Origin of the sequence: Citrobacter sp. S-77 (assembly GCF_963864895.1) — a bacterium.
GTDB classification, from domain to species: Bacteria; Pseudomonadota; Gammaproteobacteria; order Enterobacterales; family Enterobacteriaceae; genus Citrobacter; species Citrobacter murliniae.
Genome location: NZ_CAWLWU010000002.1, coordinates 806,865 through 864,535 on the forward strand (window position 1 = coordinate 806,865; position 57,671 = coordinate 864,535).

General features: G+C 51.4%; 49 protein-coding genes (2 of these 49 cut by a window edge). 24 read left to right on the forward strand and 25 right to left on the reverse strand.

Translation table 11 applies throughout. From position 1 onward, the window contains the following. Nucleotides 1–10, forward strand: the 3' end of a protein-coding gene (locus AACS05_RS04445) for a helix-turn-helix transcriptional regulator (protein ID WP_045440322.1). It extends 974 nt beyond the left edge of the window; the window shows 10 of its 984 coding nt (coding positions 975–984); its start codon lies beyond the left edge, outside the window; the stop codon is at nt 8–10. A 121-nt stretch (nt 11–131) separates the two neighbouring features. Beyond that, nucleotides 132–2,240 carry a ferrioxamine B receptor FoxA gene (gene foxA / locus AACS05_RS04450; RefSeq protein ID WP_144243046.1) on the forward strand — a complete coding sequence of 703 codons (2,109 nt, stop codon included), beginning with the start codon at nt 132–134 and terminating at the stop codon, nt 2,238–2,240. Nucleotides 2,241–2,293: 53 nt separating this feature from the next. Here foxA and AACS05_RS04455 read toward each other — a convergent pair whose 3' ends face one another. The 4 genes from AACS05_RS04455 to AACS05_RS04470 all read right to left on the reverse strand — a co-directional run bounded on the left by AACS05_RS04455 (nt 2,294) and on the right by AACS05_RS04470 (nt 6,432). Beyond that, nucleotides 2,294–2,803 (reverse strand): hypothetical protein, encoded by a 510-nt coding sequence (locus AACS05_RS04455; protein ID WP_045449462.1) that lies wholly within the window; start codon nt 2,801–2,803, stop codon nt 2,294–2,296. Between the two features lie 205 nt (nt 2,804–3,008). Continuing rightward, nucleotides 3,009–4,103 (reverse strand): 4Fe-4S binding protein, encoded by a 1,095-nt coding sequence (locus tag AACS05_RS04460; protein WP_045440324.1) that lies wholly within the window; start codon nt 4,101–4,103, stop codon nt 3,009–3,011. 229 nt (nt 4,104–4,332) lie between these two features. Beyond that, nucleotides 4,333–5,718 carry a diguanylate cyclase gene (locus AACS05_RS04465; RefSeq protein WP_045440326.1) on the reverse strand — a complete coding sequence of 462 codons (1,386 nt, stop codon included), beginning with the start codon at nt 5,716–5,718 and terminating at the stop codon, nt 4,333–4,335. Nucleotides 5,719–5,799: 81 nt separating this feature from the next. Next, nucleotides 5,800–6,432: a LysE family transporter gene (locus AACS05_RS04470; protein ID WP_045449464.1), complete on the reverse strand. Its 633-nt coding sequence runs from the start codon at nt 6,430–6,432 to the stop codon at nt 5,800–5,802. A gap of 358 nt (nt 6,433–6,790) precedes the next feature. Here AACS05_RS04470 and yahO point away from each other — a divergent pair, with 358 nt between their 5' ends. Beyond that, a complete protein-coding gene (gene yahO, locus AACS05_RS04475; RefSeq protein ID WP_045440330.1) occupies nt 6,791–7,066 on the forward strand; it encodes a DUF1471 family periplasmic protein YahO in 276 nt (91 codons plus the stop codon). A 48-nt stretch (nt 7,067–7,114) separates the two neighbouring features. Here the strand turns inward: yahO and prpR are convergent, their stop codons facing one another. After that, nucleotides 7,115–8,710: a propionate catabolism operon regulatory protein PrpR gene (gene prpR, locus AACS05_RS04480; protein ID WP_144243047.1), complete on the reverse strand. Its 1,596-nt coding sequence runs from the start codon at nt 8,708–8,710 to the stop codon at nt 7,115–7,117. Between the two features lie 250 nt (nt 8,711–8,960). Between prpR and prpB the strand changes: the two genes are divergently transcribed. The 4 genes from prpB (at nt 8,961) to prpE (ending at nt 14,535) form a co-directional block, all read left to right on the forward strand. Beyond that, a complete protein-coding gene (prpB, locus tag AACS05_RS04485; protein ID WP_045440332.1) occupies nt 8,961–9,839 on the forward strand; it encodes a methylisocitrate lyase in 879 nt (292 codons plus the stop codon). 109 nt (nt 9,840–9,948) lie between these two features. Next, nucleotides 9,949–11,118: a bifunctional 2-methylcitrate synthase/citrate synthase gene (prpC, locus tag AACS05_RS04490; RefSeq protein WP_045440334.1), complete on the forward strand. Its 1,170-nt coding sequence runs from the start codon at nt 9,949–9,951 to the stop codon at nt 11,116–11,118. A 38-nt stretch (nt 11,119–11,156) separates the two neighbouring features. Continuing rightward, complete coding sequence (locus AACS05_RS04495) at nt 11,157–12,608, forward strand: bifunctional 2-methylcitrate dehydratase/aconitate hydratase (protein WP_045440337.1); 1,452 nt, start codon at nt 11,157–11,159, stop codon at nt 12,606–12,608. Nucleotides 12,609–12,648: 40 nt separating this feature from the next. Further along, on the forward strand, nt 12,649–14,535 hold the full coding sequence (gene prpE / locus AACS05_RS04500) for a propionate--CoA ligase (RefSeq protein WP_045440339.1): 1,887 nt from the start codon (nt 12,649–12,651) through the stop codon (nt 14,533–14,535). Between the two features lie 59 nt (nt 14,536–14,594). On the opposite strand, the gene AACS05_RS04505 is transcribed toward prpE, so the two are convergent. The 5 genes from AACS05_RS04505 to AACS05_RS04525 form a co-directional block, all read right to left on the reverse strand. Next, nucleotides 14,595–14,867 carry a YceK/YidQ family lipoprotein gene (locus tag AACS05_RS04505; RefSeq protein WP_045440341.1) on the reverse strand — a complete coding sequence of 91 codons (273 nt, stop codon included), beginning with the start codon at nt 14,865–14,867 and terminating at the stop codon, nt 14,595–14,597. A gap of 227 nt (nt 14,868–15,094) precedes the next feature. After that, nucleotides 15,095–15,706, reverse strand: a complete 612-nt coding sequence (lacA, locus tag AACS05_RS04510) for a galactoside O-acetyltransferase (protein ID WP_045440344.1) — start codon at nt 15,704–15,706, stop codon at nt 15,095–15,097. Nucleotides 15,707–15,735: 29 nt separating this feature from the next. Continuing rightward, a complete protein-coding gene (locus AACS05_RS04515) occupies nt 15,736–16,989 on the reverse strand; it encodes an MFS transporter (protein ID WP_045440347.1) in 1,254 nt (417 codons plus the stop codon). A gap of 59 nt (nt 16,990–17,048) precedes the next feature. Beyond that, a complete protein-coding gene (locus tag AACS05_RS04520) occupies nt 17,049–20,126 on the reverse strand; it encodes a beta-galactosidase (RefSeq protein ID WP_045440350.1) in 3,078 nt (1,025 codons plus the stop codon). Between the two features lie 153 nt (nt 20,127–20,279). Further along, the gene (locus AACS05_RS04525) at nt 20,280–21,359 is read right to left on the reverse strand and encodes a LacI family DNA-binding transcriptional regulator (RefSeq protein WP_200012134.1); all 1,080 of its coding nucleotides are present in this window, start codon (nt 21,357–21,359) and stop codon (nt 20,280–20,282) included. A gap of 175 nt (nt 21,360–21,534) precedes the next feature. On the opposite strand from AACS05_RS04525, the gene AACS05_RS04530 reads away from it, so the two are divergent. Continuing rightward, on the forward strand, nt 21,535–22,143 hold the full coding sequence (locus AACS05_RS04530; protein WP_045440353.1) for a class I SAM-dependent DNA methyltransferase: 609 nt from the start codon (nt 21,535–21,537) through the stop codon (nt 22,141–22,143). Here AACS05_RS04530 and AACS05_RS04535 read toward each other — a convergent pair. Next, a complete protein-coding gene (locus tag AACS05_RS04535) occupies nt 22,140–23,090 on the reverse strand; it encodes a GlxA family transcriptional regulator (RefSeq protein WP_045440355.1) in 951 nt (316 codons plus the stop codon). The two genes, AACS05_RS04530 and AACS05_RS04535, sit on opposite strands and share 4 nt — an antisense overlap. An 18-nt stretch (nt 23,091–23,108) precedes the next feature. Continuing rightward, the gene (locus tag AACS05_RS04540) at nt 23,109–23,885 is read right to left on the reverse strand and encodes an MBL fold metallo-hydrolase (RefSeq protein ID WP_045440358.1); all 777 of its coding nucleotides are present in this window, start codon (nt 23,883–23,885) and stop codon (nt 23,109–23,111) included. A 396-nt stretch (nt 23,886–24,281) separates the two neighbouring features. On the opposite strand from AACS05_RS04540, the gene AACS05_RS04545 reads away from it, so the two are divergent. Both AACS05_RS04545 and AACS05_RS04550 read left to right on the forward strand, forming a co-directional pair. Continuing rightward, nucleotides 24,282–24,527, forward strand: coding sequence for a DUF2543 family protein (locus AACS05_RS04545; protein WP_045449467.1), 246 nt, complete (start codon nt 24,282–24,284; stop codon nt 24,525–24,527). Between the two features lie 87 nt (nt 24,528–24,614). Continuing rightward, on the forward strand, nt 24,615–25,091 hold the full coding sequence (locus AACS05_RS04550; RefSeq protein ID WP_045440360.1) for a cold-shock protein: 477 nt from the start codon (nt 24,615–24,617) through the stop codon (nt 25,089–25,091). A 282-nt stretch (nt 25,092–25,373) separates the two neighbouring features. Here the strand turns inward: AACS05_RS04550 and AACS05_RS04555 are convergent, their stop codons facing one another. Both AACS05_RS04555 and AACS05_RS04560 read right to left on the reverse strand, forming a co-directional pair. Further along, the gene (locus AACS05_RS04555; protein ID WP_045440365.1) at nt 25,374–29,747 is read right to left on the reverse strand and encodes an autotransporter outer membrane beta-barrel domain-containing protein; all 4,374 of its coding nucleotides are present in this window, start codon (nt 29,745–29,747) and stop codon (nt 25,374–25,376) included. A gap of 429 nt (nt 29,748–30,176) precedes the next feature. After that, on the reverse strand, nt 30,177–30,665 hold the full coding sequence (locus AACS05_RS04560; RefSeq protein WP_045440367.1) for a GNAT family N-acetyltransferase: 489 nt from the start codon (nt 30,663–30,665) through the stop codon (nt 30,177–30,179). A gap of 407 nt (nt 30,666–31,072) precedes the next feature. On the opposite strand from AACS05_RS04560, the gene mmuP reads away from it, so the two are divergent. Next, nucleotides 31,073–32,476 (forward strand): S-methylmethionine permease, encoded by a 1,404-nt coding sequence (gene mmuP / locus AACS05_RS04565; RefSeq protein WP_045449469.1) that lies wholly within the window; start codon nt 31,073–31,075, stop codon nt 32,474–32,476. Further along, nucleotides 32,463–33,395 carry a homocysteine S-methyltransferase gene (gene mmuM / locus AACS05_RS04570; protein WP_045440369.1) on the forward strand — a complete coding sequence of 311 codons (933 nt, stop codon included), beginning with the start codon at nt 32,463–32,465 and terminating at the stop codon, nt 33,393–33,395. The genes mmuP and mmuM overlap by 14 nt, the downstream gene beginning before the upstream one ends. Nucleotides 33,396–33,426: 31 nt before the next feature. Here mmuM and fbpC read toward each other — a convergent pair whose 3' ends face one another. The 6 genes from fbpC to AACS05_RS04600 form a co-directional block, all read right to left on the reverse strand. After that, complete coding sequence (gene fbpC, locus AACS05_RS04575) at nt 33,427–34,473, reverse strand: ferric ABC transporter ATP-binding protein (protein ID WP_045440372.1); 1,047 nt, start codon at nt 34,471–34,473, stop codon at nt 33,427–33,429. Nucleotides 34,474–34,484: 11 nt separating this feature from the next. Further along, a complete protein-coding gene (locus tag AACS05_RS04580; protein WP_045440374.1) occupies nt 34,485–36,563 on the reverse strand; it encodes an ABC transporter permease in 2,079 nt (692 codons plus the stop codon). Between the two features lie 70 nt (nt 36,564–36,633). After that, nucleotides 36,634–37,665, reverse strand: a complete 1,032-nt coding sequence (locus AACS05_RS04585; RefSeq protein ID WP_045440378.1) for an ABC transporter substrate-binding protein — start codon at nt 37,663–37,665, stop codon at nt 36,634–36,636. Further along, nucleotides 37,662–38,966, reverse strand: a complete 1,305-nt coding sequence (gene uhpC, locus AACS05_RS04590) for an MFS transporter family glucose-6-phosphate receptor UhpC (protein ID WP_045440384.1) — start codon at nt 38,964–38,966, stop codon at nt 37,662–37,664. The genes AACS05_RS04585 and uhpC overlap by 4 nt, the downstream gene beginning before the upstream one ends. A gap of 88 nt (nt 38,967–39,054) precedes the next feature. After that, a complete protein-coding gene (locus AACS05_RS04595; RefSeq protein ID WP_045440386.1) occupies nt 39,055–40,596 on the reverse strand; it encodes an MASE1 domain-containing sensor histidine kinase in 1,542 nt (513 codons plus the stop codon). Then, nucleotides 40,596–41,225 carry a response regulator transcription factor gene (locus tag AACS05_RS04600; protein ID WP_045440389.1) on the reverse strand — a complete coding sequence of 210 codons (630 nt, stop codon included), beginning with the start codon at nt 41,223–41,225 and terminating at the stop codon, nt 40,596–40,598. The genes AACS05_RS04595 and AACS05_RS04600 overlap by 1 nt, the downstream gene beginning before the upstream one ends. Before the next feature lie 255 nt (nt 41,226–41,480). Between AACS05_RS04600 and tauA the strand changes: the two genes are divergently transcribed. Genes tauA through tauD form a run of 4 tightly spaced genes read left to right on the forward strand, consistent with a single transcriptional unit; the run spans nt 41,481 to nt 44,894 of the window. Beyond that, a complete protein-coding gene (tauA, locus tag AACS05_RS04605) occupies nt 41,481–42,443 on the forward strand; it encodes a taurine ABC transporter substrate-binding protein (RefSeq protein WP_045440390.1) in 963 nt (320 codons plus the stop codon). 11 nt (nt 42,444–42,454) lie between these two features. Continuing rightward, the gene (gene tauB, locus AACS05_RS04610; protein WP_045440392.1) at nt 42,455–43,222 is read left to right on the forward strand and encodes a taurine ABC transporter ATP-binding subunit; all 768 of its coding nucleotides are present in this window, start codon (nt 42,455–42,457) and stop codon (nt 43,220–43,222) included. Next, nucleotides 43,219–44,046, forward strand: a complete 828-nt coding sequence (tauC, locus tag AACS05_RS04615; protein WP_045440395.1) for a taurine ABC transporter permease TauC — start codon at nt 43,219–43,221, stop codon at nt 44,044–44,046. The genes tauB and tauC overlap by 4 nt, the downstream gene beginning before the upstream one ends. Then, complete coding sequence (tauD, locus tag AACS05_RS04620) at nt 44,043–44,894, forward strand: taurine dioxygenase (protein WP_045440398.1); 852 nt, start codon at nt 44,043–44,045, stop codon at nt 44,892–44,894. Before tauC ends, tauD begins: the two co-directional genes overlap by 4 nt. A 77-nt stretch (nt 44,895–44,971) precedes the next feature. Here tauD and hemB read toward each other — a convergent pair whose 3' ends face one another. Further along, complete coding sequence (hemB, locus tag AACS05_RS04625; protein ID WP_045440399.1) at nt 44,972–45,946, reverse strand: porphobilinogen synthase; 975 nt, start codon at nt 45,944–45,946, stop codon at nt 44,972–44,974. A gap of 156 nt (nt 45,947–46,102) precedes the next feature. Beyond that, the gene (gene ampH, locus AACS05_RS04630) at nt 46,103–47,260 is read right to left on the reverse strand and encodes a D-alanyl-D-alanine-carboxypeptidase/endopeptidase AmpH (protein WP_045440403.1); all 1,158 of its coding nucleotides are present in this window, start codon (nt 47,258–47,260) and stop codon (nt 46,103–46,105) included. A 375-nt stretch (nt 47,261–47,635) separates the two neighbouring features. Between ampH and sbmA the strand changes: the two genes are divergently transcribed. Both sbmA and AACS05_RS04640 read left to right on the forward strand, forming a co-directional pair. Next, nucleotides 47,636–48,856, forward strand: coding sequence for a peptide antibiotic transporter SbmA (gene sbmA, locus AACS05_RS04635; RefSeq protein WP_045440405.1), 1,221 nt, complete (start codon nt 47,636–47,638; stop codon nt 48,854–48,856). 13 nt (nt 48,857–48,869) lie between these two features. Then, nucleotides 48,870–49,973 (forward strand): DUF1615 domain-containing protein, encoded by a 1,104-nt coding sequence (locus AACS05_RS04640; RefSeq protein WP_045440409.1) that lies wholly within the window; start codon nt 48,870–48,872, stop codon nt 49,971–49,973. On the opposite strand, the gene AACS05_RS04645 is transcribed toward AACS05_RS04640, so the two are convergent. After that, on the reverse strand, nt 49,958–50,281 hold the full coding sequence (locus AACS05_RS04645) for a DUF2755 family protein (protein ID WP_045440411.1): 324 nt from the start codon (nt 50,279–50,281) through the stop codon (nt 49,958–49,960). The genes AACS05_RS04640 and AACS05_RS04645 overlap by 16 nt on opposite strands. Before the next feature lie 261 nt (nt 50,282–50,542). On the opposite strand from AACS05_RS04645, the gene AACS05_RS04650 reads away from it, so the two are divergent. Beyond that, nucleotides 50,543–50,761: a DUF2754 family protein gene (locus tag AACS05_RS04650; RefSeq protein WP_045440413.1), complete on the forward strand. Its 219-nt coding sequence runs from the start codon at nt 50,543–50,545 to the stop codon at nt 50,759–50,761. Nucleotides 50,762–50,915: 154 nt separating this feature from the next. Here AACS05_RS04650 and ddlA read toward each other — a convergent pair whose 3' ends face one another. Beyond that, nucleotides 50,916–52,010, reverse strand: coding sequence for a D-alanine--D-alanine ligase (gene ddlA / locus AACS05_RS04655; protein WP_045449470.1), 1,095 nt, complete (start codon nt 52,008–52,010; stop codon nt 50,916–50,918). Between the two features lie 300 nt (nt 52,011–52,310). On the opposite strand from ddlA, the gene AACS05_RS04660 reads away from it, so the two are divergent. The 5 genes from AACS05_RS04660 to adrA all read left to right on the forward strand — a co-directional run bounded on the left by AACS05_RS04660 (nt 52,311) and on the right by adrA (nt 57,140). Continuing rightward, nucleotides 52,311–53,507: a multidrug efflux MFS transporter gene (locus AACS05_RS04660; protein WP_045449472.1), complete on the forward strand. Its 1,197-nt coding sequence runs from the start codon at nt 52,311–52,313 to the stop codon at nt 53,505–53,507. Nucleotides 53,508–53,717: 210 nt separating this feature from the next. After that, nucleotides 53,718–53,960: a sigma-S stabilization anti-adapter protein IraP gene (locus tag AACS05_RS04665; RefSeq protein WP_045440415.1), complete on the forward strand. Its 243-nt coding sequence runs from the start codon at nt 53,718–53,720 to the stop codon at nt 53,958–53,960. A 106-nt stretch (nt 53,961–54,066) separates the two neighbouring features. Further along, nucleotides 54,067–55,482 (forward strand): alkaline phosphatase, encoded by a 1,416-nt coding sequence (phoA, locus tag AACS05_RS04670; RefSeq protein ID WP_045440418.1) that lies wholly within the window; start codon nt 54,067–54,069, stop codon nt 55,480–55,482. Nucleotides 55,483–55,612: 130 nt separating this feature from the next. Next, the gene (psiF, locus tag AACS05_RS04675; protein WP_045440421.1) at nt 55,613–55,933 is read left to right on the forward strand and encodes a phosphate starvation-inducible protein PsiF; all 321 of its coding nucleotides are present in this window, start codon (nt 55,613–55,615) and stop codon (nt 55,931–55,933) included. A 91-nt stretch (nt 55,934–56,024) separates the two neighbouring features. Further along, nucleotides 56,025–57,140, forward strand: coding sequence for a diguanylate cyclase AdrA (gene adrA, locus AACS05_RS04680; protein WP_144243049.1), 1,116 nt, complete (start codon nt 56,025–56,027; stop codon nt 57,138–57,140). A gap of 15 nt (nt 57,141–57,155) precedes the next feature. Here adrA and proC read toward each other — a convergent pair whose 3' ends face one another. Next, nucleotides 57,156–57,671, reverse strand: partial view of a pyrroline-5-carboxylate reductase gene (proC, locus tag AACS05_RS04685; RefSeq protein WP_045440423.1) — the 3' portion only. It continues 294 nt past the right edge of the window; 516 of the gene's 810 nt are visible here — the last part of the coding sequence; the start codon falls outside the window, past its right edge — the gene reads right to left on this strand; it ends in the stop codon at nt 57,156–57,158.

Genomic DNA, 57,671 nt, shown 5'->3' on the forward strand with positions numbered 1-57,671 from the left:
ACTTTGCTAATCCATTTTTCTGCTTTGTGCGAAGTCGAGACTAACATTTTGGCACTGCGCATACGCAACCTGGCATCCGGCATAGCTATCTTCGCCACCAAAAAGGTAATAATTCTTATTTACAATTAGAAATGCCTTTGGAGATGTTCATGTTCGCTAAGACTCGATTGGCGCTGTTGGTGGGATGGGTAACCGGCAGCGTGGCTTTTCCTCTGCTGGCGCAGGAAACAACAAAAAACGATACGGTGGTTGTCACCTCGCAGATGCAAAGTGGTGCAACCAAGCTTGCCACGCCGGATATTGAAACCCCGCAGTCGGTGTCTATCATCACCCGCGAACAGTTTGAAGAGCAAGGGGCAACCAGTGTGCGTCAGGCTGTGAGCTATACACCAGGGGTGTACAGCAACCAGATTGGCGCTTCGAACCGTTTTGACTACATTGTGCTGCGCGGTTTCTCTGATGGTAGCCTCGACAACGTCTATCTCGATGGCCTGAAAATGATGGGCGATACCAACTCTCACAGCTCGTTGGTCGTCGATCCTTGGTTCCTTGAAAACATCGAAGTGGTTCGTGGTCCGGCATCCGTGCTGTATGGCCGCTCCTCTCCGGGCGGTATTGTTGCGCTGACATCACGTAAACCCTCGTTTGACCCTGGCGGGGAAGTGAAGTTATTTGCCGGGAACAACAATCAGCGCGGCGCAGCCTTTGATGTGACTGGCGCTCTGGATGATAACGATCGTGTGGCAGCGCGTCTGAGCGGGATGACGCGCTATGCGGACTCTCAGTTTGGTCCGTTGAAAGAAGAACGCTATGCGCTGATGCCAAGCCTGACATGGAGGATCACCGACCAGACACGCCTCGACCTGATGGCCTATCTGCATCGTGATCCGGAAGGTGGCAGCCACTCAGGTTTGCCTTATGATGGCACCGTGGTTCCCCACTATGGTCAGAAGATCTCTAACACTTTCTTCGAAGGTGAAGATGATTACGACAAATACGATCGCCGCGAAAACATGGTGGGTTACAACATTGAACACATGTTTGACAACGGTTGGTCGGTGCGGCAAAAGCTACGTTATTTACATACCGATGTCGAACTGAACCAGGTTTATGCGGCAGGCTGGCTGAATGAGACTGAACTCAATCGCGGCTATTCTGGATCCGATGAGAAAATGTCGGCAATTACGCTGGATAACCAGCTTGATGGTAGTTTTGATACCTGGCAGATGAACCACCGTCTGCTGGTGGGGATCGACTATCAGGATCGCAGCAATAATACCACTGGCTACTACGGCGCATTCCCGCCAATAGATGCCTTTAATCCGGTGTATGGGGCGAAGCCGGATTACATCAGTATGTATGCGCGTGAAAAACACAAACTGCGCCAGACGGGCTATTATCTGCAGGATCAGATGTCCTGGGATCGCTGGCGTATTACTCTGGGCGGTCGTTACGATCAGGTCAGTGTGTCAAATATTGATAAGATCAACGACTCGCGTAGCGATCTGGATAAAAACAACTTCAGCACCCGCGCCGCTCTGCTCTATCTGTTTGATAACGGTTTAGCCCCATACGTGAGCTACTCTACCGCCTTCACGCCGACCAGTTTTGCTGATGAAAACGGTAACCTGCTGGAGCCAATGAAGGGCAAACAGTGGGAAGCCGGGTTGAAATATGAACCAGAAGGGCTGAACAGCCAGTTTAGTGCGTCGGTTTTCCGCATCAATCAGACCAATATCGCCACCAAAGAAGAGCCGACCGATCCGTACCGTTCAATTGGGGAAATTGAATCCGAGGGTGTGGAGCTGGAGGCGATTAGTCAGCTAACAGATAACTTCCGTTTGCAGGCGGCGTATACCTACACCGATATTCGCTATAAGAAAAGCAGTCCGGAAGAGCAAGGTAAGCGCGCTGTTTATGCGCCGCGTAATCAGGCCAGTAGCTGGCTGAGTTACGATGTGAAAAGCGGCCCGCTGGATGGTCTGACGCTGGGTTCTGGCGTGCGTTATGTCAATGGCATTACCAGCGATCGTCTGAATACCCACACTCTACCTTCATACACACTGGTGGATATGGCGATTGGCTACGACTTAACGCATATCGGCCTGAAAGGGGTGAGCGCGCAGCTCAACGTCAATAACCTGACCGATAAACGTTACGTTGCGGCCTGTAACTCACTGTCTTACTGCTACTTTGGTGCTGAACGTAGTATTGTCGGCAGCGTGTCCTGGAAGTTCTGATAGCATAAATGGCCCGGCGTGAGTCTCGCCGGGCAAGCCAGGGATCAGCGAGATTACTGAGTAAAGCCGTTATCGATACAAATCTGGGCGTTGGTTCTCAGGGTAAAGGAGAGCTTATTGGGATACTGGCTGTAATAGTTATGTTCTTCTTCCAGCCCCTTCGCCTGGGCCAGACGTACCGTTTCCAGTGAGCAGGTACGATAAATCAGATCTTTTTTCATGATTGCTTGTTGTTCCAGCTGCTTATTTGCGGGCAGCGCCAGCCAGATTTCTGACAGAGAGTAATCAAACACCACCCGATTGCCTTTAGCCTGAATATTTTCAACCGTAATAGAGTCGTCAACTTTCAGCCTCGGCTGTCCACGCATCTTTTTCTTCTCTTCAGCTGCGGCATATTGGGTTAACGCATCGATATCCATCCCGGCTATTTTTTGCTTATAGATTTCAACATAAGTGGCAGGTTGCTGATAATGGTTAGCGTAGGCGTTTCTTAATTCCCCGTCACTCATCGTACAGCCAGCAAGAAAAACAGGTAATACCAGCGTCAGTTTTATTTTAGTCACGATTTTATTCCCGAACATTATTGTGGTCCCTTATTGCCTGTAATGAAATAAAAATTGGGTTATTACAGTTGATATTTAAGGTTGTATAAACAGGGCGACGGGGGCACAAGTTCATTAGTCTTAAAGTGGCATGATAAACAGAAAACCCTGCCAGAATTAGCAGGGTTTTTGTATGGTATGGGAGCGGGTGTGGTGGTGCAGATTATTAGTGCCCAATCATCCTGGCTTTGGGTATCAGTTGGAAATACATATGATCAGGAATTGGTGTGTCCCAGACCTTCGCATAGACCGCAAAACCGATAGCTGAGAAGAGGATACTCAGTACCAGCATTGCCATGACTACACCGGAGAGCGCAGTTTGACGCCACAAGGGTTTACTGTTTTCTTGCGAGCCTGGCGGCGTTTTTAGTGAAAATGTAAGCGTTGAAGCCACCGGACAGGATTCTACGCAGGTCATACAACCGGTACATTCAACGGTTCTGACCTGAATCAAACGATCGACAGGAATCGCTGACGGGCAGTTTTTCGCACATTTTCCGCAGTCTATACAACTGTCTGCATTACGTCGTATTTTAAACGGAGAAAGCAAGGAGAAGAGGCCGAGCAGTGCGCCATAGGGGCACAGATAACGGCACCAGGCATTGCGGATAAATAAACTCATGACGCTGATAACGATCACGAAGATGAGCGTAGCTCTGCCGATATTGCGGAAGAAATCGAGCATCTTAACGTCGATGATCATTCCATAAGCTGACATCAGGAAGTACTGAATACCTTGTGCGGGCATTGACAGGGCGATATACAGGAAAAAACTCAACAGCAGATATTTCAGACCGAGCAGCGGGATATCCAGCCAGCGTGGTAACCTGAAATGGCGTCCAAATAGCTTTTTCCCTACATTGCCAATCAGTTCTGAAAGCGTACCCACCGGGCATAGCCACGAGCAGAATGATTTTTTTAACAACAGGCTTATCAGGATAAATGCCACTAACAGCAACATTGAGGCTGCATGAACAGGCGGAAGATAACCGGTCTCCAGGGTGTATCTGATATTCATCAACCCTGCGATGGGGAGCCATCCCTCAATGCCGCCAGGTCTTGGAATATAAACGCTGGTGCCGGCGGTTTCGAAATAGCGGACCCAATAATAGAACGTTATGCCAATGTAGATATTGATGGACAGCAGGAGAAACTGGGTGGCTCTTCTCCAGGTGGTGGCATTGCGCCAGTCATTCCACGGTAGTTTTCCTCCGGTCGTGCCGGGGCGGCGCTGCCAGCGAGTTCTCTTTTTCCCGTTCATGGTGTTGTATTATCCCTCTTTATTTCCTCCACACAGGAGGATGCATCACCGGGATATGCTAACGCCAGATAGATATAGTGTATTTGATTTGCATCTTATTAAGTGACTGTTATTTTTATAGCGTTAAAATGCCTTCATAAAAATAACAGCCGATAGTTATCGCAGGTCAAATAAATACCTCGAACGAGGTATTTATTATTTGGCACTTACTTTAGCTGGATGCCTGGGGTCATTCCTGATAAGTCTCTACGCGATTACGGCCATTACTTTTCGCCAGGTAGAGTGCACGATCGGCTTTATCAACCAGTTGCTTGTAGTCCGGATGATAGTCATATTCGGCGATACCAATACTGACGGTAATAGAGAACGACTCAGCGGCAGAGGCCACCATCCGTAGCTCAGCGATTTTCTTACGCAGGGTTTCCAGAATAATATTCGCCTGTGAAATATCCGACTCAACCAGCAGGATCATAAATTCTTCGCCACCGTAGCGAAAAACATAATCGCTGCTGCGGATATGTTCATAAATGATGGCCGCTACGTTCTTCAGCGTGATATCACCGGTGTTATGCCCATAGCGATCGTTGATTTGCTTGAAGTAGTCGATATCCAGCATTGCCAGAGTAAAAGGCTTACGCGAATGTAATGCCAGCGAGATTTCACGGCGCATGATGGTCGGAATAAAGCGACGGTTAAGCAACTGAGTCAGCGAGTCTTTACCATTTTCCTGTTTGACCAGCGCTTCAAACATCGAGGCGAGAAGGAAATGCATTTTTGCAGAAAGCTGTCGAACATCCTGTAAAAGACTCATCCGTTGGGCTTCTGTCGGCTGCTGATTCGACAATGTCTGCGTCAGGCGATCGTCGATTTCTACGATCAGCGACTCCATCTCAGCCAGCAGATTGCTGTTGCCAAGAATGTGTTTTCCCTTATGCGAAAACCACATGCCAAAATCAGAGTTCGACAGAAAAACTATCTCCGCGGAGGGCAACCCCGTGGCTATATTGTAGATAAACTGGTTTTCCCAGTCGGTAAATGAACGGATTTGCCGCTCGCGCTCTACGTTGACATCATCGTAAATTGTCTGCAGGCGATACTGCTCCTGCGTATGCATCGAGTTTTGATAACTTGGGGAGTAGGAGACCGTCATGGCCTCCAGAGCGGTGTCCATTGCCAGGCTGCTGAAACAGATGGCATCGCTTAACAGGCCGGGTGGGTAGTTTGCTTTCTTTTTAAGTACCCGATACAGCTCATCTTTCAGCTTACGTGCGCCGCGATTAACCAGATCGATTGGCAGGCCAATTCGCGCATGGACCACGCCAATATTGCGTTGTTTCGCCAGCAACTGTGAAATATCTTCCTGCGCACTGCCGAGTACGCTACGAAGCCAGTCAAACATACTGCCGCTGAGGCGAGTGCTGACCTGTTCGGTATTAAGGAATAACGCGCTCTCAGCATGGGAGAGCATGTAGTCATAAAAAACAGTTACTAAATGGCGGATCTCCTGATCGGTTAATGATGTCAGGAGCGTGTGAACTTCAGGAGGTGTCTGGCGCAACAGCGCCTGCCATTCCGAAAGGAGTAATGTGTCGTTTACCGGATCAACCTGTTCCATCTCACAGCCACTCAAAAATACGATTGAAAAATTCAGGCGGTATTACGGACAATTACGTCACGATGGTCAAGTTAAACTCTCTTAACGATGGCTAATACCTTCATAAATCAGCCTTAAAGCGAAGACGCCGATAATGGCGCCAATCACCCGACTGGCAACCCGTTGAATACGTCCGTATGCACGACGCACTGCGGGTAGAGAAAACGCCTGGCTGAGAAAAATACGCCAGATAACGGAAGAAAAGACTATTCCTGCCCACGCCATTAACCTGGCCCAGGTCGGGGTTTCTGCACTTAACGTTACTGAGAAGATACTAATAAAAAACAGCACGGTCTGTGGATTGGACAAATCCGTTAATAATCCACGACGGAAGAAAACATACCAGGGAGCGGAGAGAGGCTGCTGTAATGTGGGCATTTGTGGTGTGGCCTGATGCCGTATGCTATTCCACGCAAACCACAGCAAATAGGCGCCACCGATAATTTTTATCAGCGAAAATATCTCTTCACACTGGGTGATAAGCGTCGCCATCCCAAAGAGTCCCAGACCGGAATAGAAGGCATCGCCTAATGCAACGCCCAGTCCTGTCATTACGCCTGCTCGCCGCCCTGATGCCAGGCTGGTTTGCACCACCACGAACAGATTCGCGCCGGGGTTAAAAAAGGTTAAAACAAATAAACTGACGGTAAGTACGACGGCGTGTAGAGGTTCCATAAACAGCGCTTCCATCTGTGAAAAAATTGGCGTTTTACCTTCAATCGTAATTGAGGTCGTTCTGAATTAACCCATACTATAGTTTTAGTGTAAGCATGATTCTGAGTATGTACTCACACTGTTTTATGAAACGCCGCCGATGTTGCAAACGGGCGTCTGGGGTGTTTTCAATAGACCGGGCGGGGTGGCGCACGCAGCGCTACAGGAATCTCTGCCGCCATTGTTTTGCAAAATATCTTTATATTTCTGTTAGCTCTGGATTTTTTATTCGGGCTGAACTACTTATTAATCATCCTTGACTCGCACGATGGATGCTCAGGGGTCGATAATGGCGTAAAACAAAACCTGGAGTTTTTATATGAAAACTGGATATAAGTTATTAATTGGTGCGTTAGCTTTTGTCGTGACCAACGTGTATGCAGCAGAATTTATGACAAAGGTTGAGTTTGAAAAGGTTGAGTCGCAATATACAAAAATTGGTGATATCTCAACAAGTAATGAAGTTTCCGTTGCAGATGCCAAAGAAGAACTTCTGAAGAAAGCAGAAGAGAAAGGTGCTGACGTTGTGGTATTAACATCCGGTCAAACGGATAATAAAATCCATGGCACTGCCAATATTTACAAGAAAAAATAATGCGCTGTATTGAAAGATAAAATACCCGCCAGTCCTTGTACTGGTGGGTTATCCTTTTAGCCTGCGCCAGAATGTGGTTCTGCTGATACCGAGATATCGTGCTGCCGCTGTTTTATCGCCATTGAATTGTGCCAGTACCTGCTGTGGCGTCAGCGATGGTGACATCTGGGGTATTTCGGCGACATTGGTCAGTTCCGGCATTAACTGCTGTAAGAAATGGACGTTCAGCTCCGGCTGTGGATCCTCACTTAAAAATAGCGCCAGACGCTCCATCATATTGCGCAGTTCACGAATATTCCCCGGCCAGCCATAATTCAGCAGAGTATGCTGACTCAGACTCAATCCCTTGCGCACTGTCTCTGAAAACGGCACATCTAATTCCGCCAATGACTGTTTTAAAAATCCTTCTGCTAGCGGCAAAATATCGGGCAGACGCTCGCGCAGCGGCGGCAACTGCAGACGCAGAATGCTCAGGCGATAAAACAGATCGGTACGAAACTTTCCCTGTTTCATCTCCTGCTCAAGATGACAATGCGTGGCGCTAATCACCCGCACATCCACCGGGATTGGCTGATGTCCGCCCACCCGCGTAACCTCTTTTTCTTCCAGCACGCGCAGTAGTCGGGTTTGTAGCGGCAGCGGCATCTCGCCAATCTCATCGAGAAACAGCGTTCCACCGTGGGCGATTTCAAACAGACCCGCGCGTCCTCCCCGGCGCGAGCCGGTAAATGCGCCATCCTCATAGCCGAACAGCTCAGCTTCCAGTAATGATTCGGTGATGGCCCCGCAGTTGACGGCGACAAACGGCGGTGAGGGCTTCCCGCGTCGATTCTCCTGGCGGGTGAAATATTCACGATGAATGGCCTGCGCCGCCAGCTCTTTACCGGTTCCGGTTTCGCCCTGAATCAATACCGGCGCGCGGGAGCGGGCGTACAGCATAATCGTATGCCGCATCTGTTCCATCTGCGCAGAGTGACCGCGCATGTCCACCAAGGCATAGCGGGTACGCAGCGTCTCACCAGAAGCATACTGGCCGTTTCGCCGTAGCGTCATACGGGTCATATCCAGCGCATCGCTGAAGGCCTGGCGCACGGTGGATGCCGAATAGATAAAGATGCCGGTCATACCGGCTTCTTCCGCCAGATCGGTAATCAGTCCCGCGCCGACCACCGCTTGTGTACCGCAGGCTTTCAGCTCATTGATTTGTCCACGGGCATCCTCTTCAGTGATATAGCTGCGCTGCTCAAGCTGTAAATTGAATGTTTTTTGAAAGGCCATCAGCGCGGGGATGGTTTCCTGATAGGTGATGACGCCAATCGACGACGTGAGTTTTCCCGCTTTCGCCAGCGCCTGTAACACATCAAATCCGCTGGGTTTAATCAGGATCACCGGAATGGACAAGCGGCTCTTCAAATAGGCACCGTTGGAGCCTGCGGCGATGATGGCATCGCAACGCTCAGTGGCCAGCTTTTTACGGATCCAGGTCACTGCCTTTTCAAAACCAAGCTGAATAGGGGTGATAGTCGCCAGGTGATCAAACTCCAGGCTAATGTCGCGGAACAGTTCGAACAGACGCGTGACGGAGACCGTCCAGATAACCGGTTTGTCGTCGTTCACCCGTGGAGGAAGATGTGTATCAGCCATAGCTAACCCAAAAAGTCAGGAACCGAATATTGGGTTTAGTTGTGTTTCATAAATGTTGCAATGAAACACTTAAACCAGTTTCATGAAACGATAGCTGACACGCTTTTGTGCAACAAAGATATAAAGATTGAATTTAATTTATTGTTTTTAAAAACAAAAACAGAAAATGAATAAAAATTAAGGTCTTTGGCATACCCCTTGCTTTAGTTAATCAACGAACGATAACAAGTTGATAACAAGAGGATGGGATATGTCTCTACACTCCCCAGGGCTGGCGTTTCGCGCCGCGCTCACCAAAGAAAATCCATTACAAATCGTTGGCACCATTAACGCCAATCACGCGCTGTTGGCTCAGCGTGCCGGGTATCAGGCGATTTATCTGTCGGGTGGTGGTGTCGCTGCCGGATCGCTGGGCTTGCCGGATCTCGGCATCTCCACTCTGGATGATGTTCTGACCGATATTCGCCGTATTACCGATGTCTGCCCGCTGCCGCTGCTGGTGGATGCAGATATTGGTTTCGGATCCTCGGCATTTAACGTGGCGCGTACTGTGAAATCAATGATCAAAGCCGGCGCCGCTGCGCTGCATATTGAAGATCAGATCGGCGCTAAGCGCTGCGGTCATCGTCCGAATAAAGCGATCGTCTCCAAAGAAGAGATGGTTGATCGTATTCGCGCCGCAGTGGATGCGCGCACCGATCCGAACTTTGTGATCATGGCGCGTACCGATGCGCTGGCGGTGGAAGGGTTGGAAGCGGCAATCGATCGTGCGCGGGCGTATGTCGAAGCGGGTGCTGACATGCTGTTCCCGGAGGCCATCACCGAGCTTTCTATGTACCGCCAGTTTGCTGATGCGGTGCAGGTACCGATCCTCGCCAACATTACCGAATTTGGCGCCACGCCGCTGTTCACCACCGATGAATTGCGTAGCGCTAACGTCGCAATGGCGCTCTATCCGCTGTCTGCTTTCCGTGCCATGAACCGCGCCGCAGAAAGGGTTTACAACGTGCTGCGCCAGGAAGGCACGCAAAAGAGCGTGATCGACATTATGCAGACGCGTAACGAGCTGTACGAAAGCATCAATTATTACCAGTACGAGGAGAAGCTCGACGCCCTGAATCTCAAGTAGGCCTGATAAGGCGCAGCCGCCATCCGGCACTGCCGGATGGCACTACGTTTATCCGGTCTACGGCGTACACCCTCAATACCCTACACATTAAAATAATGACGAGGACAACATGAGCGACACAACGATCCTGCAAAATAATACCAATGTCATTAAGCCTAAAAAATCAGTCGCGCTGTCAGGCGTGCCAGCCGGAAATACCGCCCTGTGTACCGTCGGTAAAAGCGGTAACGATTTACACTATCGTGGCTACGATATTCTCGACCTGGCGCAACAGTGCGAATTTGAAGAAGTTGCACATCTGCTGATCCACGGAAAATTACCCAACCGTGATGAACTCAATGCCTATAAAAGCAAATTAAAAGCGCTGCGCGGTTTACCGGCTAACGTACGTACCGTGCTGGAAGCGCTGCCCGCAGCATCGCACCCTATGGATGTGATGCGCACCGGTGTCTCCGCGTTAGGCTGCACGCTACCGGAAAAAGAAGGGCATACCGTTTCTGGCGCACGTGATATTGCCGACAAGCTGCTGGCCTCGCTCAGTTCGATCCTGCTTTACTGGTATCACTACAGCCACAACGGTGAGCGGATCCAGCCCGAAACCGACGATGATTCTATTGGCGGTCACTTCCTGCATTTGCTGCATGGCGAAAAGCCGTCGCAAAGCTGGGAAAAAGCGATGCACATCTCGCTGGTGCTTTACGCCGAACACGAATTTAACGCCTCCACATTCACCAGCCGGGTGATTGCGGGTACTGGCTCCGATATGTATTCAGCGATTATCGGTGCTATTGGTGCTCTGCGTGGCCCAAAACACGGCGGCGCGAACGAAGTGTCGCTGGAGATCCAGCAGCGCTACGAAACGCCGGATGAAGCCGAAACCGATATCCGCAAGCGTATTGAAAATAAAGAAGTGGTGATTGGTTTTGGCCACCCGGTTTATACCATTGCCGATCCACGTCATCAGGTAATCAAACGCGTGGCGAAGCAGCTTTCTCAGGAAGGTGGTTCGCTGAAGATGTACAACATTGCCGATCGCCTGGAAACCGTGATGTGGGAGTCGAAAAAGATGTTCCCCAACCTCGACTGGTTCTCGGCGGTCTCCTACAACATGATGGGCGTTCCGACCGAAATGTTCACCCCATTATTTGTTATCGCCCGCGTTACCGGCTGGGCGGCACACATTATCGAACAGCGTCAGGATAATAAAATTATCCGTCCTTCTGCCAATTATACCGGCCCGGAAGATCGCGTTTTTGTCCCGATTGATCAGCGTTGCTAATTCAATTCCTCAAATTATAAAACTCAGGAACTCTTGTTATGTCTGCACAAATTTCGAATGTTCGCCCAGAATTTGACCGTGAAATCGTTGATATCGTGGATTACGTCATGAACTACGAAATCACCTCGAAAGTGGCGTATGACACTGCGCATTATTGTCTGCTTGATACCCTCGGCTGTGGCCTGGAAGCGCTGGAATATCCGGCCTGTAAAAAGTTGTTAGGGCCGGTCGTTCCGGGGACGGTAGTGCCGAACGGTGTTCGCGTACCGGGTACTCAGTTTCAGCTTGATCCGGTGCAGGCGGCATTTAACATTGGCGCGATGATCCGCTGGCTGGACTTCAACGATACCTGGCTGGCCGCTGAATGGGGTCATCCTTCCGATAACCTCGGCGGTATCCTGGCGACGGCAGACTGGCTGTCTCGCAATGCGGTGGCTGTTGGAAAAGCGCCGTTAACCATGAAAAAAGTGCTGACCGGGATGATCAAAGCCCATGAAATTCAGGGCTGCATCGCGCTGGAAAACTCCTTTAACCGCGTCGGGCTGGATCACGTTCTGTTGGTTAAAGTCGCGTCGACCGCTGTGGTGGCCGAGATGCTGGGGCTGACTCGTGACGAGATCCTCAATGCGGTATCACTGGCGTGGGTCGACGGGCAGTCGCTGCGTACCTACCGCCACGCTCCGAATACCGGCACGCGTAAATCCTGGGCGGCAGGCGATGCGACTTCCCGCGCGGTACGTCTGGCGCTGATGGCGAAGACCGGTGAGATGGGCTATCCGTCGGCGCTGACGGCAAAAACCTGGGGCTTTTATGACGTTTCTTTCAAAGGGGAGGCGTTCCGCTTCCAGCGTCCATACGGCTCGTACGTGATGGAAAACGTGTTGTTTAAAATTTCCTTCCCGGCAGAGTTCCACTCACAGACTGCGGTAGAAGCGGCGATGACCCTTTATGAGAAGTTGCAGGCGGCAGGGAAAACCGCTGCGGATATCGAAAAAGTGACGATTCGTACTCACGAAGCCTGTATTCGTATCATCGATAAAAAAGGCCCACTAAATAACCCGGCGGATCGCGACCATTGCATTCAGTACATGGTGGCGATCCCTCTGCTGTTTGGACGTTTGACGGCAGCAGATTATGAAGACGGTGTGGCGCAGGATAAACGCATTGATGCCCTGCGCGAGAAGATCAACTGCTTCGAAGATCCTGCCTTTACCGCTGATTATCACGACCCGGAAAAACGCGCTATCGCTAACGCCATCACTCTCGAGTTTACCGACGGTTCACGTTTCGAAGAGGTGGTGGTGGAGTACCCAATTGGCCACGCGCGTCGTCGTCATGACGGTATGCCAAAGCTGGTCGAAAAATTCAAAATCAACCTGGCGCGTCAGTTCCCAACTCGCCAGCAGCAGCGCATCCTGGATGTCTCCCTGGACAGAACACGCCTGGAGCAGATGCCGGTCAATGAGTATATGGATCTTTTCATTATTTAAACCTGCGTGCGGCAAGGCGTAAGTTCAACAGGAGAGCGTTATGTCTTATAGCGATTTTTATCAGCGTTCGATTACCCAACCAGAGTCGTTCTGGGCCGAGCAGGCCCAGCGTATTGACTGGCAGCAGCCGTTTACCCAGGTGCTGGATCACAACCATCCGCCGTTTGCCCGCTGGTTTTGCGGCGGGACGACGAATTTGTGCCATAACGCCATCGACCGTTGGCTGGATAAGCAACCTGATGCGCTGGCGCTGATTGCCGTTTCATCGGAAACCGAAGAAGAACGCACGTTTACCTTTAGCCAGTTGTATGACGAAGTTAACGTAACAGCAGCGATGCTATTGTCGCTGGGCGTTCAACGTGGCGATCGGGTGCTGGTCTATATGCCAATGATTGCCGAGGCGCACATTACGCTACTGGCCTGTGCACGTATTGGGGCGATCCATTCGGTTGTGTTCGGTGGATTCGCTTCACATAGCGTGGCGGCGCGGATCGACGATGCCCGACCAACGGTTATCGTATCAGCAGATGCCGGAGCGCGTGGTGGCAAAATACTGCCGTATAAAACGTTGCTCGACGATGCGATCAATCAGGCGCAGCACCAGCCACGCCATGTGATTTTGGTCGATCGCGGTCTGGCGAAAATGGCGCAGGTGGCGGGGCGTGACCTCGATTTTGCCACGCTGCGCCAGCAGCATCTCGGGGCGCGTGTGCCGGTAACCTGGCTGGAGTCGAACGAAACATCCTGCATTCTCTACACCTCCGGCACGACCGGCAAACCGAAAGGCGTACAGCGTGATGTCGGCGGCTACGCGGTGGCGCTGGCGACCTCAATGGACACAATTTTCGGCGGCAAAGCTGGTGGCGTCTTTTTCTGTGCCTCGGATATCGGCTGGGTGGTTGGACACTCCTACATCGTGTATGCCCCGCTGCTGGCGGGGATGGCGACTATTGTCTACGAAGGGTTACCAACGTATCCGGACTGCGGGGTATGGTGGAAAATCGTCGAGAAATATCAGGTCAGCCGGATGTTCTCGGCGCCGACCGCTATCCGCGTGCTGAAGAAATTCCCGACTGCGCAGATCCGCAACCACGATCTCTCCTCGCTTGAGGTGCTGTATCTGGCGGGTGAGCCGCTGGATGAACCGACGGCGAGCTGGGTAACGGAAACGCTGGGCGTACCGGTTATCGATAACTACTGGCAGACCGAATCCGGCTGGCCGATCATGGCGATTGCTCGTGGACTGGATGACCGGCCTTCGCGTCTGGGTAGTCCTGGCGTGCCGATGTATGGCTACAACGTACAGTTGCTGAATGAAGTGACCGGTGAACCCTGTGAGGCAAATGAGAAGGGAATGCTGGTGATTGAAGGGCCTCTGCCGCCGGGGTGTATTCAAACTATCTGGGGCGATGACACGCGCTTTGTGAATACCTACTGGTCGCTGTTTTCTCGTCAGGTGTACGCCACGTTTGACTGGGGGATCCGCGATGCCGATGGTTATTACTTTATTCTTGGCCGGACGGATGATGTGATTAACGTTGCCGGACATCGACTTGGCACGCGCGAGATCGAAGAGAGTATTTCCAGCTATCCGAACGTTGCGGAAGTGGCGGTAGTGGGCGTAAAAGATGCGTTGAAAGGGCAGGTGGCTGTGGCATTTGTTATTCCGAAGCAGAGCGACAGTCTGGAAGATCGCGATATCGCGCATTCAGAAGAGAAGGCGATTATGGCGCTGGTGGACAGTCAGATTGGTAACTTTGGTCGCCCGGCACATGTCTGGTTTGTTTCTCAACTCCCCAAAACTCGCTCCGGAAAAATGCTGCGGCGAACGATCCAGGCGATCTGTGAAGGTCGCGATCCCGGCGATCTGACCACCATTGACGATCCCGCGTCGTTACAGCAAATCCGTCAGGTAATTGAAGAATAACCTGGCATCTTAACCGTAGGCCGGATAAGTCGCATCAGCGATGCATCCGGCACTACATCTTAATTCGCCTTCTTATACGGTCCGTGATCGCTATCAAATGGCGCATATACAGTGTCCGCCACAAAAGATAACGGCACATCAACAAATAACAACGCTAAATCGAAATAGTTATAATCGTAAGCACCCGGGTTTTTTATTTTATCAATGTCGTGATGCATACCCACGTAATATGTATTTGACTCTTTACCTTCCGTGCGTGCATTAATGCTGCCACATCCCGAAAGTAATGTGCTGATAAATAGCGCTATTACCGCAACTGTCTTTCTGCTCATGCTCTGACCTGGCTTACCGCCTTGTTTTACCATAACAGTAGAAAAGCGGCTTTTTGTCGGCAAAACTTAAGCTGTCAGGTAAGTGATAAGGGGGAGTGACAATCTGTCAGGAACAGAGTTGAACGCTGCGAAGCTGTGGCCCGTAAAGGCGCAGCCAATACCCTGGCGACTTGAAGTATGACGGGGGTATAAGTCTACCCCTTTACGTTTATTGGATAGTAATCTGTTTAAATGGACAGCTCCGTTTTGTAGTCTTTGTAATAATATTGCTTGTCTCTGTCGCTGATTTCTCGGATGACCCGACAGGGAACGCCAGCCGCAACGACATTGGGTGGGATGTCTTTAGTCACGACACTACCCGCGCCGATGACCGTGTTCTCGCCAATCGTAATTCCGGGATTGATAACAACATTACTGCCAATCCAGACATGATTGCCGATCGTTACCGGAAAAGAATACATCTCGCCAAACTTTCTCAGCTCATGATGAACAGGATGCCCGGTTACAGAGATCGTGACGTTGGGTGCAATTAAAACGTTATCGCCTATGGTAACCGTGTAATCATCTACAATGGTGAAGTTAAAATTGGCATAGAAGTTTTTACCAATGTGAATATTGCTACCGTAAGAAAAATAAATGGGGGGCTCTATCCACGCATGTTCTCCCACGGTGCCAAACATTTCATGAATCAGTTTCTCTCTCTTTTCAACTTCTGATGGACGCGTGTGATTAAATTCATACATTAACTCTTTTCCGCGCAATCTCTCTTGCGGTAACCCTTCACACATATCGGTAAACAGCTTTCCTGCTTTTATTCTGTCTCTCATGGCGGTGCTCATTAATGCGACTCCATCCTTGTATGTTAAATTCAGACCTGTCTGTCCATTTGCGTGACATAACGAGAGAATGGTTTTGCGCCGCTAAGCGTAAAGACTGAAATCAGCGTGAAGCTCAGGGCGATGATTCCCAGTACCAGATAAGCTCCCTTAAAACCGATACTTTCGTACATATTACCGGCCAGTATGGACATGAAAATCATTGCCAGCTGTTTGAAGAAACAGAAGCACACCAGATAAATAGTGGCGGAGAAACGAACTTCAAACTGGCTGGTGATGTATTTGAAGCAGCCGACGATCAAGAAGGGGATTTCAAACATATGAAGCGTTTTGAGGATAACAACTTCCAGCGCGGAGGTGGCAAACGCGGAACCGATAATCCTCACTGACATAATAGTGCCTGCCAGCAACAGGGCGTTTTTCCCACCGATGCGATTCACAATTAGCGGGGCAAAAAACATGATGGAAGCGTTGAGTAGCTCTCCCATGGTGGTGACGTAGCCAAATACGCGAGTACCTTGTTCACCAGTGGCAAAGAATGAGGTGAAAAAATCGGCGAACTGCTGGTCGAACACATCGTAAGTGCAGGAAACACCGACGACATACAGTGAAAGGAACCATAGTTTAGGTTGTTTAAATAACTCCAGTGCCAGTTTCAGGCTGAAAGCTGAATGATTGGCGCCGACTGCGTCCGCAACCTTTGCAGAAGAAGGCACTTCCGCTTTCGAAAAGAACAGAAGTATTGCCAGAATTATCGCGCAACCCGATCCCAACCAGAAGACAAACTGGTTGTTAATAGTAAACATAATCCCGGCAATTGAGGCGCACAATGCCCAGCCCACGCAACCAAACATACGTGCGCGGCCAAATTCAAAATGACTTCGGCGACTCGCTTTTTCAATATAGGCTTCGATTGCCGGAGCCCCGGCGTTGTAAATAAAACCCAGGTAAATTCCCCCGACAATAGAGCCGAGTAAAATATTAAACTGCAGTAGTGGACCAAAAACGTAAATAAAGAACGGGGCAAACATTACCAGCATCCCGGTAATGATCCATAGCAGGTGTTTTCGCAGCCCGAGTTTATCGGAGAGCAGACCAAAAATGGGCTGAAAAAGCAGTGAGAATAAAGAGATGCAGGCGAAGATGACGCCGGTATCCCCTTTACTGATATGGTTTATATCGTGTAACCAGATAGGGAAAAATGGGAAATAAGCTCCCATAATAAAAAAGTAAAAGAAGAAGAAAAAACCGAACATCCAAAAGTTAGTGTTTTTTAAATAATACATAATGGATTTCCTTACGCAAAATAATGGCAGGTCGCAACCTGCCCAATTATTTATTATTTTTAGCGCCAGTTGACCTGGTAGTGATAGTGTCCGGCACTCAGTTGATATTCCGGCGAAACGGAAGGACTCCATGAGTCATCCCCGCCGACGCCCATATGGAAACCATCAATATTGAGCCAGGTCCCCGCCTCTGGTTGCAGCAGATGGCGATGGCTGGTTTCCATCAGTTGTTTCTGACTGTAGCGACTGATGTTGAACTGGAAATCACCGCGCCACTGATGAGCACCGTAGCGCAATTCGCGCGTTCCACAGCGCAGGCCGTTTTCACTCGGAAAAACGTAAGGGGTATACATCTCATCCAGCGAAAGATCCCACTTGCCAAAACAGGCCGCGCTCAGGCGGTCCGGGTAGTTCTCGTGGGGACCGAGACCTGTCCAGTTTACCCGCTCAGCGACCAACGCAAGCTGACAGCTAAGACCAATCCTCGCCGGATGCGGTGTTCCGCTGGCGACATCGACATCTATTGTCATTTGCATCTCGCCGTGTCCGTCAATACGGTAGGATTTACGGCTGATAAACAGTGTGTTACCAAGGTACTGCCAGGCATGTACGGTGGTAATCAGTACGCTGCTGGACAGTGTTTCGGCTTCACAAACCAGTAGCTTTGGCTCTGTGTGATAGTGACCTGCCGCCTTCCAGCGTTCGACCCAGGCGTTGGGATCGATACGGGTGACTTCACTGACACCAATGTCGTTATCCAGCGGTGCGCGGATGAACTGATCGATTAACGGGGTTAATAACTGCGGCGTATCATCCATCCAGTATTGTGTTAGCAGACCTGACTGACGGGAGAATTCCCAGCGTTTGTTATTGACTGCCGCTGTAAATGCGCCCTCGCTGACGGTCAGCTCTGGCGTTGCACTGGCATGCGATGGAAGCGTCAGACTGAATTTTTCTTCCAGTTTCCACTGATACCAGGCACTGATATGTCCAGCTTCTGACCACCCGGTCGCCTGGGGCTGAGCAACGTGCACCGTCAGCCACAGCTGGCCCGCAGTTTCAGGCATCGGGATTTCCGGCAGGGTGATTATCTGGTTGCCCTGCGGAGCGATATCCAGTGCCTGCTCTCCGCTGGCCAGTGGATTACCGTCCTGAGCGATAGACCAGTGCAAAACTTCGTTATCGCTGCGACGGAACAAATATTCACTGGTGACCTCAATCTTCCATTGCGCGCCAGGGAGCAACGTGAACTGGAAAAATTGCTGCGCGTGTTTAGCCTCGTACAGTGATGGATGCGGTGTGCGATCGGCAAACACCAAACCGTTCATACAGAACTGACGATCGTTCGGCGTGTCGCCAAAGTCACCGCCGTAGGCAGACCAGGGCTTACCTTCGTCATCGTATCTGATGAGCGACTGATCCACCCAGTCCCAGACGAAACCGCCCTGTAAGCGAGGGTACTGGCGAAACGCCTGCCAGTATTTAGCGTAACCGCCGAGGCTATTGCCCATCGCATGGGCGTATTCGCAAAGGATTAACGGGCGCTGCTCACCGGGCATCGACAGCCATTTTTTGATTGACCATTTTGGCACAGCCGGGAAAGGCTGATCCTGGTCGACGCGGGCATACATTGGGCAGATGATGTCTGTTGCTGCGGTATCCGCGCCCCCGCCTTCGTACTGCACCGGGCGGGACGGGTCTTCTGATTTCAGCCAGCGGTAGAGGGCATCGTGGTTCACGCCGTGACCGGATTCATTTCCCAGCGACCAGATAATAATACTGGGGTGGTTGCGATCGCGCTGCACCATACGCGTGACGCGCTGACTCATGGCTGGCAGCCAGTCTGGATTGTCGGTCAGGCGATTCATCGGCACCATGCCGTGGGTTTCGATATTGGCTTCATCCACTACGTACAGCCCGTAGCGATCGCACAGGGTGTACCACAGCGGATGATTCGGATAATGGGAGCAGCGTACGGCATTGAAGTTGTTCTGCTTCATCAGGATGATGTCCTGCAGCATCGTCGCTTCGTCCATCACCTGACCGTTTTTCGGGTGATGTTCATGCCGGTTGGTTCCGCGAATCAATAGTGGCTTGCCGTTTAACAGGAGCAGACCATTTTCAATGCTCACCTGACGAAAGCCGACATCACAGGCTTCTGCTTCAATCAGTGTGCCGTTGGCTGTATGTAACTGCACAACAGCGCGGTACAGATTGGGTGTTTCTGCGCTCCACAGCGCCGGGTTTTCAACATTCAGACGCAGCGAAGTGCGATCGTTGTAAGCCCCGCGCTCATCAATGATCTCGCTGCCTAACAGGGCGGTGGTATCGCTGATCAGTGTTTCACCATCCCACAATTGTAGGGTGACGCGTAAATCTTCGCTCTCGTTGCCCGCCACCCTGACTTCCGCTTCCAGCACTGCGCGATTGAAGTCATCGTTAAAGCGGGTGTTGACACGCAGATCGCGGATTTGCGTCGTGGGTTTGTGCAGCAGAGAAACGTCGCGGAAAATACCGCTCATACGCCACATGTCCTGGTCTTCCAGATAGCTACCATCGCTCCAGCGTAGCACCATCACCGCCAGACGGTTTTCACCGCGAGTCAGGAAATTGCTGAGATCAAATTCGGAAGGCAGACGACTGTCCTGACCGTAGCCGACCCAGCGACCATTGCACCACAGATGAAATGCAGAATTGACACCATCAAAAATAACGCGAGTCTGGCCCTCAAGTAGCCAGCCTTCATCTACACTAAATGTGAGCGAGTAACATCCAGTTGGGGTCTCAGCCGGAACGTACGGGGGATTGACCGGAAACGGATAGGTAATGTTGGAGTAGATTGGTGCGTCATAGCCGCTCATCTGCCAGTTAGAAGGCACCACGATGGTATCCGCCTGCGGCAGATCGTTTTCAAGCCAGCTTTCAGGTACCGCTTCTGGCGAAGCAAACCAGGCAAATTTCCACTCACCATTCAGTGAACGCAATTGCGCAGAGCGACTGTTCCTGCGGGCATCATCCGCTGAGCGCCAGCTACAAAAAGGCGGGTGAGCCTCCAGGCGATTGAGTTGTGTCACGCCAGGGTTTTCCCAGTCGCGGCGTTTCAGTACGGCGGCGAGTGAATCCGTGTTCAGGGTCATGGCAGTATCCTGGTTAAATTTGTTATCCGCTCACAATTTTATTGAACATACGTGGGAGTCGATTATTTTGTAAAGGGGAGGGCGGATAATAATTGAACTGAATCACATAAATTCAGGTATGCGAGATAAAGATGATAACTTCCCCATGGAGTGTTAAAGACGAGAAATTTGGCGGGCCAGCTGCATTAAAGACTCCGCGAGTCCCTGAGCGGTAGCGGTCTGAGTATTCGGCGGCAGAACGGTTTTTCGCTCAACCAGCGTAACGGGCAGAAGCTGGTTACCCGGGGCGGATCCACCCTGTGAAAGCTGTAATAGTTTGTCGACGCTGGTTTGTCCAAGCATCGGGAAATCCTGCTTTATTGTGGTCAGCGGCGGGATATAACAGGAGCTGTCTTCGGTGTCATCATAGCCAATTACCGAGATGTCAGTAGCGACCCGCAGGCCAAATTCGCTTATTGCCCGCATCGCGCCCAGTGCCATTTGATCATTGGCGACCAGCATAGCGGTAGGGATGTTACCGTCGTTAAGCATCTGCATGGTTTGATGAAAACCGGACATAGCGCTCCAGTCGCCTTCCATTTCCACCGTCGGTTGTAGCTGGTAGTGCGCCAGATACTTATGCCAGCCCGCGTGTCTGAGCCGTGCCGAGACTGAGGTATTCGGTCCGGCTAACAGAGCGATACGTTGATGGCCATGCTGTACCAGATGTTCTACGCCCAGTCGCGCGCCATCGTCATGGGAGAAAATCACGCTGTTAATTGGGGATTGATCCGAGACATCAAGAAACAGCACCGGCACCGGGGCGCAGGAGGCGGCAACGGCAATGGCGTCCTCTTCATCAAGCGGATAGTTGATGATAAGCCCGGTCACACGCTGTGACAGCAGGTTATGTACCGCCGATTTACACGCTTGCATACCGCTACGCTCAACCATCGCAATCACCACACTGGCCCCGGACTGGTCGGCGCGAGATTTAATGGCGGCAACAATTTGCGAGGGTGCATGCAGAGCAAGGTTTGCGGTCACCACGCCGATAAGTGGCGTTTGCTTGCCCGCAAGCTGCTGTGCGACGCGGTTGGGGATATAGTTAAGTTCCGCCATTGCGGCCTCAACTTTCTGACGGGTTTTCGCGGAAACGTGGCTGGCCTGATTCACGACGCGGGAGACGGTCTGGTAAGAGACTCCTGCATGGTCTGCAACATCGTATAGCGTTACCGGTTTCACATTTACCACCCTGATTTCCATGTTATCCACGCGCTATCATGCCACACCATGAAAGGTTTTTCGTCATTTGTGGCATTGTTCTGCGAGGCTCATTTCGGAGAAAGAAGCTTTCAGCAAATCGCTCCCTGTGGTCTATGGTTGCCATATTTAACATAATGATATATCAAAAAATAGTGAGGAAATTGTGAGTGATCTGGAGGCAAAGAACATTCTGTCCATTTACCGACGCCACGCAGCTGCGTTTGCCTGCCAGCGCTCGCGCACGCTTTTTGAAAAACACTGGCTGGATAAATTCATTGCGGCAATGGGCGGGCTGGGCAGCATTGTAGATATTGGCTGTGGGAACGGTCAGCCGATTGCCGACTATTTTATCCAGCAAGGTTTTCAGCTTACCGGTGTGGATGGTTCAGCGGCGATGCTGGCGCGCGCCCGGCAAGCTTTTCCCGACCAGCGCTGGCTGGAGCAGGATATGCGCGAATTAACGCTGAATGAAACTTTCGAGGGTTTGCTTGCCTGGGACAGTTTTTTCCATTTAACCCAGCAGGACCAACAAAACATGTTCCCGATTTTTGACCGGCTCAGCCATCCCGGTAGCGCACTCATGTTTACCAGCGGCACCAGTAACGGCATCGCCATGGGACAGTTTGAAGGCGAACCGTTGTTTCACGCCAGTCTGGCGCCCGACGAGTACCGCGCACTGCTGTCAGCGCACGGCTTTGAGGTGATTGATATGGTGATGGAAGATCCGCAATGCGCCGGGCATACGGTCTGGCTGGCGAAGAAAAGGGGTTAAACGCCGCGAAAAGTTTTGCGCCACTCAGCGGGACTGACACCGAAGTGTGATTTAAAATGCTGGCGCCAGGTTACCGGCGACAGAAAGCCAACCTGTTCGGCAATTCTTTCAACGGGTAACGGGCTGGACTCAAGCAGTTCCTGACTGCGACGCAGGCGTTCGGCAATCAGCCACTCTGCCACGCTCGACCCGGTAGCTTTCATAAAATGGCGGGTTAAAGTTCGCCGACTCATCATTACCCGCTGCGCCAGCCCGTCGAGGTTATGTTGTTCGTGGATATGCTGGCGCAAATAGTCGAGCAGAGCGTTGATGCGCTGATCCTGGGTACTTTTCGCCACTGGCTGTTCGATAAACTGCGCCTGTCCTCCTTCGCGATGTGGCGGCACAATCATCCGTCGGGCAATCTGATTCGCGACCGTACTGCCAAAGCGTTGGCGGATCACATACAAGCAGCAATCAAGTGCGGCTGCGGTGCCTGCCGAGGTGATAATGCCGTCGTCATCCACATATAAGGCGTTGATATCCAGACGAGCGGCGGGAAAACGTGCCTGAAAGTCTTGTTCAAACTCCCAGTGCGTGGCCGCTCGTTTGCCGTCCAGCAATCCGGCATAGCCGAGAACAAATGCACCCAGGCACAATCCGACAATTTGGGCGCCGTTTTGCCGCGCGCGATTGAGTGCATCAAGCAGACTTTGTGCCGGGCGATGGGCCGTGGTGCCCCAGTATGGGATCACCACAATGTCGGCCGCCTCCACGGCTTCATAACCGTGAGAGGCGGTGACGGAAAAGCCGTCCTGAGAAGCGATGATGCCAGGTTTCTCGGCGCACAGTTGCACCTCAAAGCGTTTTTTTGCCGCCACTTTGTCACTGAAAATGATGCACGGCACCGAGAAGTGAAACGGGCTGAAATCTTCAACGGCGACGATAGCGACGGTGAGCGGGAGCATACGATTCCTCTGTTGGCATTAAAACGTCAGGGTTTCACCATCTTCAGGCACGTTGACGAATTCCGCAATCTGGTTGTCGTGGGCATAATCTTTCAGAGCTGAACGGGTGAGCAGGCAGTGGTTAATCGCTTCCATATGGGTCGCGACAATCTGTGCCTGCGGCAGCGTGAAGTGGGTTTTTAGCACATCCTCAGCACCCATAATAATTGGCCCAAAACCGATAACGTGGGCAAAGCCTGCGTTCAAAATAACCACATCTGGCTGGAAAGTCTGCATATTGGTTTCCACCTCGTTGCGCCAGATGGTGTCCCCGACCAGATACAGCGTTTTTTCCGCCGGATGCTGGAAGATAACCCCGCAGGCATCACCCAGACGCTCCGCCATTTGCGGGATGGCGTAAGCGCGATCCGAGCCGTGCTGGCCGCCGGTTTTACGCAGGGTGATGTCGCCCAGCGTAGTGCTGTGCGTCAGTACGGTCAGTTGTGTGAAACCCTGCTCCCGCAGCACGTGCTCATCCTGCTCATTTTGCACATAGATCGGTTTATCTTTCGGCACGACGCGAGTGGCAACCTCGTCCCAGTGATCCTCATGCAGATGGGTCACGATCAGCGCATCGACGTTAAGCAGGGTATCGATGTCGATGGGCAGATCGACGGTTGGGTTACGGATCTCTGCGCGCGCTGTTCCGGCAAAACCCGGATAAGCACTTTTTGGCGCCAGCATAGGATCGACCAGAAAGGTTTTGCCGCCAAAGGTGATGCGTTGCGTGGCATTGCGTATTTGCGTGATGTTCATGGTGTTTGCTCCACGTTTTGGGTCAGTGGTGTCATCGTAGAGTGTTGTCCAGAAGATAAATGTGGGCAAATGGGCGATTAGCGATGGGATTGGGCCAACCGAATGCTATGATTACCGATGCCGTGACGTAAAGTGTATGCCGCGATAGTAAATTAAATGATAGCCAACCTGCTTAATATTTATTTAGTACCAGACAATGATACCGTGCTGAATAAATCAGAGTGAATTAAATGTAAGTGATTTTATTAAATGAAAAACGGCTGCAGAGAATATTTTGATATATTCAATGTATTATCGCCAATAAAACAGATCGCTAACGGTGAAATAAGAATGCTATCATTCGCACCAGACGATGCAGGCAACCGCTGGCACACGGCATTCACCCCGGAGCAACTGATGAACAACGAAATTTCGCTGAAGTATTATGATATTGCCGACGAGTACGCGACGGAGACGACAAAGCCGGTGAACGAACCGGAACGCGACTCCCTGGCGCATTATTTCCAGCTACTGATCACCCGTTTAATGAACAACGAGGAGATCAGCGAAGAAGCGCAGCAGGAGATGGCTGGTGTTGCTGGCATCGACGAACAGCGTATCGATGAGATAGCGGAGTTTCTCAATCGCTGGGGTAACGAGTAACCAAAGGCGTAGCCTGCACTGGCATTGTGTTTTACACTGCGCACAGCAATAATTTAGTAGATTAACGATTAACCAGGCGGTAAAGCAATGAACGGAACAATCACAACGTGGTTTAAAGATAAAGGCTTTGGATTTATCAAAGATGAAAACGGAGATAACCGTTATTTTCATGTGATTAAGGTTGCTAACCCTGAGCTGATCAAGAAAGATGCGGCGGTGACTTTCGAACCCACGACCAATAACAAGGGTTTGTCAGCTTATGCGGTGAAAGTCGTACCAGAGAGCAAGTACATTTATATCGCGGGCGAGCGACTAAAGCTCACGGCGATCAAGTCTTACCTGGTATACAGTGAAGAAGTGCCTGTTGAGACTCGCATTGATAAAGAAAATGCGGTGTTGTCTGTGGGCGTACTGATGAACAGCATCAAACCGAAATCAGATGTGAAGCCCGGAGAAATGCGTACGCTGAAAAAGTTGGCAATCACCACCTTCCAGGGAACAACGCTGATCTTCTCGGAAGATGAGATAGACATCGACGCCACGGTGAAACTCCTCAAGGTCTGAAATCTTTCGGACTGACTGTGAGCCGAAATTCTGCTGTTACGTAGCGCAGAATTTCGGCATTGTTTGGTGAATTTGCGCTTCGCTTGCACAAACAAAGTTTGTTATCCGCCGCCAGATCTGGCTTTTCTTCATTGTTCCGAAGTGTTGAAACTTCCCAGCGAGTTAGCGCCTAATAATGGTTGAGAGGCGATTACCGAAATACCAGTCGGTAGGCTAAGTAAAAAGTGATAATAAAAAATAGCCAAAGTGCACGTGAACACTTTGGCTATTTATTGAGATTAATTAGAAACTGTATTTCAGCCCTAATGTAGCTGTGCTGTCAGCATATCCCTTGCCGCCAATCTGGACTCCTATATTTCCCCATACATTTAAATGTGGGGAAATATGGCCTTCCAGACCTAGCTTGAACTCACCGAGATTGCGGGCCCCTTCCTGGTTGACGTTTACGCCATCCATTTTAGTGGTGAAGCTACGTGTATTGTGGATCCAGTTTGCTTCAATAAACGGCTGAAATTCGCGACCTTTGCCTTCATCCATTTTATTAAAGCTCTTCAGATATGTCCTTGCCCCCAGGCGGGTCTGAATATTACCGTTACCGTTCATATCCACATATGTTCCGTTAGCTTCCTGATGCTTATCTGATTTAACACCCATCCAGGTAATCTGCGCTTGTGGCTGAATATACCACTCATTAGCGGTCCCCTTGCTGCCAGGGAACTCACTAATTTTATAGGTATAACCCGTTTCAACAGACGCGGTCAGGCCTTTGGAACTATATGACTCAGAGGCCAGTCCTTCGCCTTTAACATGGTTATCAAACCAACCATATTGCGCCCACCCGTCGACATATAGACCTCTATGGCTGGACTTATCGGCATACCATGTGGCGTAAATACCTGTACTATAGCCATTGACGCTTCCTCGTGAGGTATAACCGGTTGCCGATGAGCGGGTTTGATTATTGTCATGACCATAACTGGCCATGATCCCAAGACGCCAGCTATCAAGTCCATTTGTTGAACCCTGCGCGATATCACCGCCGAGTTGCACCACATAGCGGTTGCTTTGGGTATGTAACTGGCCGCTCCCGTCATACCAACTCTGGTGACCACCCACCTGGCGCGTCCACATGCTGGTAACTTTAGTCTCTCCGGTTAACACATCTTGGTACTGCGTTTCTCCTGGGCGATCGTGTAGCTGAGTGTTGAACATGGTATTTACAGCAACATGATTCGCCGCATAGGTTCCACCTTCCGGGCGCAGCGTATGCTCGGTTGGAGAAACGGGGTTTTCGGGCTTTTCTGGTTGACCGGGGTTTTCCGACGAAATCAGCTGGCTGGTCAAATACCAGTGACTATTATTAGTTCCCTGGCCCCGAACCAAAGAATAATCATAAGCGCCAGCAGTAATTCGCCCACGTTGAGAAAATTCCCCATCAGAACGACCATCCACATGAATTAATTCAATACCCTCCAGAGTTTGCGCCCCTCGGCCTCCAGCATTGGTGATACTCACTTTGGTGCTGCCAGTAGTATCGCCTTTTACAATGAGTTTATCGGTGGCTGAATTGTCGTCTCCCAGTACGGTATCAAAACTAATCAGGCCATCATTGCCATGGTAATTCCCCTCAACAACAAGTTGGTTGCCAGCAGATTGTCCTACATGACCTAAAGAGACGGCTCCTCGGTTGGTCAGATCGCCACCAACAGTAAAGCTACCCGTTGTCCCACTTCCGGCCACGAATAGACCTGCGTTATTAATACTACCTTGTACAGCCCCAGCGCCGGAGAGCATACCGGTAGACGAAATTTTGACCTCCTGACTCGCCAAAGTAACAGACGCGTCATCCTGACCCAGTATCAGCCCACCTTGCTGAATATCGGTAGTACCTGTATAGGCGGAATTGGTCGTCAGAGTGATATTGCCCAAGCCCTGCTTGATGATATCGCCGCTGCCATCCAATTGGTTATGCATGGTCCAGTCATCAGCACCGTTAAGTACCATTTCGCCTTGATTATGAACAGTCGCATCCCCCAGATGGTTGGACGCTGACACAACTAATTGTGTATTGTTGTCCAGATTAAATTGACCACTGAATCCACTGTTATCCCCCTCCAGTGCAACGTTAGCTTCGCTGAATGAGACTTCGCCTTTACCGCTAAGGTTGTTGGACAGTTGTCCCTCAACAGTATTCAGGTTTAGACGGCCATCGGAGATAATATTTCCGCTCCCCAATCCCTGAATATTATCCAGCGCGACTTCAGCTCCGGATGCGATAGTCGTTGTCGCGCTTAAGTCAGCATTACTGCCACTCACGTTAAGGATGCCGGTATCTATACTGAGATTACCGTTGCCAGTTAGTGTCCCTGCGGATGTCCCGCCGTTAGAAATCGTCAGGCTACCGCCATTAATATTCAGGACTGAACCTGCTGCCCCGGTGAGTTGCCCGATCGTCTGGCTGTGCCCATTCATATCTACAATCGTTTCATCTGCTAACTGCAGACCGGATGTATGACCCAGCACATTGTCGTTCAGCATCAGAAGATTACCGCTGCGCAAATCGGTCAGGCCGGTGTAGTCATTATTCATACCGGATAGCGATACTGTCTGACCTTTCTGACTATCCAGCGCCAGATCCCCGGAGCCTGTCAGACGGGAACTTAACTCTGCTGCTGCACCAGTCTTGCCATTGGCATTCAGGACCAGGGCATTCTGACCCTGCCCTTGTAGCTCAACTTGTGTCAGGCCATAACCTACATACAAGCCGTCATTATTTTGTCCGCTGGTCAGACGGTAGTCGTACGTTCCTTTTGCAACAACCTGCCCATCCTGGCTAATGTCATGCTGAACAGCGTCGGTGATCGCCTTGCCATTCAGATCCTGAAGTTGCAGGTTTCCGGCATCTCCTGTTACAACCGTTCCGGACTCTGTGGAAACCAGTTTAATTTCCGCGTTTGTGTCTTCTTGCTCCATTAAGGAAAGTCCAGTGTTAACACCTTGCGATATGGAGTCCACTACGCCAGTGGGATTCACCTGCACAACACCAGAGCCAGTCAGGTCTAACTGATCTTTGACGTTCACCATCTTATCGGTTTGATGTATCCCCGGAGTGATGCTACCGAATGCAATAGAGCCGCCGGAAAATGCCAGGCTTCCAATGGATTGTGTTCCGATGCCCAGTGAAATTTCACTCCCTTTACCTGCAATCAGCCCTGCTTTTGAAAGGGCGTCAGTATTTGTTCCCTGTAAGTTGAAGGTCGTATTTTGTAACTCCAGCGCACCTGTGAACCCAGACGTATTGCTGCTGTTATTAAAGGAGAACGCGTGATTATTCGTATCTACTCCCAGGATGCCTGAGCCTGAAAGATAACTGTTAAATAGCCAGTCGCTGGTACTATTGAGCTGAAGCTTCCCTGCGACTGACAATCCAGCGGAACCCAGGTTTTTCTTATCAGAAACGGTAGCGGTAGCGCCTGATTCAACATTAATCTTCCCTTTAAAGGTGGAGTTGTCACCAGATAATGTCACACTTCCGGCTCCGACAGAGATAATGCCGCTTCCTGAAACCTTATTACCAAACACCATATCGTCTTGTGCGTTTAGTAATAATTTCCCGCTATTGCTAATATTTGCAGTCCCCAGGTTCTGAGTAACACCAAGTGTTGCGCTCTTAGCAATTTTTACCTCTCCGCTAAAGCCTGAATTATCCCCAGACAGGAAAGTTGTACCATTGAGTGCATTGATTTTACCAAGGCCTTCACTACCGCTTGAAATATCAGCAGAAATATTTGCGTTATCACTTGTATGGTTCAGAGTGAGTTTTTTATTGTCTGTGTCGGCCCAGACAAACTCAATTTTCTCTGCATCAATAATACCGGCAGCTCTGGCACTGTCGCCTTCTTTGGCACCTAAGGCTAATTCTGAGTTTGTACTCAGACTAATTTCTGGGGCAGAGATTTTGCCCATGTCCGAAACGACCAGCGTTGTATCAGATCTTTGATTGTAATAGCCCAGACTTAAACTCTTACTGGCGTTAACTTCTCCTTTGTTATTAACAGACAGGAATTGGTCACCTCCGTAACTACTAAATGTACCCATAAAGAACGTTTCGGTATTAACCTGGCTGCCTTCGCCGCTGACATTCCCTTTTTCATAGGTTAAGCGGGTTGTTCCTTTAACATGAATTTTACCGCCATCAGAAACGTTAAAATACCCGCCATCACGACGATTATTGGATAAGCTGTCGTACAAATCTTCAGCATATAACTCGCTACCAGAGTTAGCTACATTAAGAAACCCGGTGCCACGCAGCAGAACATTTAGAGGGCCATTAATTCGTACTGTACCCTGAGTAATGTTCAACCCTCCGCCTGATGTGAACGTCAGGCGAGGGCGAGAGTCAGGTGAATTGATCACCAGGTTTGCATTATCTTTTACATTGATATGATAATTGATGGATTGATTATTTGCGCTAAATTCAACTGTGGCATCTTTACTAACATCAATATCACTGGCGAAAGCAAGAGATGAAAATAAACCAATAGCACTAGCTAATAAGAGCCGTGACTTCTTTTTTGTATTCTTTCGCCCTAATTCAGAACACACGTACCAGCAATTACGAACTTTACTCCATTTTATCTGATATATTTTGTTCATCAATCACCTCACCGTATCAACAAAGACGCATATAACAATCAGCACCGCCACATCCATAATAATGAATGTGTTATCAGATGCTCATGGCTAGAATTTATAATTTAATCGAAACGTTGCCTGAGTAATTATTAACCCATTATTCCTGTTTAGATGTTGTCAGCTATAGGTTGCTAATTAATTGTTAATGCAGAATGCGTTCATGCTTCTCATCTGGTAGAAGATGAAAAGCCTAAATATAATTGTTTGACAGTATGTGAGAGTATTTTGAAGCTATATTTTCCGGGTTGACATAAAAACCATCCTATATCAATACAAAAAATATAAGAACCGCAGGTCTATATTTTCCAATAAGCTTTTATATAATTTCACGCTTTTTTTTGTAAAAAAAGGTAAATTCTGATTGGTATACATCAGTCAATTATCAACTGATTATTCCTTGGCGTGCACCGCTTCCTGATTAAGTTCTTTTCGCATCACTGCATTCTGCAGCGTCACGCCACGTCGAACAGGATGTTTTCGCTTCACCAAATAAAAACCATGACGTAAAAAGAAAGACTCCGCGGTTTTGCTCACGTGCGATGTGAGCTCGTTCAAACCGAGTAATCTGGCCTCTTGATGAATGCGATTCATAAGCAAAGTACCAACGCCTTGCCCTGGACAGGTTCCCGATACGAAAAAATGGTCAATATATCCATTGGGCTGAACATCAGCATACCCGGCTATTTCACCATCAATCTCAACGACAAAGGGTCGTAACGTCCTCATATGACTGGCCCAAAGTTCCTGATCAATATCCGCTGGAGCCCACGCATCGATTTGTTCTGGCGTGTAGTCGCGTGACGCGATGTTATGTACGGACGATAAAAAGACGCGAAATAATGCGGCCTCATCCCCATTTTTGAAACGTCGAATCTCCATCAATTCCTCTTGAACCGCGGTGCCAGATGCAATACTCCACTGCCATGATACACCTGTAGAATCTGTCAAATTGAGTTAATTTGACTCAGCTCTGTGCATGCAGAGAATAAATGTGGTCGATTTTACCACCCGGAACCTCATCCAGACGTATGAGTGTGGCCAGAAGGTTCCCACTTCAGTGTGAACGCCACTGAGTGTTTCCATTGCCAGAGTTTACATAAAGCCTGGCAATGGAGGCGTTATGAGCTGGCGGCCTTTTTTATATCTTATTATTAATCCTCATCCGGTATTGAGCACCCGGCGCGGGCATCTGCGTCTGGTACAGGGATGACTTTGCATTCTGTTAACAAACACGATATAACAAACCTTCTTTGGATGTTTAGATGTCCATACGTTTGGAAGGTTATATGCAAACAACACAACAAAATGCGCCGCTGAAGCGCACGATGAAAACGCGTCACCTGATTATGCTCTCCTTAGGTGGCGTTATTGGCACAGGGTTATTCTTCAATACCGGGTACATCATTTCCACCACTGGCGCGGCGGGGACGTTGCTGGCCTACCTGATTGGCGCGCTGGTGGTCTGGCTGGTCATGCAGTGTCTGGGAGAATTGTCGGTGGCGATGCCGGAAACCGGAGCGTTTCACGTCTATGCTGCGCGCTATCTTGGTCCGGCGACAGGTTACACCGTCGCCTGGCTCTACTGGCTGACCTGGACCGTGGCACTTGGTTCGAGCTTTACCGCCGCCGGATTCTGCATGCAGTATTGGTTTCCGCAGGTACCGGTATGGATCTGGTGCGTGGTTTTCTGCGTCATTATTTTTGGCCTGAACGTTATCTCTACGCGCTTTTTTGCCGAAGGGGAGTTCTGGTTCTCGCTGGTGAAAGTGGTCACCATCATCGCGTTTATTATTCTCGGTGGAGCGGCTATTTTTGGCTTTATCCCGATGCATGACGGTTCGCCCGCGCCGGGGCTGAGTAATATCACGGCAGAAGGCTGGTTCCCGCACGGTGGTTTACCTATCCTGATGACCATGGTGGCAGTGAATTTTGCTTTCTCTGGTACTGAGCTTATCGGTATTGCTGCAGGTGAAACGGAAAACCCACGCAAGGTCATTCCGGTGGCAATTCGTACCACTATCGCGCGACTGATCATTTTCTTTATCGGCACCGTATTTGTGCTGGCAGCGTTGATCCCGATGCAGCAGGCTGGCGTGGAGAAAAGCCCATTTGTGCTGGTGTTTGAGAAGGTAGGGATTCCGTATGCCGCCGATATTTTTAATTTCGTGATCCTGACGGCCATTCTTTCTGCGGCGAACTCCGGACTGTACGCCTCCGGGCGTATGTTGTGGTCGCTGTCGAATGAGCGCACGTTACCTGCCTGTTTTGCGCGGGTGACGAAAAACGGTGTGCCGCTGACGGCGTTGTCGGTCAGTATGCTTGGCGGCGTGCTGGCGCTGTTTTCCAGTGTGGTTGCCCCGGATACAGTATTTGTCGCACTCTCGGCGATCTCCGGGTTTGCGGTTGTCGCGGTGTGGCTTAGCATCTGCGCCTCGCACTTTGTTTTTCGCCGCCGGCATCTGCAGCAAGGTAAGGCATTGAGTGAATTACATTATCGCGCACCGTGGTATCCGCTGGTGCCTGTACTGGGGTTTGTGCTGTGTCTGGTGGCTTGTGTGGGACTGGCATTCGATCCGGCGCAGAGAATTGCGTTGTGGTGCGGGTTACCGTTTGTTGCGCTGTGTTATGGTGCTTATTTCCTTACTCAACCCCGTAAAGCAAAACAGGAGCCAGAACATGTCGCAGAATAATCCGTTAAGCGCTCTCCTTGATAAACAGGACTTCCTGTTGCTGGATGGCGCAATGGCGACGGAACTGGAAGCGCGTGGCTGTAATTTAGCCAATAGCCTGTGGTCAGCCAAAGTGCTGGTAGAAGATCCGCAGCTTATCCGCGAAGTTCACCTTGATTACTATCGGGCGGGGGCGCAGTGCGCGATCACCGCCAGCTATCAGGCAACGCCTGCAGGCTTTGCCACGCTCGGACTGGATGAAGCGCAGTCAAAAGCGCTGATTGGCAAAAGCGTGGAGCTGGCACGTAAGGCGCGCGAGGCGTATCTGGCGGAGAATCCGCTGGCAGGGGGACTGCTGGTGGCTGGCTCCGTGGGGCCATATGGTGCGTATCTGGCGGATGGTTCAGAGTACCGCGGCGATTACGAGCGAAGTCAGGAACAGTTTCAGGCGTTCCATCGTCCGCGCGTAGAAGCCTTGCTTGATGCCGGGGCCGATCTGCTGGCCTGTGAAACGATGCCGAATTTTGCTGAGATTAAAGCGCTAGCGGAGTTGCTGAGCGCGTACCCGCGAGCGCGGGCATGGTTCTCTTTTACTCTGCGTGACAGCGAACATCTGAGCGATGGTACGCCGCTGAGCGAAGTTGTCGCGTTTTTGGCTCACTATCCGCAGGTAGTGGCGATTGGTATCAACTGTATTGCGCTGGAAAACACGACCGCTGCGCTACAGCATCTGCATGGATTAACGACGCTGCCGCTGGTGGTCTATCCCAATTCGGGGGAGCGTTACGATGCGCAGAGCAAAACCTGGCATCATCATGGTGAAGGTTGTGCGCGGCTGGCGGATTATCTGCCTCAGTGGCGGGCTGCCGGTGCGCGGTTGATTGGCGGGTGTTGTCGCACCACGCCAGAGGATATTGCCGGGTTAAAAGCCTGTTTTTGAGCGTTACCGGGCCGGAAGGCCCGGTAAATCATCACGCCGCATCCGCTAATACAAACATCCCGTACGGGTGGATTTCGAGATAGTAGTGCTCACCGACGTCCGGCTGCAGGCGGGTTGCGTTAACCTGCAGTAAGATTTCCTGCCCGTGCCACACGACGGTCACCTCATACTGCGGCCCCATATAGGCGACGTGCTGGATCACACAGCGCTGGCTCTCTTCGCCGCGATCGCTCAACGTAATTGCTTCTGGTCGTACGCCGACCGTGCCTTCGCCCTGAGTAGCAAAATGCAGTGGTCGCGGCAGTCGGTAACCGTAGATATCAACATATTCTTGACTGAACGCCGCCGGAAACAGGTTGGCGTCACCCATAAAGCTTGCCATAAAGCGTGACGCAGGTTGACGGTAGAGATCCTGCGGCGAGCCGATCTGCATGATATGTCCCTTGTTCATTACCAGTACGGTGTCGGAAACGGCAAAGGCTTCACTCTGATCGTGGGTCACGTACAGCGAGGTGATATCAAACTGCTTTTGCAACTCACGGATCTTATCGCGCATGCTACGACGCAGGTTGGCATCAAGGTTGCTGAGTGGTTCATCGAACAGCAGGACTTTCGGTTTGAGGATCAGCGCGCGCGCCAACGCCACACGCTGCTGCTGTCCACCGGAGATCTGATCGACATAACGGTCTTCGAATCCTTCCAGATCGACCATCGCCAGCGCTTCTTTTACGCGGGCCTTCACTTCCGCGCGTGAGATACCGAGCATTTTCAGACCATAGCCGACGTTCTCTCCCAGCGACATATGCGGGAACAGAGCGTAGGACTGAAACACCATACAGATATCGCGCTGCTGAATAGAGCGATGGGTGACGTCTTCGCCATCAATGTAAATCTGCCCCTCGCTCGGTTTTTCCAACCCGGCGACCAGACGCAGAATGGTAGTTTTTCCGCAGCCTGACGGCCCCAGCAGCGTCACCATTTGCCCTTGTGGGATGGTGAGGTTGATATTGTCGATAACCGTGTTGCTGCCGAATCGCTTGGTGACGTTGCGCAGCTCAACAAAATTTTTCTGACTCATAGTGCGCTCCATTACGCCTGGTTTTTGGCTTTTGAACGGGAGGTACGTGATTCACCGATCAGCCAGTCAAAGATGAAAATAATCGCCAGCATCACCACGATCAGAATCGAACCGTAGGCAATCGCCACGCCGTATTCGCCGTCTTCCACGCGGTTCAGGATGTAGGCGGTCGCCACGCGGGTATCCGGCGTCACGAGGAACACAATGGCGCTGACGGTGGTAATGGCACGGACAAAGCTGTAGATGAGCGCCGAGAGGATCGCTGGGCGCAGCAGCGGCAACAGGATGTGCGTGATGGTTCGCAGCGAACCGGCGCGCAGGCTGAGTGAGGCTTCATCCAGTGATTTGTCGATCTGTCCGAGTCCGGCGATTCCCGCGCGGATCCCGACCGGTACGTTACGCATGACCATCGAGATAATGACTATCGCCGCCGTTCCGGTGAGATACACCGGTGCGCTGTTAAAGGCCAGAATGTACGATACGCCAGCCACGGTGCCGGGTACTGCAAAACACAGCATGGTAGTGAACTCGATGGTCTTCTTGCCTTTGAACTGCTGACGCACCACTACCCAGGCAATCAACAGGCCGAAGATGGCGGTGATGGGGGCGGCAATACCTGCGTAAAGCAGGGTATCGAGCAGTGAAGGCCATGCTCCGTCGCTCATGCCCTGGCCGAACAGCTTGGTAAAGTTCGCCAGCGTCAGGGTGTAGTCCACGCCCCAGTTAACGGTAAAACTACCGTAGAAAATGCTGCCGTAGAGCAGGGCGTTAAAGGCAATCCATACGGCCAGTAGGGCGACGACGCTCCACACCAGGGTCACCGGCAGCGGCTGCACGTCGCCACGATAGGATTTACCCGAAACGGTGACGTACGAGCGTTTACCGATCCACATGTACTGCACGCAGAACACCAGCAACGAGAACAGCAGCAGGAATGCACCAAGCGTACTGGCGGCCTGGTAATCGAGCTGTGAGCCGGTGATGTAGAAGTAGATTTGTGTTGCCAGTACGTCAAAGTTACCGCCAAGGACCAGGGGGTTACTGAAGTCGGCCAGCGATTGCACCACGACAATCAAAAAGGCGTTAGCCAGCGCCGGTTTCAGCAGCGGGACAAATACACCGTTAAAGGTCTGCCAGCGACTGGCGCGTAGGGTGTAGGAGGCCTCTTCCAGCGAGGGATGAATAGTCTTGATCGCCCCGTCGAGGATCATAAATGCCATTGGGGTGAAAGCCAGCACTTGCGCCAGCCAGATGCCGGTAAAACCATACAGCCAGTTGGTATTCGTCAGCCCGAACCACTCCACCATAAATTCGGTGATGTAGCCGGAGCGTCCCATCATCAGAGTGACGCCTAAGCCGACGACAAACGGCGGAGTGACGATCGGCAGAATCGAGAAAATACGACCAATGATGGCGCTGCGTCTGGCGATACGGGTGGTGTAAATCGCCAGCACCAGACCGAAGAAGGTACAGCCGACGCCGACAGCAATCGACAGCATAATGGAGTTGAGGATCACCTGAATGATATGCGCCTGTGACAGCACATTCATAAACGCCAGTGGCGCAAACTCTCCGGTGTCGTTGGTAAACATCGGAATGAAAATGGCGATGCTTGGCCAGACGATAAAAATACCGATCAGCGCGACAATAGCCGTAAGTGAACCGATGACGAAACGGTCGCCGCCCAGCCATTCGAGGCGGGTGAGCGCCAGGGTCATGATCGCGCCCAGGGCCACAAACAGTACGATAGTGGCATAACCTAAACCGCGTCCTTCTAGTGTGGCGCTGGCGACAATAAAGGCCATGCAGAAAAACGCCCAGCCCGCATCGAGATAGTGGCGGCTGCGCTGTTCGCGTCTGGCTTCCTGGAACGGGCGCACCAGCAGCAGGCTCGGCAGCAGATACCATAACCAGCTGATATTGAAATGCGACCAACTGTATGCAGCGATAATTTCATCGCTTGTCGATTCCAGCAGGCCGTAGTCCAGACTCCAGCTTGGCAGCAGGGCAAACGCCAGCCAGCCCAGCAAAACCCAAAGGAATATCGCATCCCGTTTTTTCACGGGATGGAGTGCAAGTGTGTGTGACATAAGCGTTCCGGTGTTGTATGTAGGCCCGGTAAGCGCGAGCGCCACCGGGCATTAACCGCAAAATGTGGGCTTATTTACCCATCTTCACTTCGCTGACCCACTTGTTGATCAAGGCTTTACGCACATCGGTAGAACCATACTTATCCATGTCGTAATTGATAAGTTTCAGATCATCGAGTTTCAGTGAGTTTGGCGAGGTTTCGGCAGTGGTGTTGGTCAGGATCTGATAGGATTTGCCTTTCTTCCATGCCAGCTCCTGGGCGTCTTTCGACAGCACCCAGTCGACGAACAGTTTGGCGTTGTCAATATTACGAGCGCCTTTCAGAATGCTGACGCCACCAATTTCATAGCCGGTACCTTCGCAAGGGGAGATCAGTTCCAGCGGCGCGCCTTGTTCTTTTTCCAGCGAATAGTCGTGCAGGAAACCAATGCCGATAGCCGTTTCGCCACGGGCGGCGTTACGTGCCGGGGCTATGCCGGATTTGGTGTACTGGGAGACGTTGGCGTTGAGTTGCTTCAGATAATCAAAGGCCTGATCTTCACCCCATAGCTGGGCAAAGGTCGCCAGTGCGGTGTAAGCCGTGCCTGAACTTTGCGGGTCGGCAATCTGAATTTCACCTTTGTATTCCGGTTTGGTTAGATCTTTCCAGCATTTTGGTACTGGCAGGTTTTTCTCTTTCAGACGCTGGGTATTGACGCCAAAGCCCAGAATACCGACGTAAACCGCCGAGGAGAGGTTACCTTTAACCTTGGCGGGATCGCGGAATTTCTCCATGATCTGGCTGAGGTTCGGTGATTTATAGGGCTGCAGCAGACCCATTTCACCGGCCTGAGATTGCGGATCCAGCGTACCGCCGTACCAGACATCCGCCTGCGGGTTTTTCTTCTCGGCATCGACTTTCGCCAGCGTACTACCCGATCCGTTACGGATGAACGAGGTCTTCACGTCATATTTGTCGCCGAAAGCTTTGGTTTCGGATTCACACATCTCGTTGGTGGCACTGCAATAGACCACCAGGCGACCTTCTGCTTGTGCAACGCTGCTTAAGGCAGCCAGCGCAATGCCGGATGCAATCAGGGTAGAGGTAAGCGTCAGTTTCATTGTTTTATCCTTTGACTGAGAGAAGGGGTAATGCCTGCAATAAGTAGCGGCATCAGCAATAAACCCATAAAGACAGCGGCTACCGAGAGCAAACTGAACATTCCCGACCAGCCGTAACGTTCTATGACCAGCGACAGCGGCCAACCCGCCAGCGCGGCCCCCAGATAGGCGAACAATCCGAGAAAACCCGTGATTGAACCTGCCGCCGCCTTGTGTCCGCATTCGACAGCTGCCAGGCCAATCAACATTTGTGGGCCAAAAACAAAAAAGCCCACGGTAAAGAAACAGACCGCCAGCAGTGCGTAGTGGTGAACCGGTGCCAGCCACAGGGCAGTGACAGAGACCATCAGCCCCAGCGTGAACAACAAAATCATTGGCGCGCGTTGTCCACTGAACAGCAAATCTGATCCCCATCCGGCAAACAGCGCCCCGAGTAAACCACCGACTTCAAACAGCATCACTGTGGCATTGGCGCTGAGCAGGTTGACGCCGTGGCTTTCTGTCAGCCAGATGTTGCCCCAGTCATTGAGGGCAATGCGGATCAAATAGACCAGCACATACGACACGCCGAGCAGCCAGATCATCGGGTTCTTCAGCATCGTCGTGCGTAACATTTGCCACAGCCCCATCGGCGGGCTTTGCTGCTCCTGGCGCAACTCCAGCGGGTCATGTCGCCATTCTCCAACCGTGGGTAATCCCTCTTCCTGTGGCGTGCCTTTGAGTTGCAGAGTAAGCCAGATGCCTAATGCCATGCTGATGATCCCAGGTGCCAGCATGGCGGCCTGCCAGCCCCACCAGTGGGCGGCAAAGGCGCTAATCAGTGGGATCACCGCTCCACCGATGTTGATCGACATATTCCAGCAGCCCCACCAGAAGCCGCGCTCGTTGCGTGAATACCAGTGGGTCAACAGTCGGGCGCATGGCGGCCAGCCCCAACCCTGGAAAAAACCGTTTAACGTCCAGACAGCAAGCAACAGGGGCAGTGATTCGCCAAACGCAAACACCACGTTTAATATGCCGGTGGCGAACAGGCCGATGCCCATAAACGCGCGCTGCCCGTGGCTGTCATGCCATAATCCGGCGGTGAATTTCGACAGGCCGTACGTCAGATAGAACAGCGATCCCAGCAGGCCGATATCGCCTTTATCCAGCCCAAGATCGGTTTGCAGCGCCGGAAGTACGTAGTTGACGCTTTTGCGCGTCAGGTAAAACGCGGCGTAGCCAATCACCATGCACATTAGCAGCCGGGGGCGTAGTGCCCGATATTGTTGGTCTGTTTTGCTGGCTGAGCGTGCGTGCATAGATAGCCGTCTCCGTTTTGCTGACTATATGAAAGTGAAACCGAAAGGGGATGAGAGAAAGTCCGGACTGACTAAGACTTTTTCCTGGTTAATGGCGGGTTTGTTGCAAATTTGTGGGCAGGTTAACAATTACCCGCGTACCATTCTGCGATTCGATCGTCAACTCGCCGCCGAGTGCATTAACGCGCTCACGCATTCCCTGGATACCGAAGCCAGGGATTTTTTCGGGCAGAATACCGACGCCGTTATCATCAACTTCCAGATGCAGGCTGTTTTCTCGCTGGCGTAACGCAATCGACACCTCGCTGGCGTCAGCATGTTTGCAGACGTTATTGAGTAATTCCTGCAAAAGACGATAAAGGGTGAATCTGACCGTTTCATTTTCTGGCGTATTTTCCATCTGATACTCAAACCGACAACGAATACCCCGTTCGGCAAACGCAAATTCATTCACCAGATGATGTAGCGCATCTTTAAAGGACAGCTCGTCGAGAGCGGGAGGGCGTAACTGGCGCAACAACTGACGGGTAGAGTGGTGAATACGTCGGGCAAGATCGTTGATCTGATTGGCGGCCTCGAGTGTTTGTTGTGGATTGTGCGCCCGTTTGACTAACTGCGACTGGATTTGAATCGCGGTAATGTTCTGGCCAATTTCGTCATGCAGTTCCCGCGCCAGGTTCTTGCGGGTATTTTCTTCGGTGCGGATCAGTTGTTCGGTCAACGCTCGCCGCGCTGTCAGTTCAGATTCCAGACGCTGGCGATAATGATGCAGGTTCTGCGCCAGATGCTGCTGGCGACTGATGGCGATGCCCAGCCCGATGCCCAGCAGTGCCTGGGTGGCGAGAAAAATCTCCAGTTCGAGTAGATTGCTGAATCCTACGCCTATCTGCCGGGCGATGGTGATCATCATGCTGCCGAGTAGCCCGGACAATACGCCCCCCTGCCAGCCAAATTTCCACGCCATCACCACGTTTGGCAGGAATACCACGATCAGCAGCAGGCGCTCGATATCCGGTGACAGAACCATCTGCGTACCGATGCCGATAATAAAAAACAGGCTGCACCAGATAATAAGCGACGTGCGCAGCGGTGGATTGGTGGTATCCAGACCGAGCAAATGATACCGGTGCTGCTGGCGGAGAAACTCGTAGATCAGATAGACAAATGGCGTCAGCAACACGCCACCGGTAAACGATGCCAGACCCGTCAACATAGCCGGACTTTGAATAAAGGGCGAAAGCAGGGCGGTGTTGAGTAATGACGTCACGGTGACCGCGGCCAGTAACAACGTTAATCGCTGCCAGTAAAGGGGGAAGCGGTGCCAGTAGGATTGCCCAATGCTCGCTGGGATCAGGCTGATAAACGGCGCTGCCAGCAGGATGTAGCCATTCAACAACTGCTCGCTGTTCAACCACAACAGCATCAGCACCGGCGGCAGCACCAGCGCGGGCCAGTAACGGCGCGAAAGCAGGATCAGCAGAGCAAGGTAGACGCCGTGAGGCAGAAATAACGCCGCCTGTTGGCCGTTATGGGTCAGGTAAAAACCTAGCGTCCACAGCATCAGCCAGCCCGATCCCCAGGCCAACAGGATAAAAAGTGAGATCACCCCATGGCGAGCCGATCGTGACATTAATGCCCCGTCAGCAACTGGTGGTCGAGGGCGAAATGCACCAGATCGATGGTGCTGTGACATTGCAGCTTGCCCAGTACGTTAGCGCGGTGGACATGGACAGTTTTATGGCTGAGATCGAGCTTAAAGGCGATTTCTTTCACGCTATCGCCTTTGACCAGCAGATCAAAGACTTCCCGCTCGCGTGGGGTCAGTACTTCCAGAACCTGCGCGGGCTGTTCACCACCGCGTAGCGCCCGTAAGGCATCGGCACACAGGTAATGCCCGCCCATACCCACTGAGCGTACAGCCTGTACTAATTCCTCGGGGCCGCAGCGTTTGGTCAGGTAGCCGCTGGCTCCGGCATCCAGTGCGCTTTGAACAAATGTAGGCGCGTCGTAAATGCTGAGAATGATGGCGCGAAAGCCGGGTTTCTGCGACCGCAGTCGTTTTAACAGGCTCAGACCATTTTCATCCGGCATGGCGATGTCCATTACCGCCACGTTGACGTCATCGCGCAGTAATGCGGGCCAGGCTTGTGCCGCGCTGCTGTACTGACCGATGACGTTAATGTCATCTTCGAGGCTGAGTAATTGCGCAAAGCCGGAACGCACCACCACATGGTCATCCACCAGCACAACATGAATCATGATATTGCTCTCTTGTCTGACAATGACGTCTATGATGCCTGCCAGGGCTGTGCTGGCAATCAATCAGGTATAGTTATGTAACGGATGTAACAAAATCGCAATAAAAAGGCGTGGCGCGGTTTTTGTGGAAAATCACTAACCTTTGCCGTTTTTTTTCTAAAAACGCTTTGTTCTTAGCCAGAATTTTTAATTCCTTTATCAAATTCAGCCGCAACGAAATACTGCCTCCATAACAAGACAGGGGAGCAGACAATCATGGGTATTTCATCGCGTAACACACTCCTTGCCGTACTGGCATTGGTTGCATTTCAGGCGCAGGCGGTCAATGTCACCGTCGCGTATCAGACTTCCGCCGAACCCGCCAAAGTGGCGCAGGCGGACAACACCTTTGCCAAAGAGAGCGGGGCCACCGTTGACTGGCGTAAGTTCGATAGTGGCGCGAGCATCGTGCGGGCACTGGCTTCCGGCGATGTGCAGATTGGCAATCTCGGTTCCAGCCCGCTGGCGGTCGCCGCCAGTCAGCAAGTGCCGATTGAGGTTTTCTTGCTGGCCTCAAAACTGGGTAACTCCGAAGCGCTGGTGGTAAAGAAAAATATCAGCACACCGCAGGATCTGATTGGTAAACGTATCGCCGTGCCGTTTATCTCCACGACCCACTACAGCCTGCTGGCTGCACTCAAACACTGGGGTATTAAGCCTGGCCAGGTGGAGATTGTGAATCTGCAACCTCCGGCGATTATTGCCGCCTGGCAGCGCGGAGACATTGATGGTGCTTACGTTTGGGCGCCTGCGGTAAATGCACTGGAAAAAGACGGCAAAGTATTAACCGACTCCGAAAAAGTGGGGGAATGGGGGGCACCGACGCTGGATGTGTGGGTGGTGCGTAAAGATTTTGCCGAGAAGCATCCTGAGGTAGTGAAAGCCTTTGCCAAAAGCGCGATTGCTGCACAGCAGCCCTATATAGCTAACCCCGATGAGTGGCTGAAGCAGCCGGAAAATATCAGCAAGCTGTCGCGCTTAAGCGGAGTGCCGGAGGCAGACATTCCTGCGCTGGTGAAGGGTAATACCTATCTGACACCGCAACAGCAAACCGCCGAACTGACCGGGCCGGTAAACAAAGCGATTATCGACACCGCGCAGTTCCTCAAAGAGCAGGGGAAAGTGCCTGCCGTAGCGACGGACTACAGCCAGTACGTCACCGATCGCTTTGTGCAATAAAGGGGGCGCTGATGCTGCAAATCTCTCATCTTGCCGCCAGTTACGGTGGAAAACCTGTGCTGGACGATATCAATCTGACCCTGGATGGCGGTGAACTGCTGGTGGTGCTTGGGCCTTCAGGCTGCGGGAAAACCACGTTGCTGAATCTGATTGCCGGATTTGTACCTTATCAGCACGGCAGTATTTTGCTGGAAGGGAAAAAGGTCGAAGGTCCTGGGGCTGAACGTGGCGTTGTGTTCCAGAACGAAGGTCTGCTGCCCTGGCGTAACGTGCAGGATAACGTCGGGTTCGGTCTGCAACTGGCTGGCGTAGAGAAAATGCAGCGTCAACGTGTCGCTCTGGAAATGTTGAAGAAAGTTGGATTAGAGGGCGCAGAAAAACGCTTTATCTGGCAGCTTTCTGGCGGTCAGCGTCAGCGCGTGGGTATTGCCCGGGCGCTGGCGGCGAATCCGCAATTGTTGCTGTTGGACGAGCCGTTTGGGGCGCTGGATGCGTTTACCCGCGAACAGATGCAAACCCTGCTTCTTAAGCTCTGGTATGAGACGGGTAAACAGGTGCTGCTGATCACCCACGATATCGAAGAGGCCGTGTTTATGGCAACGGAACTGGTGCTGCTGTCCCCAGGTCCTGGCCGGGTGCTTGAACGTTTGCCGCTCAATTTCTCCCGCCGCTTTGTGGCCGGAGAAGATAGCCGCAGTATTAAGTCCGATCCGCAGTTTATCGCGATGCGTGAGTATGTGTTAAGCCGCGTCTTTGAACAACGGGAGGCTTTTTCATGAGTGTGGTGATTAACGATAAACCCCGGCAGCGCGCGCTGAGCTGGCGCTGGCCGTTCTCTCGCCAGATTACGTTAAGTCTCGGTACGTTGACCGTTATCCTGGCGATATGGTGGACGGTGGCAGCTCTGCAATTGATCAGTCCACTGTTTTTACCCTCGCCGGGGCTGGTGTTACAAAAACTTATTACCATTGCCGGGCCGCAAGGCTTTATGGATGCCACGTTGTGGCAGCACCTGGCGGCAAGTCTGACGCGTATTGTGATAGCTCTGCTGGCAGCGGTGTTGCTTGGTGTTCCTGTGGGGATCGCGATGGGGCTGAGTCCGACTGTGCGCGGTATCCTCGATCCGATTATCGAACTGTATCGTCCGGTTCCACCGCTGGCCTATTTGCCGCTGATGGTCATCTGGTTTGGGATCGGCGAAACCTCCAAGATCTTGCTGATCTATCTGGCCATTTTTGCACCTGTTGCAATGTCGGCACTGGCGGGTGTTAAAAGCGCGCAGCAGGTGAGGATTCGGGCCGCGCAATCGCTGGGGGCCAGCCGTATACAGGTATTGTGGTTTGTTATTTTACCGGGGGCATTGCCGGAAATTCTTACCGGATTGCGCATCGGACTGGGCGTGGGCTGGTCGACGCTGGTGGCAGCAGAGCTGATTGCCGCGACGCGAGGTTTAGGTTTTATGGTGCAGTCAGCCGGTGAATTTCTGGCAACGGATGTGGTGCTGGCGGGGATCGCGGTGATTGCCGTTATCGCCTTTATTTTAGAACTGGGTCTGCGTGCGCTCCAGCGCCGTCTGACGCCCTGGCATGGAGAAGTACAATGAGTGAACGTCTGAGTATTAGCCCGCTGGGGCCGTATATTGGGGCACAGATAACAGGTGCGGATCTGACCCGTCCACTGAGCGATAACCAGTTTGAACAGTTGTACCATGCGGTACTGCGCCACCAGGTGGTATTCCTGCGCGATCAGGTTATTACGCCGCAGCAACAACGGGCGCTGGCGCTGCGTTTTGGCGATCTGCATATTCATCCGGTCTATCCCCATGCTGAGGGGGTGGAGGAGATTATCGTGCTGGATACGCATAATGATAATCCGCCGGATAATGACAATTGGCACACCGATGTGACGTTTATTGAGACGCCGCCTGCCGGGGCGATTCTTGCAGCTAAAGAGCTGCCCTCAACCGGTGGAGACACGCTGTGGACCAGCGGAATTGCCGCCTATGAGGCGCTATCTGCGCCGTTTCGCCAACTGCTAAGCGGCCTGCGGGCTGAACATGATTTCCGTAAGTCATTTCAGGAGTTTAAATATCGTAAGACTGAAGAGGAGCACCAGCGCTGGCTGGAGGCGGTAGCAAAGCATCCGCCGTTGTTGCATCCGGTCGTGCGCACGCATCCGGTGAGCGGTAAACAGGCACTGTTTGTGAATGAGGGATTTACGACACGGATTGTCGATGTGACGGAGAAAGAGAGCGAAGCGCTGCTCGGATTCCTGTTTGCCCACATCACTAAACCGGAGTTTCAGGTGCGCTGGCGCTGGCAGCCCAACGATGTGGCGATTTGGGATAACCGTGTGACGCAGCATTATGCTAATGCTGACTATCTGCCGCAGCGACGCATTATGCATCGGGCGACGATTCTGGGGGACAAACCATACTTCCGTGCGGGCTGATTGCCTGCTGGCGCTTCGCTGACCTGGCCGACAATGTGGCTGGCCGTATAACGCGAAGCGCCATCTGGCAAAATAACTTAACGCAGTATTTTTTTCTCTGCCAGATCCAGTGCGAAGTAGCTGAAGATCAGATCCGCGCCCGCGCGTTTGATCGACCCTAAGCTTTCCAGCACCACTTTCTCTTCATCTATTGCTCCGGCCATCGCCGCAAATTTGATCATCGCGTACTCACCGCTGACCTGATAGGCGCCAATCGGCAGTTCCGTGCGTTCGCGGATATCACGCAGAATATCAAGGTATGCACCAGCCGGTTTTACCATCAGACAGTCTGCGCCCTGCGCTTCATCAAGCAGCGATTCGCGGATCGCCTCGCGACGGTTCATTGGGTTCATCTGATAGGTTTTACGATCGCCTTTCAGCGCAGTGCCTGCGGCTTCACGGAACGGGCCGTAGAACGATGAGGCAAACTTGGTGGAGTAGGACATGATGGCGGTATCGGTGAAACCCGCGGCGTCCAGCGCCTGGCGAATAGCCTGTACCTGGCCGTCCATCGCAGCGGAAGGGGCAATGAAATCAGCACCCGCAGCAGCGGCGACGACTGCCTGCTTGCCGAGGTTGGCAAGGGTCAAATCGTTATCAACACCATGTTCGCATAACACGCCGCAGTGACCGTGCGAGGTGTATTCACAGAAGCAGGTATCGGACATGACGATCATTTCCGGGACAGTTTGCTTGCAGATACGAGACATGCGCGCTACCAGCCCGTCTTCTTTCCAGGCGTCGCTGCCGGTGTCATCTGTGTGGTGGGAAATACCAAAGGTCATCACCGAGCGGATACCGGCATTGGCAATGCGTTCAATCTCGCGAGCCAGATGTTTTTCCGGAATGCGCATCACGCCGGGCATCGCCTCGATGGCTTTGTAATCGTCGAGTTCTTCTTCAACAAAGATCGGCAACACCAGGTCATTTAAGCTGAGTGTTGTCTCTTCAAACATAGCGCGCAGCGCAGGGGATTTGCGCAGGCGGCGAGGGCGTTGGATTAGGTCTGTCATGGTATGCCTGATGTTTGTGGAATCGAAGGCCGTAGTATACCCGAACCAGAGTGAAGGGAGTTTATGAAAGTTGCTTTCTTGTGGCATACCGGAGAATGCGGCTGGGTGAATCAGGCAAACGGGTCCGCATCAACCGTTTGCCTTTTGAGCAGTCAATCAGGACGCGGGAATGACCAGCGGCTTATTACCGCTTAATTCTGTGACCAGATTATTGATACCGTCACTCATATTGGTAAATCGGGTCAGCGGAGAACGGGTGACCACGACAAAAGCGCCGACATTTTTCTGCGGGATCATCGCCATGTAAGTAATGAATCCACCGCCGCCGCCGGTTTTCTGAATAATCCCCGGACGACCATTTTTCGGTGCCATATACACCCAACCCAAACCAAGCGCATCGGCTTTGCCTGGTACATCCATTCCGATCACTTTGGTTAGCTGTGTACGCTGATAAATCAGTGTCTGCATCCGGTCAGCCTGCTGGCTACGATGATAGAAGTCAGATGAGAGATACTGTTGCATCCAGCGCATCATATCACCAGGTGTAGAATAGACGCCGCCGCTGCCCATCGCCGCCAGCGTATTGTTACACGGGCTGGCCCCTTTTTCCGCGACCATCAGACGTTTGCACTGATCGGGTGAGGGGGTGAAAGTGGTGTCTTTCATCCCGAGCGGTCGGGTGATTTTCTCTTCAAAGAGTTGCGGATAAGGCTTACCGGACGCCGCTGCCAGCGCATCGGCCAGCAGGTCGAATGCCAGGTTTGAATACGAAGCCTGCGATCCTGGTGCGGCTTTCAGCGTCGCGGTAGAAAGGTAGCTCCAGCGCTGTTCGCGCGTAGGCCAGACAAATACCGGACGCTTTGCTGCACCGCCAGGCTGTTCGCGCGGCAGGGCGCTGGTATGCGTTGCCAGATTCACCAGGGTGATTGGCGTTCCCTGATATGTGGGGACGCGTGCGCCGGGAGGTGCATATTTACTCAACGGATCGTTGAGTTTTACCGTGCCTTGATCGAGTAATTTAACCAGCATTTCACTGGTCATCAATTTAGTAATCGAGGCGATTCGAATCACGGAATCCAGTTGCGGGTGAACATTATTGCCGGGGCGCGTTTCACCAAAGCTGCGAAATACGCGCTGATTACCATCAATCACCACGAGTGCCATCCCCGTAGCCCCACTGCCGTAGAAAATATGATCGGCGTAGCGATCAACGATGTCGGAGGCGAAGACCGGATCGGTTATAGGCTGTGCCGCCTGGACAGATGTCAATGACGCCGCACACAGCGCGGCAGAAAAAAGCAGACTACGTTTCAACGGTGGTGTCCATGAGTTAGAGGAAGTAAAAGGTGACGTGCGTATGCGTATTTATACTACTGAACGGCATATTGCAAAGCGCTAATACGCCAATGATAGTGTGAAAAACGTAACGATGAGTAAACGTGAGCTTTTCCCTGATAGTGGATGTTCGCTTTTGTGATCTTACGCTGTGATAATCTGAATATGCTGGAACGCAGTGTTAGGTGAAAACCACAGAAACAATTCTTCAGAACCGGGTAGCGAACTAAGTTCGCTGATTCTGGTCACAATGGTCGGTTTTAGCTTGTGTTTTTGGGCGTTAGCCGTCTTGCCACCGTCTGTGGCAAATGCACAGCAGTCGTCATAACGATAAGAAGTTAGCAGGAGAGCACTATGTTTAAGTCTTTTTTCCCAAAGCCGGGGCCGTTCTTTATTTCGGCATTTATTTGGGCACTGGTTGCCGTTGTATTTTGGCAGGCAGGTGGGGGAGCCTGGGTGGCGCGCATTACTGGCGCATCGGGGGACGTACCGATTAGCGCAGCGCGATTCTGGTCGCTGGATTATCTGATTTTTTATGCTTACTACATTTTGTGCGTCGGCCTGTTCGCGCTGTTCTGGTTTATCTACAGTCCACATCGCTGGCAGTACTGGTCCATACTCGGCACGTCGTTGATTATCTTTGTGACCTGGTTTCTGGTTGAAGTCGGGGTCGCCGTTAACGCCTGGTATGCGCCATTTTATGACCTGATTCAAACTGCACTCAGCGCTCCCCATAAGGTGAAAATTGAGCAGTTCTATCATGAAGTGGGGATCTTTCTTGGTATTGCGCTGATTGCCGTCGTCATTGGCGTGATGAACAATTTCTTCGTCAGCCATTATGTTTTCCGCTGGCGTACCGCAATGAACGAACATTATATGGCGCACTGGCAGCATCTGCGTCATATCGAAGGTGCCGCGCAGCGTGTGCAGGAAGACACTATGCGTTTTGCCTCGACGCTGGAAGATATGGGCGTCAGTTTTATCAACGCCATCATGACGCTGATTGCCTTCTTGCCGGTACTGGTTACGCTTTCTGCGCATGTCCCTGATTTGCCAATAGTCGGACATGTGCCTTATGGTCTGGTGATTGCTGCGATTGTCTGGTCGCTGATGGGAACCGGGATGCTGGCGGTAGTGGGGATAAAACTTCCGGGTCTGGAGTTTAAAAACCAACGTGTGGAAGCGGCTTATCGTAAAGAACTGGTGTACGGTGAAGACGATGCCAACCGCGCGACGCCACCTACCGTTCGCGAACTGTTTCACGCGGTGCGTCAGAACTATTTCCGCCTCTATTTTCACTATATGTACTTCAATATCGCCCGCATTCTTTACCTGCAGGTTGATAACGTTTTCGGGTTGTTCCTGCTGTTTCCATCGATTGTTGCCGGTACGATTACGCTCGGTCTGATGACGCAAATTACCAACGTGTTTGGACAGGTGCGAGGATCGTTCCAGTATCTGATTAACTCCTGGACGACGTTAGTCGAACTGATGTCTATCTATAAGCGTCTGCGCAGCTTTGAACGTGAGCTGGATGGCCAGGAAATTCAGGTAGTTACCAATACACTTAGTTAACAAAGGAGATGTTATGTCGACGGTTTCCCGTCTTTACCCCTGGTCTTGTCTGGCTGTACTGGTGTTGATGGGGTGTAGTAGCCAACCCTCGCAGCCGTTAAAAAAAGGGGAGAAAGCCGTCGATGTGGCGAGCGTCGTGCGCCAGAAAATGCCGTCCAGTGTGAAGGACAGAGACGCCTGGGCGCAGGATCTGGCGAAGACGTTTGAAAGCCAGAAGCTGGCGCCGACGGTCGAGAACGTCTGTTCGGTGCTGGCAGTGGCGCAGCAGGAGTCCAACTATCAGGCCGATCCGGTCGTTCCTGGCTTAAGTAAAATTGCCTGGAAAGAGATCGACCGTCGTGCTGAGCGTATGCATATTCCGGTGTTTCTGGTTCATACCGCACTGAAGATTAATTCCCCGACAGGAAAAAGCTACAGTGAGCGCCTGGATTCAGTGAAGACGGAAAAGCAGCTTAGCGCCATCTTTGATGATTTTATCAATATGGTGCCGATGGGACAGACGCTGTTTGGTTCACTAAATCCGGTTCATACCGGCGGTCCGATGCAGGTCAGCATTGCGTTTGCGGAACAGCACACGACGGGATACCCATGGAAAATGGCAGGAACAGTGCGTCAGGAAGTGTTCAGTCGCCGTGGTGGGCTGTGGTTCGGAACTTATCATTTGCTGAACTATCCGGCGAACTATAGTGCACCTGTCTTCCGTTTCGCTGACTTTAATGCGGGCTGGTACGCCAGCCGGAATGCCGCTTTCCAGAACGCTGTCAGTAAAGCCAGCGGTGTGAAGCTGGAACTGGATGGTGACTTGATTCGCTACGACAGCAAAGATCCAGGTAAAACGGAGCTGGCAGTACGTAAACTGGTTGGGAAGCTGAATATGAGTGAGAGCGATATTCGGCGTCAACTGCAAAAGGGCGACAGCCTTGCTTTTGAAGAGACCGCGCTTTATGAGAAGGTCTATAAGCTGGCTGAAGCGAAGGTGGGCAAAGCATTACCCCGTGAAATGCTGCCGGGTATTCAACTGGAAAGTCCGAAGATCACCCGTAACCTGACCACTGCGTGGTTTGCTAAACGGGTGGACGAGCGCCGGGCGAAATGTATGGCTCAGTCTGCTTTATGATGGCGTTGGCGCCAGCGCATAAAGCCAGCGACGATGCCAAGGATCAAGCCTCCGGCCAGGAAGGGGATCACGCCAAAAATCGTACCGACGCCAAAACCGATTTCGATTCGTGGACGTCCGGTTTCCTGCATTTGTAGCTGCATCAGTTGCTCGTAAATTCCGGGTGCGTGAGCTAACAGATTTAAAATCTGTGCTCCCACCCAGAAACAGAACAGTACAAACACGGCATACGCAATATTGCCGGTCAGGGAGGAGGTATCCCGATACTTGCCCTTAAAAAGGGTTTTAGAGAGCGTAAAATCAGCCATAAAGACCTCCGGAAATAACCTGCTTCTTTCGACGTAATGCCAACAACTGACAGTGAGTCTGACAGGTGATCGCCATTGTCAATATCAGAATGATGGTAATTTCAGCCAGGGATTATTCCTGGATTTAAGTTTTTTGCAGATGGTCACAAATCTTTAACCTTAAGTGAAATTTTGTGACATTTAAGAAATTCCGCATACGCAACAGACGTCTCTGGGAAAATGTGCGAGGATGCGCCTAATGTGTGTTTCTCCGGAGCTGCTATGAACCTGCCTGCTAAAATTCGCCGTGACTGGCACTACTATGCGTTCGCCATTGGGCTTATCTTTATTCTGAATGGTGTGGTGGGATTACTGGGTTTTGAAGCTAAGGGATGGCAAACCTATGCGGTAGGGCTGGTCACATGGGTGATCAGTTTTTGGCTCGCCGGACTCATTATTCGCCGTCGTGTGGAAGCTGATGATGTGAAAGATACCCAATAACGTTTTGTTATACCCCTCATACTTCAAGTTGCAGGAGTGTTGACTTTCCTGGCTCACCCCAGTCACTTACTGATGTAAGCTCCTGGGGATTCACGGCGTGGCCGCCTTTCTGTAACCCGAAATATTTAGGGTATATCAGGCATTCTGGTCAGTTTTACATACTGGTTTTCAACGCACTATCCGCAGCGTGGCGTTCCAGCGCCAGTTCGATCAGACGGGTGATCAAATCGGTATAGCCTAAACCGCTCGCCTGCCACAGTTTTGGATACATACTGATATTGGTAAAGCCTGGCAGCGTGTTGATCTCATTGATCACCACGTCGTTTTCATCAGTCAGGAATACATCCACCCGGGCCATGCCGGCGCAGCCCAGCGTCTGGTATGCCTGAATCGCAATCTCGCGGATCTTATCGTTAATTTCTGGCGCAATCACCGCAGGAACGACAACTTTTGCCCCGTTGTCGTCAATGTATTTGGTGTCGTAAGCGTAAAAATCACTGTTCAGAACGATCTCGCCACAGGTGCTGGCCTGGGGGTGATCGTTCCCCAGTACCGCGCATTCGATCTCGCGGCCTTTGATCCCTTGTTCCACAACCACCTTATGATCGAACTCAAATGCCAGCGCGACGGCCTGGTTGTACTGTGCTTCGCTGGTGACTTTGCTAACGCCAACGGATGACCCCTGATTGGCAGGTTTCACGAACAGTGGGAGACCCAGGCGTGATTCAACCTCGGCAAAGCTGATGGTGTGGCGGTTTGCGCGGGTGAGCGTAATAAATGGTGCGATGTTTAACCCGGCATCACGCAGCAGACGTTTGGTCACGTCTTTATCCATACAGGCTGCGGAACCAAGCACATCGGAGCCGACGAACGGTAAGTTCGCTACGCGTAGCATGCCTTGCAGAGAACCATCTTCTCCCAGCGTACCGTGAACGATTGGAAAAATAACATCCACCGTTGGCAGCGGCTGACCATTCTGCGCGTCGATCAGTTGATGCTCTTGTTTACCCGGTACCTGAGCGAGGCTGGTTAGTGAAGGACGCAACGCAATATGAGCCGGATCGTCTGCATTAAGCAGATAATTACCGGCATCGCTGACGTGCCATTGCCCTTGTTTATCAATACCTAACAACACAACATCAAAGCGAGTCTTGTCGATGGCATCGACAATATTTTTAGCCGATTGCAATGACACTTCATGTTCTGCTGACTTACCACCAAATACGATTCCTACCCGCAACTTTGCCATCTTAAAAACCCATTCCATGAATGCAAAGCACATACATTACCACGACAAAACGCAGGATTCCTCGGCTTCTGGCAGAATGTTTTCGTGAAGTACAGGGGAACAAATTTGTTTAAACACGAGTGCGCTGGTTAAAGCATAATCACCTGTATAAAGTGTGGATTTGATGTGATGGATATCACAATTATGATGAGCGGGGAGATAAAATACTAAACTGTGATACATCGCACCGCTGAACCTCCGTCTGGATACGTAATTTGTTAAGCTGCTCGCAGTTTTCAGCTGCTTATCGTTATGAGTCTTATGGAATCCTGGAGAGTTAACCTTATTTCCGTTTGGTTCGGGTGCTTTTTTACCGGACTGGCGATCAGTCAAATCCTGCCTTTTTTACCGCTCTATATCTCCCAGCTTGGGGTGACCTCGCATGAAGCGCTGTCGATGTGGTCCGGCTTAACGTTTAGTGTCACTTTTCTTATTTCTGCCATTGTTGCACCGATGTGGGGTAGCTTAGCCGATCGCAAAGGGCGCAAATTAATGCTATTGCGCGCTTCGTTAGGGATGGCCATCGCGATTTTACTGCAGGCATTTGCGACTAACGTCTGGCAGCTTTTCCTGCTCCGTGGCGTGATGGGGTTAACATCGGGATATATCCCCAATGCGATGGCGCTGGTCGCGTCACAGGTACCGCGTGAACGCAGCGGTTGGGCGCTGAGTACGCTCTCTACGGCGCAAATTAGCGGTGTTATTGGCGGGCCGCTGATGGGTGGGTTTATTGCCGATCATATCGGCTTACGGGCGGTATTTTGTATTACTGCGGCGCTGCTGGTAGTAAGTTTTCTGGTCACATTGTTTTTAATTAAAGAGGGCGTGCGTCCGACGATTAAAAAAAGTGAACGTTTAAGCGGCAAGGCGGTTTTCGCCTCACTGCCTTATCCGGCGTTGGTGATTAGCCTGTTTTTTACCACTATGGTTATTCAGCTGTGTAACGGCTCAATAGGTCCCATCCTGGCACTGTTTATCAAATCTATGGTGCCAGACAGCACAAACATTGCTTTTCTCAGCGGCTTAATTGCTTCGGTACCTGGCGTATCGGCGCTGATATCGGCGCCCCGACTTGGAAAACTGGGCGATCGAATTGGCACGGAGCGAATTCTTATGGCGACGTTAATCTTCGCCGTGGTGCTCTTTTTCGCCATGTCCTGGGTTACTACGCCATTGCAGTTGGGAATATTGCGTTTCCTGCTTGGTTTTGCCGATGGCGCGATGCTACCTGCTGTGCAGACGTTGCTGGTCAAATATTCCAGCGATCAGATTACCGGTCGCATCTTTGGGTATAATCAGTCGTTTATGTATCTGGGTAACGTCGCAGGGCCATTAATGGGCGCAACGGTATCTGCAATGGCGGGTTTCCGCTGGGTTTTTATCGCGACCGCATGTATTGTACTTATTAATATCTGGCAACTGGCCATCGCGTTACGACGCCGGCGTCTTGCGCACTAAGCTCACGTAGGTATTGTATATCTGTGTGATTATTCATCCCCTTACTCTTTAATATTGAATAGTTCTGGAGTAAGGGGCATTGCACATTATTTTGTGTTGTGATTGTTTTCGCAAAACGTCTTATTATTTATAAAAATACAACTTTTATCCCCTAGGCAGTCGTGAGCCATAATGCTAACGTGACCCATATTTTGTAAAGGGAATACGAAAATGAAAAATCTCGTCACCGAGTTACTACTTAAGCTTGCCCAAAAAGAAGAAGAGTCGCAGGAGCTGGCTGCCCAGGTAGAAACGTTAGAGTGGGTTATCATGGAGATGCTAAGCAATATGGCGAAAAATGATCAGCAAATATTGATTCGTCAAATTGAGGGGGCGCTGGCGGGCGTAAGCCGTATGCCGGCATTTTTGACAACTCTGCATAATCCGGGTGAAAGCCTACCAAAAACGTATTGAGCGATCTCCAGAAATTCACTACTCCCTGACATCATAAAAGTGTCACATCAAATACTTATAGTCACTTTGTTTTAATTTTACTGTATTTATACATGGAGAAAATAAAGTGAAACAAAGTGCACTCGCTATTGCCCTGTTACCATTACTGTTTACCCCGGTTATTTATGCTGAATCATCTGCTGTACCGGTTATGGATAATCGTGCCGCCCAGGGGGATATCACCACGCCAGGTGGGGCGCGCCGATTAACCTCTGATCAAACGGCGGCTCTGCGTGATTCACTGATTGATAAACCTGCCCGGAATATTATTTTATTGATCGGTGATGGCATGGGGGATTCAGAAATTACAGCAGCTCGCAATTATGCCGAAGGCGCAGGTGGATTTTTTAAAGGTATTGATGCATTACCTCTGACCGGGCAATACACACATTACGCGTTGGATAAAAAAACGGGTAAACCTGATTATGTAACGGATTCTGCGGCGTCAGCAACGGCGTGGACGACCGGCGTTAAAACCTACAATGGTGCGTTGGGTGTTGATATTCACGAAAAAAATCACACCACGATTCTGGAAATGGCGAAAGCCGCAGGTCTGGCGACAGGCAACGTTTCTACTGCTGAGTTGCAGGATGCGACTCCGGCTGCCCTGGTGGCGCATGTGACCTCACGTAAATGCTACGGTCCGAGTGTAACCGCTGAAAAATGCCCGACCAATGCGCTGGAAAAAGGTGGTAAAGGGTCGATCACGGAACAATTATTGAACGCCCGCGCCGATGTTACGCTTGGCGGTGGGGCAAAAACCTTTGCAGAGACCGCGGCAGCAGGTGACTGGCAGGGGAAAACGCTGCGTGAACAGGCACAGGCGCGTGGATATCAGTTGGTGAGCGATGCCGCAACGCTTGCAGCAATCACTGAAGCCAATCAGGATAAACCGTTGTTGGGTCTGTTCTCCGAGGGCAACATGCCGGTACGCTGGGAAGGTCCGAAAGCGTCATATCACGGCAACATTGATCAACCCGTCGTGACTTGTGCGCCGAACCCAAAGCGTAACGATACCGTGCCCACGCTGGCACAGATGACGGATAAAGCGATTGAGCTGTTGAGCAAAAATGAGAAAGGCTTCTTCCTGCAAGTTGAAGGGGCGTCAATCGATAAGCAGGATCACGCCGCTAACCCATGTGGGCAGATTGGAGAAACGGTCGATCTGGATGAGGCGGTGCAGCGTGCGCTTGCATTTGCGAAGAAAGATGGCAACACCCTGGTTGTAGTTACCGCCGATCACGCCCATTCCAGCCAGATTGTTGCGCCGGATACGAAGGCTCCGGGTTTAACCCAGGCACTGAACACCAAAGATGGCGCGGTAATGGTTATCAGCTACGGTAACTCCGAGGAAGAATCCCAGGAGCATACCGGCAGCCAGTTGCGTATTGCGGCCTATGGACCACATGCTGCGAATGTTGTCGGTCTGACCGACCAAACCGATCTGTTCTACACCATGAAAGCCGCATTAGGGCTTAAATAAGCAGACATCCGGCGGCAATACTTTTGCTGTCGGGTGGTTTTTTTGTGTTTAGCAGCCAGACTTATACCTACATGCTGTCGTTCAGAATAGGGCGGCGTTTAGAGTTGCATGCTTATAAAAGGATGGTGCTATGAAAATAACATTACTGGTTACGTTGCTATTTGGTCTGATTTTCTTAACTACCGTCGGTGCTGCCGAGAAGACATTAACCCCGCAACAACAGCGTATGACCACCTGCAACCAGCAAGCGACGGCGCAAACCTTAAAAGGGGATGCCCGTAAGACGTACATGAGTGATTGCCTGAAAAACAGTAAATCTGCTCCAGAGGAAAAGAGCCTGACGCCACAGCAGCAGAAAATGCGTGAGTGCAATGTCCAGGCGACAGAGCAGTCTCTGAAAGGCGATGATCGTAATAAGTTTATGAGTGCCTGTCTGAAAAAAGCTGCGTAATACATACGGGTGAGCAGAGAAAATCGCTCACCCGAAATATCATACTTTCACCGCCAGACCCCTTCCTATAATTTGGGAAATTTGTTTCAGAATATTCCCAAATACGATGAATGATGAAAATTTCTATCAAAAAAAGGTCGTACAGAATGAAGCGTTATTATCACTTCATCGAAATGACCATCAGCGCTCCGGACTGCGATTTGCCCGACGGATCAGGCTGCCGCGTGCGGTAGGGCTGGGGGGAATGTTTTTCCCCATTGCTTCTGTATTAGTTTCACAGCCGATTACCGGCGGCTGGTGGCTGTTATTGGTGGGATGGGCCTTTGTCTGGCCACACCTGGCGTGGCAGTTGGCGAGCAAAGCAGAAGATCCTCAACATGGTGAATTCACTAATTTAAAAGCGGATGCGATCCTGGCGGGTATGTGGATGGGGATTATGGGGGTTAACCTGCTGCCATCCACGGCACTGCTGATGATTATCTGCATCAACCTGATGGGCGCAGGTGGTGTGCGATTATTCATCGCGGGTGCCGTGTTGTTGGTGGTTTCATGCCTTGTCACGTTGCAGTTAACGGCTATCTCCGTTGCTTTTAGCAGTACACAATTGAGCGTATTGCTATCTTTGCCGGTGCTGGTTATTTATCCGTTGCTGTTTGCCTGGGTCAGCTATCAAACGGTAATAAAGCTGGCGGAGCATAAACGTCGGTTGCAGGTGATGAGTACGCGGGATGGTATGACCGGGGTGTATAACCGACGCCATTGGGAATTTTTACTGCGCAATGAATTTGATAATTGTCGTCGCTATCAGCGTGATGCCACGTTACTGATTATTGATATCGACCACTTCAAGAGCATCAATGATACCTGGGGACATGACGTCGGGGATGAGGCTATCGTCGCTCTGACTCGTCAATTGCAGATGACATTACGCGGCAGTGATGTCATAGGGCGTTTTGGCGGTGATGAGTTTGCTGTCATTATGTGCGGAACGCCGGCAGCCAACGCTATTGCAGCAATGTCGCGGGTCCACGAACGGCTCAGCCAGTTACGCTTATCATGCGCTCCGCAGGTTGCCCTGCGGATTAGCGTGGGTGTGGCGCCCCTGACCGCAGAGACTGAACATTATCGAGAATGGTTAAAATCGGCGGATATGGCGTTATACAAAGCAAAGAATTCCGGACGTAACCGCACTGAAGCGGCGGCCTGACGTCCGGTTATCCACTCAGGATTTGCTGAGTTTCTCCGATTGTTCCATACACTTAACCATCGCTTCAATCACCGAAGAACGGAAGCCGCGTTCTTCCAGGACACGGACAGCTTCAATGGTGGTTCCACCAGGCGAACACACCATATCCTTCAGCTCACCAGGATGTTTACCCGTTTCGAGGACCATTTTGGCCGATCCCATCACCGCCTGTGCCGCGAATTTATACGCCTGTGCGCGCGGCATGCCACCCTGAACAGCTGCATCCGCCATTGCTTCGATAAACATAAAAACATATGCCGGTGCTGAACCGCTGACCCCAACGACTGGGTGAATCATTGATTCTGCGATGACTTCCGCTTCACCAAAGCAGCGGAAAATATTCAACACGTCAGCGGTATCTTCTGGTGTAACCAACGCGTTTGGTGTCACAGATGTCATACCGGCATTAACCAGTGACGGAGTGTTTGGCATTGCGCGAATAATTTTGCGGTCATGACCCAATGCACGGGCGAGCTGATCGAGGGTGACGCC

Bases quoted from the DNA above. Each gene is read 5' to 3' on its own strand.
- AACS05_RS04540 (WP_045440358.1), bottom strand. From the start codon at position 23,885: ATGAACATCACGCAAATACGCAATGCCACGCAACGCATCACCTTTGGC.
- foxA (WP_144243046.1), top strand. From the start codon at position 132: ATGCCTTTGGAGATGTTCATGTTCGCTAAGACTCGATTGGCGCTGTTG.
- AACS05_RS04645 (WP_045440411.1), bottom strand. From the start codon at position 50,281: ATGGCTGATTTTACGCTCTCTAAAACCCTTTTTAAGGGCAAGTATCGG.
- AACS05_RS04465 (WP_045440326.1), bottom strand. From the start codon at position 5,718: ATGGAACAGGTTGATCCGGTAAACGACACATTACTCCTTTCGGAATGG.
- AACS05_RS04660 (WP_045449472.1), top strand. From the start codon at position 52,311: ATGGAATCCTGGAGAGTTAACCTTATTTCCGTTTGGTTCGGGTGCTTT.
- tauA (WP_045440390.1), top strand. From the start codon at position 41,481: ATGGGTATTTCATCGCGTAACACACTCCTTGCCGTACTGGCATTGGTT.
- mmuM (WP_045440369.1), top strand. From the start codon at position 32,463: ATGTCGCAGAATAATCCGTTAAGCGCTCTCCTTGATAAACAGGACTTC.
- AACS05_RS04515 (WP_045440347.1), bottom strand. From the start codon at position 16,989: ATGTATTATTTAAAAAACACTAACTTTTGGATGTTCGGTTTTTTCTTC.
- prpB (WP_045440332.1), top strand. From the start codon at position 8,961: ATGTCTCTACACTCCCCAGGGCTGGCGTTTCGCGCCGCGCTCACCAAA.
- prpR (WP_144243047.1), bottom strand. From the start codon at position 8,710: ATGGCTGATACACATCTTCCTCCACGGGTGAACGACGACAAACCGGTT.
- AACS05_RS04495 (WP_045440337.1), top strand. From the start codon at position 11,157: ATGTCTGCACAAATTTCGAATGTTCGCCCAGAATTTGACCGTGAAATC.
- AACS05_RS04595 (WP_045440386.1), bottom strand. From the start codon at position 40,596: ATGTCACGATCGGCTCGCCATGGGGTGATCTCACTTTTTATCCTGTTG.
- tauB (WP_045440392.1), top strand. From the start codon at position 42,455: ATGCTGCAAATCTCTCATCTTGCCGCCAGTTACGGTGGAAAACCTGTG.
- AACS05_RS04555 (WP_045440365.1), bottom strand. From the start codon at position 29,747: ATGAACAAAATATATCAGATAAAATGGAGTAAAGTTCGTAATTGCTGG.
- fbpC (WP_045440372.1), bottom strand. From the start codon at position 34,473: ATGAGTCAGAAAAATTTTGTTGAGCTGCGCAACGTCACCAAGCGATTC.
- psiF (WP_045440421.1), top strand. From the start codon at position 55,613: ATGAAAATAACATTACTGGTTACGTTGCTATTTGGTCTGATTTTCTTA.
- AACS05_RS04640 (WP_045440409.1), top strand. From the start codon at position 48,870: ATGTCGACGGTTTCCCGTCTTTACCCCTGGTCTTGTCTGGCTGTACTG.
- mmuP (WP_045449469.1), top strand. From the start codon at position 31,073: ATGCAAACAACACAACAAAATGCGCCGCTGAAGCGCACGATGAAAACG.
- prpE (WP_045440339.1), top strand. From the start codon at position 12,649: ATGTCTTATAGCGATTTTTATCAGCGTTCGATTACCCAACCAGAGTCG.
- AACS05_RS04520 (WP_045440350.1), bottom strand. From the start codon at position 20,126: ATGACCCTGAACACGGATTCACTCGCCGCCGTACTGAAACGCCGCGAC.
- AACS05_RS04600 (WP_045440389.1), bottom strand. From the start codon at position 41,225: ATGATTCATGTTGTGCTGGTGGATGACCATGTGGTGGTGCGTTCCGGC.
- uhpC (WP_045440384.1), bottom strand. From the start codon at position 38,966: ATGCACGCACGCTCAGCCAGCAAAACAGACCAACAATATCGGGCACTA.
- AACS05_RS04545 (WP_045449467.1), top strand. From the start codon at position 24,282: ATGAACAACGAAATTTCGCTGAAGTATTATGATATTGCCGACGAGTAC.
- AACS05_RS04505 (WP_045440341.1), bottom strand. From the start codon at position 14,867: ATGAGCAGAAAGACAGTTGCGGTAATAGCGCTATTTATCAGCACATTA.
- AACS05_RS04560 (WP_045440367.1), bottom strand. From the start codon at position 30,665: ATGGAGATTCGACGTTTCAAAAATGGGGATGAGGCCGCATTATTTCGC.
- yahO (WP_045440330.1), top strand. From the start codon at position 6,791: ATGAAAACTGGATATAAGTTATTAATTGGTGCGTTAGCTTTTGTCGTG.
- AACS05_RS04535 (WP_045440355.1), bottom strand. From the start codon at position 23,090: ATGCTCCCGCTCACCGTCGCTATCGTCGCCGTTGAAGATTTCAGCCCG.
- ddlA (WP_045449470.1), bottom strand. From the start codon at position 52,010: ATGGCAAAGTTGCGGGTAGGAATCGTATTTGGTGGTAAGTCAGCAGAA.
- tauD (WP_045440398.1), top strand. From the start codon at position 44,043: ATGAGTGAACGTCTGAGTATTAGCCCGCTGGGGCCGTATATTGGGGCA.
- lacA (WP_045440344.1), bottom strand. From the start codon at position 15,706: ATGAGCACCGCCATGAGAGACAGAATAAAAGCAGGAAAGCTGTTTACC.
- hemB (WP_045440399.1), bottom strand. From the start codon at position 45,946: ATGACAGACCTAATCCAACGCCCTCGCCGCCTGCGCAAATCCCCTGCG.
- sbmA (WP_045440405.1), top strand. From the start codon at position 47,636: ATGTTTAAGTCTTTTTTCCCAAAGCCGGGGCCGTTCTTTATTTCGGCA.
- AACS05_RS04470 (WP_045449464.1), bottom strand. From the start codon at position 6,432: ATGGAACCTCTACACGCCGTCGTACTTACCGTCAGTTTATTTGTTTTA.
- prpC (WP_045440334.1), top strand. From the start codon at position 9,949: ATGAGCGACACAACGATCCTGCAAAATAATACCAATGTCATTAAGCCT.
- AACS05_RS04585 (WP_045440378.1), bottom strand. From the start codon at position 37,665: ATGAAACTGACGCTTACCTCTACCCTGATTGCATCCGGCATTGCGCTG.
- AACS05_RS04650 (WP_045440413.1), top strand. From the start codon at position 50,543: ATGAACCTGCCTGCTAAAATTCGCCGTGACTGGCACTACTATGCGTTC.
- AACS05_RS04550 (WP_045440360.1), top strand. From the start codon at position 24,615: ATGAACGGAACAATCACAACGTGGTTTAAAGATAAAGGCTTTGGATTT.
- AACS05_RS04460 (WP_045440324.1), bottom strand. From the start codon at position 4,103: ATGAACGGGAAAAAGAGAACTCGCTGGCAGCGCCGCCCCGGCACGACC.
- AACS05_RS04580 (WP_045440374.1), bottom strand. From the start codon at position 36,563: ATGTCACACACACTTGCACTCCATCCCGTGAAAAAACGGGATGCGATA.
- AACS05_RS04665 (WP_045440415.1), top strand. From the start codon at position 53,718: ATGAAAAATCTCGTCACCGAGTTACTACTTAAGCTTGCCCAAAAAGAA.
- tauC (WP_045440395.1), top strand. From the start codon at position 43,219: ATGAGTGTGGTGATTAACGATAAACCCCGGCAGCGCGCGCTGAGCTGG.